The 57671-nt window shown below is 57.8% G+C and carries 50 protein-coding genes and 1 tRNA gene (2 of these 51 cut by a window edge); 27 read left to right on the forward strand and 24 right to left on the reverse strand.

What is annotated here, in order from left to right:
* A protein-coding gene (locus GHN86_RS05735) for a bifunctional diguanylate cyclase/phosphodiesterase (protein ID WP_153377992.1) crosses the window boundary here: on the forward strand, positions 1-32 show its 3' portion. Its footprint begins 3340 nt before the window's first position; only the last 32 of its 3372 coding nucleotides appear in the window; the start codon falls outside the window, past its left edge; it ends in the stop codon at positions 30-32.
* 15 nt (positions 33-47) lie between these two features.
* Positions 48-124: transfer RNA gene (locus tag GHN86_RS05740), tRNA-Ile, on the forward strand.
* A 299-nt stretch (positions 125-423) separates the two neighbouring features.
* Here GHN86_RS05740 and GHN86_RS05745 read toward each other — a convergent pair.
* Positions 424-639, reverse strand: coding sequence for a hypothetical protein (locus tag GHN86_RS05745; RefSeq protein ID WP_153377991.1), 216 nt, complete (start codon positions 637-639; stop codon positions 424-426).
* Positions 640-655: 16 nt separating this feature from the next.
* Here GHN86_RS05745 and GHN86_RS05750 point away from each other — a divergent pair, with 16 nt between their 5' ends.
* The 10 genes from GHN86_RS05750 (at position 656) to GHN86_RS05795 (ending at position 11574) form a co-directional block, all read left to right on the forward strand.
* The gene (locus GHN86_RS05750) at positions 656-1108 is read left to right on the forward strand and encodes an Lrp/AsnC family transcriptional regulator (RefSeq protein WP_153377990.1); all 453 of its coding nucleotides are present in this window, start codon (positions 656-658) and stop codon (positions 1106-1108) included.
* A 150-nt stretch (positions 1109-1258) separates the two neighbouring features.
* Positions 1259-2941, forward strand: coding sequence for a flavin monoamine oxidase family protein (locus tag GHN86_RS05755; protein ID WP_153377989.1), 1683 nt, complete (start codon positions 1259-1261; stop codon positions 2939-2941).
* Between the two features lie 24 nt (positions 2942-2965).
* Positions 2966-3763 carry a carbon-nitrogen hydrolase family protein gene (locus tag GHN86_RS05760; RefSeq protein WP_153377988.1) on the forward strand — a complete coding sequence of 266 codons (798 nt, stop codon included), beginning with the start codon at positions 2966-2968 and terminating at the stop codon, positions 3761-3763.
* A 38-nt stretch (positions 3764-3801) separates the two neighbouring features.
* Entirely contained in the window at positions 3802-6261 is a 2460-nt protein-coding gene (pqqF, locus tag GHN86_RS05765; protein WP_153377987.1) for a pyrroloquinoline quinone biosynthesis protein PqqF, read from the forward strand.
* 132 nt (positions 6262-6393) lie between these two features.
* Positions 6394-6468: a pyrroloquinoline quinone precursor peptide PqqA gene (gene pqqA, locus GHN86_RS05770; protein WP_003444522.1), complete on the forward strand. Its 75-nt coding sequence runs from the start codon at positions 6394-6396 to the stop codon at positions 6466-6468.
* A gap of 95 nt (positions 6469-6563) precedes the next feature.
* On the forward strand, positions 6564-7475 hold the full coding sequence (pqqB, locus tag GHN86_RS05775) for a pyrroloquinoline quinone biosynthesis protein PqqB (RefSeq protein WP_153377986.1): 912 nt from the start codon (positions 6564-6566) through the stop codon (positions 7473-7475).
* Between the two features lie 135 nt (positions 7476-7610).
* Positions 7611-8363 carry a pyrroloquinoline-quinone synthase PqqC gene (gene pqqC / locus GHN86_RS05780; protein WP_122784149.1) on the forward strand — a complete coding sequence of 251 codons (753 nt, stop codon included), beginning with the start codon at positions 7611-7613 and terminating at the stop codon, positions 8361-8363.
* On the forward strand, positions 8360-8635 hold the full coding sequence (gene pqqD, locus GHN86_RS05785; RefSeq protein WP_153377985.1) for a pyrroloquinoline quinone biosynthesis peptide chaperone PqqD: 276 nt from the start codon (positions 8360-8362) through the stop codon (positions 8633-8635). Before pqqC ends, pqqD begins: the two co-directional genes overlap by 4 nt.
* Positions 8607-9779, forward strand: a complete 1173-nt coding sequence (gene pqqE / locus GHN86_RS05790; protein ID WP_323369209.1) for a pyrroloquinoline quinone biosynthesis protein PqqE — start codon at positions 8607-8609, stop codon at positions 9777-9779. The genes pqqD and pqqE overlap by 29 nt, the downstream gene beginning before the upstream one ends.
* Positions 9745-11574, forward strand: coding sequence for a S9 family peptidase (locus tag GHN86_RS05795; protein WP_153377983.1), 1830 nt, complete (start codon positions 9745-9747; stop codon positions 11572-11574). Before pqqE ends, GHN86_RS05795 begins: the two co-directional genes overlap by 35 nt.
* An 18-nt stretch (positions 11575-11592) precedes the next feature.
* Here GHN86_RS05795 and GHN86_RS05800 read toward each other — a convergent pair whose 3' ends face one another.
* Entirely contained in the window at positions 11593-11751 is a 159-nt protein-coding gene (locus GHN86_RS05800; RefSeq protein ID WP_122784145.1) for a YqaE/Pmp3 family membrane protein, read from the reverse strand.
* A gap of 186 nt (positions 11752-11937) precedes the next feature.
* Positions 11938-13221: an aspartate aminotransferase family protein gene (locus GHN86_RS05805; RefSeq protein WP_153386211.1), complete on the reverse strand. Its 1284-nt coding sequence runs from the start codon at positions 13219-13221 to the stop codon at positions 11938-11940.
* A 228-nt stretch (positions 13222-13449) separates the two neighbouring features.
* On the opposite strand from GHN86_RS05805, the gene GHN86_RS05810 reads away from it, so the two are divergent.
* Positions 13450-14349: a LysR family transcriptional regulator gene (locus GHN86_RS05810; RefSeq protein ID WP_153377981.1), complete on the forward strand. Its 900-nt coding sequence runs from the start codon at positions 13450-13452 to the stop codon at positions 14347-14349.
* A 250-nt stretch (positions 14350-14599) separates the two neighbouring features.
* Here GHN86_RS05810 and GHN86_RS05815 read toward each other — a convergent pair whose 3' ends face one another.
* The 7 genes from GHN86_RS05815 to bioB all read right to left on the reverse strand — a co-directional run bounded on the left by GHN86_RS05815 (position 14600) and on the right by bioB (position 23279).
* Positions 14600-16378: an acyl-CoA dehydrogenase C-terminal domain-containing protein gene (locus GHN86_RS05815; RefSeq protein ID WP_153377980.1), complete on the reverse strand. Its 1779-nt coding sequence runs from the start codon at positions 16376-16378 to the stop codon at positions 14600-14602.
* Positions 16379-16670: 292 nt separating this feature from the next.
* Entirely contained in the window at positions 16671-18476 is a 1806-nt protein-coding gene (locus GHN86_RS05820) for a phenylacyl-CoA dehydrogenase (RefSeq protein ID WP_153377979.1), read from the reverse strand.
* Positions 18477-18779: 303 nt separating this feature from the next.
* Positions 18780-19460 carry a dethiobiotin synthase gene (gene bioD, locus GHN86_RS05825; RefSeq protein WP_153377978.1) on the reverse strand — a complete coding sequence of 227 codons (681 nt, stop codon included), beginning with the start codon at positions 19458-19460 and terminating at the stop codon, positions 18780-18782.
* Positions 19457-20269 (reverse strand): malonyl-ACP O-methyltransferase BioC, encoded by an 813-nt coding sequence (gene bioC / locus GHN86_RS05830; protein ID WP_153377977.1) that lies wholly within the window; start codon positions 20267-20269, stop codon positions 19457-19459. Before bioC ends, bioD begins: the two co-directional genes overlap by 4 nt.
* Entirely contained in the window at positions 20262-20993 is a 732-nt protein-coding gene (locus GHN86_RS05835) for an alpha/beta fold hydrolase (RefSeq protein ID WP_153377976.1), read from the reverse strand. The genes bioC and GHN86_RS05835 overlap by 8 nt, the downstream gene beginning before the upstream one ends.
* Positions 20986-22158, reverse strand: coding sequence for an 8-amino-7-oxononanoate synthase (bioF, locus tag GHN86_RS05840; protein WP_153386213.1), 1173 nt, complete (start codon positions 22156-22158; stop codon positions 20986-20988). The genes GHN86_RS05835 and bioF overlap by 8 nt, the downstream gene beginning before the upstream one ends.
* A gap of 65 nt (positions 22159-22223) precedes the next feature.
* Positions 22224-23279 carry a biotin synthase BioB gene (gene bioB / locus GHN86_RS05845; RefSeq protein ID WP_153377974.1) on the reverse strand — a complete coding sequence of 352 codons (1056 nt, stop codon included), beginning with the start codon at positions 23277-23279 and terminating at the stop codon, positions 22224-22226.
* Positions 23280-23367: 88 nt separating this feature from the next.
* On the opposite strand from bioB, the gene GHN86_RS05850 reads away from it, so the two are divergent.
* The 4 genes from GHN86_RS05850 (at position 23368) to rarD (ending at position 28192) form a co-directional block, all read left to right on the forward strand.
* On the forward strand, positions 23368-24108 hold the full coding sequence (locus GHN86_RS05850; protein ID WP_153377973.1) for a ComF family protein: 741 nt from the start codon (positions 23368-23370) through the stop codon (positions 24106-24108).
* A gap of 83 nt (positions 24109-24191) precedes the next feature.
* Complete coding sequence (locus tag GHN86_RS05855) at positions 24192-26093, forward strand: PhoX family protein (protein WP_153386215.1); 1902 nt, start codon at positions 24192-24194, stop codon at positions 26091-26093.
* 95 nt (positions 26094-26188) lie between these two features.
* Complete coding sequence (locus tag GHN86_RS05860) at positions 26189-27163, forward strand: serine/threonine protein kinase (protein WP_153386217.1); 975 nt, start codon at positions 26189-26191, stop codon at positions 27161-27163.
* A 144-nt stretch (positions 27164-27307) separates the two neighbouring features.
* Positions 27308-28192: an EamA family transporter RarD gene (rarD, locus tag GHN86_RS05865; protein ID WP_153377970.1), complete on the forward strand. Its 885-nt coding sequence runs from the start codon at positions 27308-27310 to the stop codon at positions 28190-28192.
* On the opposite strand, the gene GHN86_RS05870 is transcribed toward rarD, so the two are convergent.
* Positions 28189-28707, reverse strand: coding sequence for a glycine cleavage system protein R (locus GHN86_RS05870; RefSeq protein ID WP_153377969.1), 519 nt, complete (start codon positions 28705-28707; stop codon positions 28189-28191). The two genes, rarD and GHN86_RS05870, sit on opposite strands and share 4 nt — an antisense overlap.
* A gap of 365 nt (positions 28708-29072) precedes the next feature.
* Here GHN86_RS05870 and GHN86_RS05875 point away from each other — a divergent pair, with 365 nt between their 5' ends.
* The gene (locus GHN86_RS05875; protein WP_153386219.1) at positions 29073-31250 is read left to right on the forward strand and encodes a malate synthase G; all 2178 of its coding nucleotides are present in this window, start codon (positions 29073-29075) and stop codon (positions 31248-31250) included.
* Between the two features lie 66 nt (positions 31251-31316).
* On the opposite strand, the gene GHN86_RS05880 is transcribed toward GHN86_RS05875, so the two are convergent.
* Positions 31317-31757 carry a response regulator gene (locus tag GHN86_RS05880; protein WP_153377967.1) on the reverse strand — a complete coding sequence of 147 codons (441 nt, stop codon included), beginning with the start codon at positions 31755-31757 and terminating at the stop codon, positions 31317-31319.
* Between the two features lie 290 nt (positions 31758-32047).
* Between GHN86_RS05880 and GHN86_RS05885 the strand changes: the two genes are divergently transcribed.
* From GHN86_RS05885 to GHN86_RS23375, 7 genes are all read left to right on the forward strand, one after another.
* On the forward strand, positions 32048-33982 hold the full coding sequence (locus GHN86_RS05885; RefSeq protein WP_153377966.1) for a putative nucleotidyltransferase substrate binding domain-containing protein: 1935 nt from the start codon (positions 32048-32050) through the stop codon (positions 33980-33982).
* On the forward strand, positions 33979-34689 hold the full coding sequence (locus GHN86_RS05890; RefSeq protein WP_153386221.1) for a PolC-type DNA polymerase III: 711 nt from the start codon (positions 33979-33981) through the stop codon (positions 34687-34689). The genes GHN86_RS05885 and GHN86_RS05890 overlap by 4 nt, the downstream gene beginning before the upstream one ends.
* 260 nt (positions 34690-34949) lie before the next feature.
* On the forward strand, positions 34950-35474 hold the full coding sequence (locus tag GHN86_RS05895; protein ID WP_194286193.1) for an RNA polymerase sigma factor: 525 nt from the start codon (positions 34950-34952) through the stop codon (positions 35472-35474).
* Complete coding sequence (locus GHN86_RS05900) at positions 35471-36448, forward strand: FecR family protein (RefSeq protein ID WP_153377963.1); 978 nt, start codon at positions 35471-35473, stop codon at positions 36446-36448. Before GHN86_RS05895 ends, GHN86_RS05900 begins: the two co-directional genes overlap by 4 nt.
* Before the next feature lie 90 nt (positions 36449-36538).
* A complete protein-coding gene (locus GHN86_RS05905) occupies positions 36539-38953 on the forward strand; it encodes a TonB-dependent receptor (protein WP_153377962.1) in 2415 nt (804 codons plus the stop codon).
* Positions 38954-39015: 62 nt separating this feature from the next.
* On the forward strand, positions 39016-40128 hold the full coding sequence (locus tag GHN86_RS05910) for a PepSY-associated TM helix domain-containing protein (protein ID WP_153386223.1): 1113 nt from the start codon (positions 39016-39018) through the stop codon (positions 40126-40128).
* Positions 40125-40301 (forward strand): hypothetical protein, encoded by a 177-nt coding sequence (locus GHN86_RS23375; RefSeq protein WP_194286192.1) that lies wholly within the window; start codon positions 40125-40127, stop codon positions 40299-40301. The genes GHN86_RS05910 and GHN86_RS23375 overlap by 4 nt, the downstream gene beginning before the upstream one ends.
* A 136-nt stretch (positions 40302-40437) precedes the next feature.
* Here GHN86_RS23375 and GHN86_RS05915 read toward each other — a convergent pair whose 3' ends face one another.
* Positions 40438-40938: an ATP-dependent zinc protease gene (locus GHN86_RS05915; protein ID WP_153377960.1), complete on the reverse strand. Its 501-nt coding sequence runs from the start codon at positions 40936-40938 to the stop codon at positions 40438-40440.
* Positions 40939-41121: 183 nt separating this feature from the next.
* Between GHN86_RS05915 and GHN86_RS05920 the strand changes: the two genes are divergently transcribed.
* Positions 41122-42009 (forward strand): acyltransferase, encoded by an 888-nt coding sequence (locus GHN86_RS05920; protein ID WP_153377959.1) that lies wholly within the window; start codon positions 41122-41124, stop codon positions 42007-42009.
* 3 nt (positions 42010-42012) lie between these two features.
* Here GHN86_RS05920 and GHN86_RS05925 read toward each other — a convergent pair whose 3' ends face one another.
* The gene (locus GHN86_RS05925) at positions 42013-42570 is read right to left on the reverse strand and encodes a DUF2780 domain-containing protein (protein WP_153378039.1); all 558 of its coding nucleotides are present in this window, start codon (positions 42568-42570) and stop codon (positions 42013-42015) included.
* A 235-nt stretch (positions 42571-42805) separates the two neighbouring features.
* Between GHN86_RS05925 and GHN86_RS05930 the strand changes: the two genes are divergently transcribed.
* Positions 42806-43807 carry an RHS repeat-associated core domain-containing protein gene (locus tag GHN86_RS05930; protein ID WP_153386225.1) on the forward strand — a complete coding sequence of 334 codons (1002 nt, stop codon included), beginning with the start codon at positions 42806-42808 and terminating at the stop codon, positions 43805-43807.
* 142 nt (positions 43808-43949) lie between these two features.
* Here the strand turns inward: GHN86_RS05930 and fdhA are convergent, their stop codons facing one another.
* From fdhA to GHN86_RS05980, 10 genes are all read right to left on the reverse strand, one after another.
* On the reverse strand, positions 43950-45146 hold the full coding sequence (gene fdhA / locus GHN86_RS05935; RefSeq protein ID WP_153377957.1) for a formaldehyde dehydrogenase, glutathione-independent: 1197 nt from the start codon (positions 45144-45146) through the stop codon (positions 43950-43952).
* A gap of 105 nt (positions 45147-45251) precedes the next feature.
* On the reverse strand, positions 45252-46109 hold the full coding sequence (gene purU / locus GHN86_RS05940) for a formyltetrahydrofolate deformylase (RefSeq protein WP_153377956.1): 858 nt from the start codon (positions 46107-46109) through the stop codon (positions 45252-45254).
* Between the two features lie 95 nt (positions 46110-46204).
* Positions 46205-46837: a sarcosine oxidase subunit gamma gene (locus GHN86_RS05945; RefSeq protein WP_153377955.1), complete on the reverse strand. Its 633-nt coding sequence runs from the start codon at positions 46835-46837 to the stop codon at positions 46205-46207.
* A 12-nt stretch (positions 46838-46849) separates the two neighbouring features.
* A complete protein-coding gene (locus GHN86_RS05950; protein WP_153377954.1) occupies positions 46850-49867 on the reverse strand; it encodes a sarcosine oxidase subunit alpha in 3018 nt (1005 codons plus the stop codon).
* Complete coding sequence (locus GHN86_RS05955; RefSeq protein WP_153377953.1) at positions 49864-50196, reverse strand: sarcosine oxidase subunit delta; 333 nt, start codon at positions 50194-50196, stop codon at positions 49864-49866. The genes GHN86_RS05950 and GHN86_RS05955 overlap by 4 nt, the downstream gene beginning before the upstream one ends.
* Positions 50197-50210: 14 nt before the next feature.
* Positions 50211-51461, reverse strand: coding sequence for a sarcosine oxidase subunit beta family protein (locus GHN86_RS05960; RefSeq protein ID WP_153377952.1), 1251 nt, complete (start codon positions 51459-51461; stop codon positions 50211-50213).
* 22 nt (positions 51462-51483) lie between these two features.
* Positions 51484-52737 carry a serine hydroxymethyltransferase gene (glyA, locus tag GHN86_RS05965; protein ID WP_153377951.1) on the reverse strand — a complete coding sequence of 418 codons (1254 nt, stop codon included), beginning with the start codon at positions 52735-52737 and terminating at the stop codon, positions 51484-51486.
* Between the two features lie 152 nt (positions 52738-52889).
* Positions 52890-53651, reverse strand: coding sequence for a hypothetical protein (locus GHN86_RS05970; RefSeq protein WP_228384915.1), 762 nt, complete (start codon positions 53649-53651; stop codon positions 52890-52892).
* Between the two features lie 334 nt (positions 53652-53985).
* Positions 53986-54624, reverse strand: a complete 639-nt coding sequence (locus GHN86_RS05975; RefSeq protein WP_228384916.1) for a hypothetical protein — start codon at positions 54622-54624, stop codon at positions 53986-53988.
* A gap of 458 nt (positions 54625-55082) precedes the next feature.
* Positions 55083-57671: the 3' portion of a toxin VasX gene (locus tag GHN86_RS05980; RefSeq protein ID WP_323369206.1), read on the reverse strand. It continues 1086 nt past the right edge of the window; only the last 2589 of its 3675 coding nucleotides appear in the window; its start codon lies beyond the right edge, outside the window; the stop codon is at positions 55083-55085.

Here is a 57671-nt window from a genome sequence, read left to right on the forward strand (position 1 = left end):
CGGATAGCACTGGCGCGAAACCATCGTTATAATCCGCGACCTACTGAGGGCCTATAGCTCAGTTGGTTAGAGCAGGGGACTCATAATCCCTTGGTCGTAGGTTCGAGTCCTACTGGGCCCACCATACTCAAAGCCGCGCACTGCGCGGCTTTCGTGTTTCTGGAGTGGTCACTGCGTTCCAAAGGTGCCCATCAGGCAAAGGGCCCGGTTGCCAGCCTTTTGGCTTCCCCTCCCCAAAGCAAAATCCTCAATACTCCTTCCTGCACCTGCCAGTCTTATGCCTTCCGTACCCAACGAGATGCGCAAGACAGATCTCGATGTCGTGTGCGCCCGGAAAAAAAATAAAAATTGACTAGAGTTGAACGCTGTGCGGCGTTCGCACATGACGTTTTCCGGCCTCGGACTATAAGTGTCTGGCATGGGTCAGGCATAAAAGAGGGCGCGGAATTTAAAGGAGATGGCATGAAGAGCAAAGTTAAAAAGGGACATGTGTTTTTGATTATTTTTATAGCGTTTGCGGTATTCAGTTTTTTGATGACTAACTGGGATCAATCCTTGTGAGTGCCTGAAAGCTACGCAAGTGCTACCGCAAAGCGCAATCACCGACAGCCCTGTACCATGAACATCCACATCGCTCATGCCACAGGAATGCCCCTTGTCCGATACCCGCCCACCCGCGCTGGATGAAATCGACCGTCAATTGATTGCCGCCTTGCAGCTCAATGCCCGTGAAAGCGTGGCGATGCTGGCTCGTCAGCTGGGCATTGCGCGCACCACGGTGAACTCGCGTTTGGCACGCTTGGAGAAGACCAGGGTGATCACAGGTTACGGCGTGCGTTTGGGCCAACGACTGATTGATGGCGGGTTGCAAGCCTACGTCGGGATTACGGTGCAGCCACGCTCCGGTAAAGACGTGGTGCGACGCTTGAGCGCAATGGCTCAGGTGCAACAGTTGTGTGCCGTGAGCGGCGAGTTCGATTACGTGGCATGGCTGCGCAGCGACTCTCCCGAGCAACTGGATCAATTGCTCGATCAGATCGGCAGCGTTGAAGGCGTCGAAAAAACCACAACGTCGATCATCCTCAGCAGCAAAGTGGATCGCGGATAACGCATTACGACTATCCATCTCGTCATATTGACTAAAAATAAGCCATTACGACGACAGTTTGCGTCTTATTTACGAGTTCTATGCTCCCTATCATGGTGCCTGTCTTTTCCTATACTCAGCGTTAAGCGCGGGTCGCCAGCAAGGTCAGCCATGAACAAGAAGAATCGTCACCCTCTGGACGGCAAAAAGCCTGTCACCATATTCGGCCCGGACTTCCCCTTCGCGTTTGATGACTGGATTGAACACCCGGCGGGCTTGGGCAGTATTCCGGTTGAGAAGCTGGGAGCTGAGGTAGCCATTGTCGGCGCGGGTATGGCCGGTATGGTGGCGGCGTACGAATTGATGAAGCTGGGCCTCAAACCCGTGGTGTATGAAGCCTCGAAGATGGGCGGGCGTCTGCGCTCACAAGCCTTTGAAGGCAGCGAAGGGGTGATCGCTGAACTGGGCGGCATGCGCTTCCCGGTATCCTCCACTGCGTTTTACCACTACGTCGATAAGCTGGGACTGGAAACCAAACCCTTCCCTAATCCGCTGACCCCCGCGTCAGGCAGCACCGTGATTGACCTTGAAGGCCAGACCTTCTATGCCCAAACCCTTTCGGACTTGCCTGCGCTGTTCCAGGAAGTCGCAGACGCCTGGGCAGATGCACTGGAAGCCGGTTCACGCTTTGGCGATATTCAACAAGCTATCCGCGACCGTGACGTGCCTCGCCTGAAAGAATTGTGGAACACGCTGGTGCCGCTGTGGGATGACCGCACGTTTTACGACTTTGTCGCCACCTCAAAAGCCTTTGCCAAGTTATCGTTTCAGCATCGCGAAGTGTTTGGTCAGGTCGGGTTTGGCACCGGCGGCTGGGACTCTGATTTCCCCAATTCCATGCTCGAAATTTTCCGCGTGGTCATGACTAACTGCGACGATCACCAACACCTCGTGGTGGGTGGCGCAGAACAAGTGCCACTGGGCATCTGGCGTCACGCGCCCGAACGCTGCGCCCACTGGCCCGAAGGCACCAGCCTGAGCTCGTTGCACCACGGAGCGCCGCGCACTGGGGTCAAAAGTATTTGCCGCAACGAAGACGGGCAGTTTTCGATCACCGACAATCTCGGTGTCACCCGGCCTTATGAAGCGGTTCTGGTCACCTGCCAAAGCTGGCTGCTGACCACGCAGATCGAGTGCGAGGAGTCGCTGTTCTCACAAAAAGTGTGGATGGCACTGGACCGTACACGCTACATGCAATCGTCGAAAACCTTTGTCATGGTCGACAGGCCCTTCTGGAAAGACAAAGACCCCGAGACTGGTCGCGACCTGATGAGCATGACGCTCACCGATCGCCTGACCCGTGGCACTTACCTGTTTGATCACGGCGACGACAAGCCGGGGGTGATTTGCCTGTCATACGCGTGGATGAGCGATGCGCTGAAAATGCTGCCGCATCCTGTCGAAAAACGTGTGAAGCTGGCGCTCGATTCGCTGAAGAAAATCTACCCGAAGGTGGATATTGCCAGCCGTATCATTGGCGACCCGATCACTGTGTCATGGGAAGCCGACCCGCATTTTCTCGGGGCCTTCAAAGGCGCTCTGCCGGGTCACTACCGCTACAACCAACGCATGTATGCCCACTTTATGCAGCAGGATTTCCCCAGCGAGCAACGGGGTATTTTCATTGCCGGGGATGATGTGTCCTGGACACCTGCATGGGTCGAAGGCGCCGTGCAAACCTCTTTGAACGCCGTTTGGGGCATCATGACTCACTTCGGCGGTCGCACCCACGCTGAAAACCCGGGCCCCGGTGATGTGTTCGATGACATCGGGCCCATCGCCCTGCCGGATTGATTCGCCCCACAGAAGGAGCACCTCATGCGCGTCGCGCTTTATCAATGCCCGCCTTTGCCGCTGGATGTCGCGGGTAATCTGCAGCGCCTGCAGGCCATCGTCTTGCAGGCCAAAGACAACGTGGACTTGCTGGTACTGCCCGAAATGTTTCTCACGGGCTACAACATCGGCGCCAAAGCCGTCGCCGAGCTCGCGCAAACTCAGGACGGCGACGCTGCACAGCAGATTGCCGAACTGGCGAAAGCCAATAACATGGCCATCGTTTACGGCTACCCCGAACACGCCGAAGACGGGCACATTTACAACAGCGTGCAGTTGATTGATGCCCACGGCCAACGCTTGTGCAACTACCGCAAAACCCACCTGTTTGGTGAGCTGGATCGCACGATGTTCAGGCAAGGGCCGGATACCTTCCCGGTCGTCGATCTGGAGGGTTGGAAGCTTGGCCTGCTGATTTGTTATGACCTCGAATTCCCGGAAAATGCCCGCCGTCTGGCCTTGGCCGGTGCTGAGTTGATTGTGGTGCCCACGGCCAATATGGCGCCCTACGAATTTATTGCGGACGTCACCGTGCGCAGCCGTGCTTTCGAGAATCAGTGCTACGTGGCCTATGCCAACTACTGCGGGCACGAAGGTGACATTCAGTACTGCGGTCACAGCAGTATCGCAGCGCCCAATGGCGTACAGATCGCGCTGGCCCAGAACGAAGAAATGCTGATTGTGGCCACGCTGGACAGCCAGCAATTGCTCGACGCCAAAGACGGTAATTTTTACCTGGCTGACCGTCGCCCGGAGCTTTACAGCGAGCTGACCAAGCGCTGATCCGCTAGCATAGGCACTTCTCTGTTGCGGAAGTGCCCATGCCTGCGCTGAACCACCCTCACACCCAACGTTTGACCCTGAATAACGGTCTGACTCTTTCAGTGCACCATGAGCCACGGCTCAAACGCTGTGCGGCGGTTTTGCGCGTCGCGGCTGGCAGTCACGACGTGCCCGGCGAATGGCCGGGCATGGCGCATTTTCTGGAACACCTGCTGTTTCTCGGCAGTGAACGCTTTCCCGCCCCCGATAATCTGATGGCCTACGTGCAGCGTCACGGAGGTCAGGTCAATGCGAGAACCAGCGAGCGCCATACCGACTTCTTTTTCGAACTGCCGCCCAGCGCTTTCGCCGGTGGCCTTGAACGCTTGTGCGACATGCTCGCCAATCCGTGCATGAATATGGAAGCGCAATTGCGTGAACGCGAAGTGCTGCACGCCGAGTTCATCGCGTGGGCCCGTGAGCCATCGGCTCAACGCCAATTGAAGTGGCTGCAACCGCTGAACCCTGCTCACCCGCTACGGGCGTTTCATGCGGGTAATCGTTACAGCCTGCCTGTGCTGCGCCCGGGTTTTCAGCAGGCCTTGCAGGGTTTTTATCAACAGTTCTACCAAACCGGGCAAATGACTCTAAGCCTGGCTGGCCCGCAATCAGTGACTGAACTGCAAGCATTGGCCGAGCACTGCAGCGCCGTCTTGCACACCGGCAAAGCCGTACCGCAGCTCGCCCCACCCGCGCTGATTAGCTCAGACGAACACGCCTATCAACACATTGACGGGCAGTGCCTGAGCCTGATGTTCGCCTTCGACCAGTTGCCGCCCGATTCAGCTCAGGCACTGGGGTTTCTCTGTCACTGGATCAACGCCGATAAACCGGGCGGCCTTGTCGCTGAATTACGCCAACAACACCTGATCGACACCCTCAAAGCCGCTCCTGTTTACCAGTTCGAGCGTCAGGCACTCCTGCACATCGAGTTCAGTGCTGCCAGCGACATGGCTGCACACGCCGCTCGGATTCAGGAAACGTTTTACGACTGGCTGTCGTTCTTTAGTGCTCACGCCGAGTGGCCGACCTTGCGCGACGAATACCAGTTGTTGCAACAGCGTCAGCACGCCGTCAGCGGTGCAATGGAACTGGCTCGCCGTGACGCTGAGCAACAGGCACTCCGGCTCTCGGAACAAGGCGTAAGCGCACTTAAAAGCGTACTGCAACAGATGCTAACCACAGCACACGCTGCTTCAGCGCACGACTGGCAACTGCCTGCGCCTAACCCTTTTCTCAGGGTCACGGACGAGCCTGTCAGTGCAGGCTTGATTCGCGGGCAGACCAGCGCGCATCGCGGCTTGCGTACCTTTGCTCAAGATCGGTTGCGCGGTCGCCGCGACCTGTCTGCCATGAGCTTCAGCTCAGCCATTGCGCCACAAAACACTGAGGCGTCGATGTATCTGCGCTGGTGCCTGCCGGGGCCACTCGCCGATACGTTGCTGACGCGCCTGCAAACCAGTTTGCGCTCACTGCAACAGGATGCACGCCAGGCGGGTGTTGAACTTGTACTGAGCGCATCAGGCACCGACCTGCAGCTCAAAATGCAGGGCTTTCACACGCCCATGCCCAGCATTCTGGAGCACGCCCTACGCACACTCGCCGCGCCAGCGGCAGACGACTGCGACGTTGCTCCAGCGCCGTCATTGATGCCCATTCGCTACTTGCTCAAGCGGCTGCCCGAGCTCGATCAACAGGGTACAGCCACCCGGATCAGCGACCTTGAGCAGTGCTGGACCCGCGCACAATGGGACGGGTTGGCCGTCGGTTTGCCCGCGTCCACCCAAGCTGCAATGGCAAGCGTTTTAAGCAAAGTCCCTGGCACTCCAAACTCGCAGCTTCCACAGCCGCCAGCACTGCGACACGCTTGGTATCTGGAACCCGGCGACTCCAGCGAACAGGCCTTGTTAGTGTTTTGCCCGACGCCAATCGGTCGTCTGGCTGACGAGGCCGCCTGGCGTCTGCTCGCTCACCTCGCCCAAACACCGTTCTATCAGCAACTGCGGGTTGAGTTACAACTGGGCTATGCCGTATTCAGCGGCCTGCGCCAAATGAACGGTCAAACCGGTCTACTGTTCGGCGTGCAGTCGCCTCACGCCTCGGTGGCTGAAATCTATGGGCATATCGAAACGTTTATCGCCCAATTGCCGACATTGATCACCGCGCTGGATGAAACTTCTTTCACTCAGGCGCGTGCTTCCCTGGCACAACAATTCTCGAATGCTTCACTGGGGGCGCTTCAGGCCGCAGAGCTGCTGTGGCAAGCCAAGCTGGCTGGCCATCCATCGGATTACCTGACAGCCCTCTACAACGAGCTAATGACGCTGGATCAGGCCACTACACTGAGTGCAGCACAGCGCATTGCCCACGCCGAAAATGGCTGGCTGTGTTTAGCCACATACGCCGCGCCTGAAACGTTTTATCAAGGAAGAAGCGGATCGTTACCAACCCTGCAATGAGCTTTCTTCAACATCAGGCGTTCAAAAAGCGTCAAATTTAGTAACATAGCCACCTAAGCTTTTGAACAACTCCTCCGGGAGCTGGACTAATCAGAAGAGATCCATTCACCCACCTGCATAAGGAGTCACGAAATGGCTTGGACTAAACCTGCTTACACCGACCTGCGTATTGGCTTTGAAGTCACTATGTACTTCGCAAGCCGTTGATCTGTTTTGGCTCTTCCATAGAGAGCTGAACAGAGCAACCCAACGCCTCGGTTCGCCGAGGCGTTTTTATTTTCAGATTTGCAAGAGAACACGCCATGTTTGTCCAGATTCTAGGTTCCGCCGCTGGCGGTGGTTTCCCCCAGTGGAACTGTAACTGCGTCAACTGCGCGGGTTTTCGCGATGGCACGCTGAACGCCAAGGCACGTACCCAATCGTCGATTGCCATCTCCGATGACGGCGTCAACTGGGTGCTGTGCAACACCTCGCCCGACATCCGTGCGCAATTGCAGAGTTTTGCCCCCATGCAACCGGGACGTGCTCTGCGTGATACCGGTATCAGCGCCATCATTCTGATGGACAGCCAGATCGATCACACCACTGGCCTGCTGAGCCTGCGAGAAGGTTGCCCGCACGATGTGTGGTGTACCGACATGGTGCATGAAGACCTGAGCACCGGCTTTCCGTTATTCACCATGCTCAAGCACTGGAACGGCGGCCTGAACTGGCACCGTATTGAACTGCAAGGCTCGTTCACCATCCCTGCCTGCCCGAACCTGCGCTTCAGCCCGTTGCCCCTACGCAGCGCCGCGCCGCCGTACTCGCCGCATCGCTTTGACCCGCATCCGGGCGACAACATCGGCCTGATCGTTGAAGACCTGCGTACCGGCGGCAAGCTGTTCTACGCGCCGGGCCTGGGTAAGGTCGATGCGCCGTTGCTGGAGATCATGGCAGGCAGCGATTGCCTGCTGGTGGACGGCACGATGTGGGACGATGATGAAATGCAGCGCCGTGGCGTGGGCACACGCACCGGCCGTGAAATGGGCCATCTGGCCCAAAACGGCCCCGGCGGCATGCTCGAAGTGCTTGAGCAATTGCCGGAGCAACGCAAGGTGCTGATCCATATCAACAACACCAACCCGATCCTCGATGAAGACTCCGCCGAGCGCGCCGAACTGGCCCGCCGGGGTGTTGAAGTCGCCTTTGATGGCATGAGCATCGAGTTGTAAGCAGCAGCACTCTGTAGTCGCTGCCGCAGGCTGCGATGGGCTGCGCAGCGGCCCGGTTGCTTCGAAGGTCCTGCGGCCCTTATCGCAGCCTTCGGCAGCGACTACGAAAGCAAAACCCATTAATTTGGAGGCACCATGACCCAAGCCCCACTCTCCACCGCTGAATTCGAAGCCGCTCTGCGCGCCAAAGGTGCGTATTACCACATCTACCACCCGTATCAGGTGGCGATGTACGAAGGCCGTGCAACCCGCGAGCAGATTCAGGGCTGGGTCGCCAACCGCTACTACTATCAGGTGAACATACCGCTGAAAGACGCCGCCATCCTCGCCAACTGCCCTGACCGGGAAGTGCGTCGCGAGTGGATTCAACGCATGATCGACCACGACGGCGCACCGGGTGAAGACGGCGGTATCGAAGCCTGGTTGCGATTGGGGCAGGCCGTGGGCCTGGACCCGGATCAACTGCGCTCTCAGGAGCTGGTATTGCCTGGTGTTCGTTTTGCTGTGGACGCCTACGTCAACTTCGCCCGTCGCGCCACCTGGGAAGAAGCCGCCAGCAGCTCGCTCACTGAAATGTTCGCGCCGCAGATTCACCAGTCACGTCTGGACAGCTGGCCGCAGCATTACCCGTGGATCGATCCAGCCGGATATGAATATTTCCGCACCCGTCTGGGCCAAGCCCGCCGCGACGTCGAACATGGTCTGGCGATCACCTTGCAGCATTACACCACCTATGAGGGCCAGCAGCGCATGCTGGAAATTCTCCAGTTCAAACTGGACATTTTGTGGAGCATGCTCGATGCCATGACCATGGCCTACGAGCTGGATCGCCCGCCTTATCACAGCGTGACCGACCAACGTGTCTGGCACAAAGGAATCACCCTATGAGCTTCGATCGCAGCAAAATTCCGACCTGGCGCCCCGGCTACCGCTTTCAATACGAGCCTGCGCAAAAAGGCCACGTGCTGCTGTACCCCGAAGGCATGATCAAACTCAACGACAGTGCAGCCTTGATCGGTGGTCTGATTGATGGCCAGCGCGACGTTGCCGCTGTCATCGGCGAGCTGGATAAACAGTTCCCCGGCGTACCCGAGCTCGGCGCAGACATCGAGCAATTTATGGAGGTCGCTCGTGCAGAGCACTGGATCGAACTTGTCTGATAGCCCGCTGGCGCTGCCACCCAAACCCGAAGTCGGCTTGCCGCTGTGGCTGCTGGCCGAGCTGACGTATCGCTGCCCGCTGCAATGTCCGTACTGTTCCAACCCGCTGGACTTTGCCCAGCAAGGCAAAGAACTGACGACTGAACAGTGGATCAAGGTGTTTCGCGAAGCGCGGGAAATGGGCGCAGCGCAGTTGGGCTTTTCCGGCGGCGAACCCTTGGTGCGTCAGGATTTGGCCGAATTGATTGCAGAGGCCCGCAAACTGGGTTTCTACACTAACCTGATCACCTCAGGCATCGGCCTCACCGAGCAAAAAATCAGCGACTTCAAAAAAGCCGGGCTGGATCATATCCAGATCAGCTTTCAAGCCAGCGACGAACAGGTCAACAACCTGCTGGCCGGCTCGAAAAAAGCCTTCGCGCAGAAGCTCGAAATGGCCCGCGCTGTGAAAGCCCACGGTTATCCGATGGTGCTGAACTTCGTGACCCATCGGCACAATATCGACAAGATCGACCGCATCATCGAGCTGTGCATTGCCCTTGAAGCCGACTTCGTGGAACTTGCCACCTGTCAGTTCTACGGCTGGGCCCAGTTGAACCGCGTCGGCTTGCTGCCGACCAAAGAGCAGCTTGTGCGAGCTGAACGCATCACCAACGAATACCGCGCCAAACTTGAAGCTGAAGGCCACCCTTGCAAGCTGATATTTGTTACCCCGGACTATTACGAAGAACGCCCTAAAGCCTGCATGAATGGCTGGGGCAGTATCTTTTTGACGGTCACCCCTGACGGCACAGCGCTACCGTGCCACGGGGCACGGCAAATGCCGGTCGAGTTCCCCAACGTGCGCGACCACAGCATGCAGCACATTTGGTACGACTCGTTCGGCTTCAATCGCTTTCGCGGCTACGACTGGATGCCCGAGCCGTGCCGTTCGTGTGACGAAAAAGAAAAGGACTTCGGCGGCTGCCGGTGTCAGGCCTTTATGCTCACCGGCGACGCCAGTAACGCCGACCCAGTGTGCAGCAAATCGCCTCAGCATGACCTGATTCTCAAGGCGCGCGAAGAAGCCGAGCACGCCACACAGACCATCGAACAACTGGCCTTCCGAAATGAACGAAACTCACGTCTCATCGCTAAAGGCTGAACCATTCAGCGCTGAACTCGCCGTCGCAGCCGGGATCGACTTCGCTGAACTGCGGGTCGGCTCTGCGGGCCTGTTCTGGAATGAATACCGCCCCCAGGACGCGGCGTGTCGCCTCTGGCACTGGCGCGATGGTCAGGCTCACTGTCTGACCCCTGCGGGTTTCAGCGTGCGCAGTCGGGTTTACGAATACGGCGGCGGCGCCTTCTGCCTCAGCGATGACGGTGTGGTGTTCGTCAACGAAGCCGACCAGCAACTGTACCGTCAGACACTGGATGGCAGCGCACCCCGCGCCCTGACCACCGGCACCTGCCGCTATGGCGATGTGCAATGGTTTGACGGACAGGTCATTGCGGTCGAAGAACAGGCCGATCAGCACCGGCTGGTCAGCATTCATGCCAATACGCTGGAGCGTCAGGTACTGGCCGAGGGCGCTGACTTCTATGCGGCGCCCACCCTAAGCCCGGACGGTCAGCGTCTGGCCTGGATCGAATGGAGCCGACCGCACCAGCCCTGGACCGCCACACGCCTGATGCTGGCCGAAGGGCAAATCGACGGTCACTGGAGTGCCGCTCACTGTATCGCGGGCGACTTGAGCGAAGAGTCCCTGCAACAACCGCGCTTTGACGAACACAACCGGCTGCACTGCCTTACTGACCGGACGGGCTTCTGGCAGCCTTGGGCTGAGTCCGGAGAAGGGTTGGTGCCCGCTCCCGCCAGCGCCGCCGATCATGCACCTGCTCCTTGGCAATTAGGCGCCAGCACCTGGTTACCGCTGGGCGAGCAGAATTATCTGGCCACTTGGACTGAAGGCGGATTCGGACGCCTGGGCCTGCGTTCAGCTGACGGCACCGTTGAAGACTTCACCGGCGAATACAGCCGCTTCCGCAGCCTGGCGCTGGATGACACCTTCATCTATTGCATTGCCGCCTCGCCCATCAGCCCCTCGGCCGTGATTGCCATTCGTCGAAGCGACAAACGCTTAAGCGTAATGGCCGGCGGCGTTGCGCCTCTGCCTGCCGATCAGATCAGCCACCCGCAGCCCCTGCACTATCCTTCTGCGGGCGGCGAGGCTCATGGCTTTTTCTACCCGGCCATGAACGTACAGGTTGCACCGCCGCTGGTGGTGTTTATCCACGGCGGCCCTACTTCGGCCTGCTACCCGATGCTCGATCCGAGAATCCAGTACTGGACGCAACGCGGCTTTGCCGTGGCAGACCTGAACTATCGTGGTAGCACCGGCTATGGCCGTGCCTATCGTCAGGCGCTGCACCTGAAATGGGGCGACGTGGATGTAGAAGACGCATGCGCCGTTGTCAGTCATCTCGCTGCGCAGGGTTTGATTGACCCCAGCCAAGCCTTCATTCGCGGGGGCAGCGCGGGGGGATACACCACGTTGTGCGCCTTGGCGTTCAAGAACGTATTCCGCGCGGGGGCCAGCCTGTACGGCGTAAGCGATCCTATTGCGCTGGGTCGGGCTACCCATAAGTTCGAAGGTGATTACCTGGACTGGTTGATCGGTGACCCACAACGCGACGCCGACCGCTATGCGGCTCGCACGCCTTTACTACACGCCGATAAAATCCGCGTGCCGGTGATTTTCTTTCAAGGTGAGCTGGACGCTGTGGTCGTGCCGCAGCAGACCCGTGACATGGTCAAGGCTCTGCAAAACAACGGCATCCCGGCTCAAGCACATTACTACCCGGACGAACGCCACGGCTTTCGAAAGGCCAGTAATCAGGCTCACGCACTGGAGCAGGAATGGTTGTTTTATTGCAGCGTCATGCAAAACCGGTAGTCGCTGGCGCGGTCTGTCTTATCGCTTGGCGATGATATACACCGCGTGCACGACGCCCGGGATATAACCACACAGGGTCAACAGAATATTCAGCCAGAATGCACCGGCAAAACCCACTTGTAGAAACACACCCAATGGTGGAAGCAGGATGGCGATGATGATTCTTATAAAGTCCATATTTTCAGCTCCCCAATAATAAAGTGGGCTCATTCAAGCCCGACGGTTAATCGACTCTGGACGCGGTTAAAAGGTTCAGTGCCAACTTATCCCCAGGCAAAAAAAACGCCCCATGCCGAAAGAAACAGGCATGGGGCGCGCGGGATACCGCGAGACGGTTCGTTAAATTCTGTGGAGCGGCTACGATCAGACAGCAACCCCTCGACGGCACTGCAATTGCGCGGTGCGAACGCGGGCAAAAGCCCGGGCCAGACGCAGCAGCATCTCGTCTATGTTGCCTTTGCTGACGCACAGCGCAGGCGTAAAGCGTAAGCAGTCAGGCTGTGGAGCGCTGATCAGCAAGCCCTCATATAAAGCCGCCTTGACCACGGCATCTGCCGAGTTGTCTGACAGGGTCAAACCCCACAGCAAACCCTGGCCGCGCAATTCACCCTGTGCATAACTATTGGCGAGGCGACCCAGCCCTTCACGCAGGTGCTGGCCGGCTTCGCGTACATCTTTCAGGAAGTTCTTTTCCAGCAGTGTGTCCAGCACGGCAACCCCGGCGGCGGTCATCAAGGCATTGCCATGATGGGTGCCGCCCAACTCACCCGGTTCCAGGCAACACGCCTTGCCCCGCGCCAGCAGTGCCGCCAGTGGCACGCCGCCGCCCAAGCCTTTGCCCAAGGTCACAATATCGGCCCTTACGCCGTAATTTTGCTCCGCCAGCAAGGTGCCGCATCGGCCCATGCCGGTTTGCACTTCATCCAGAATCAGCAAGATGCCCAATTCTCGACACAGTCGTTCCACGCCCTTGAGGTAGTGTTCGGTGGCAGGAATCACCCCGGCTTCGCTTTGCACAGGCTCCAGCATGATCGCCACGGTCTGCGCATCAACCGCCGCATGCAAGGCGGGCAAGTCGTTAAACGGCACATTGATAAAGCCCGGCAATTGCGGCTCGAAACGGTTATCAAAGGTGCCGCTGCCGGACGCCGACATCGCGCCAAAACTGCGGCCATGGCAACTGCGGGTCGCTGTGATGATGCGATGAGCACCGCCGCGATGCAGCTGGCCCCACTTGCGAGCCAGCTTGATCGCGCCTTCGTTGGCCTCTGCCCCCGTGTTCAGAAAATACACCTGATCGCTGCCGGTGCTTTCGCACAAACGCTCAGCCAAGGTCAGCATGGCGCGGTTAAAGAAACCGGCACCCGGATTCATCAACGACTGCGCCTGATCGGCCATTGCCTTGATCAGCACAGCGGGGCTGTGGCCCAGACTGTTGACCGCACCGCCTTGCGTGAAGTCGAGGTAGGCGCGGCTGTCGCTGTCCCACATCCACGAGCCCTGGCCGCGCACAAAGACCTGCGCCGGGCGTTCAACACTGGGCATCAGATAATTGTCAGGCACACGGGTGCCTTCTGACGGGCGCACAGCAACAGCCGCCAGTTGATCAAGACTGGACGTTTGACGACGCAGGTTAAACAGGTTCATGCACGCTGACCTTGTGACCATAAGCAGATTCGATTTGCAACTGTCCTGGTTCTACCAAGTGCCTTTAACCTCTAACGGGTTTTCAGCTGCGCCTATCTAAAAGAACCTGAATACGGCCTTGGATATAAGACCATCCGGCTCGATCAGCCCAGCGCAATGGGCGTAGACTAGGCCTCGACGGCCTTTTGAGCCATTTCGATTTTTAAGCATTTTCGATAAGTATTACTTATGGATTTCAAGCAACTGCGTTATTTCGTCGCGGTCTACGAAGAAGGTCATGTTGGCCGTGCTGCCGAACGGCTTTCTATCTCGCAGCCAGCCCTGTCTCAGCAGATCCGCCAACTCGAACATAACCTTGATGTCAGCCTGTTTGAGCGCAGCAGCAAGCGCCTGTTACCGACCCTCGCCGCCCACACGTTGTACAACCACGCGCTGCCACTACTCGATGGTTTGCAGCGGGCCAAGGAAGCCCTCAGCAATTTCCGCGGGCAGGCGTTGCGCACCCTGGCCATTGGCGTGTTGCAAACCGTGCACACCAGTCTGGTGCCGCAAATGCTTGAACGGGTACGCAAGGCCCAGCCTCATTTAGTGGTGCAGATTTACGAGCTGACCGGCATCGAGATTGAACGACGCCTGCTCAATGGCACGCTGGATATAGGCATCAGTTACCTGCCTCCCCGTCAGGGTGGACTGCACGGCTTGGTGCTGTATGAAGACGAACTGCAACTCGTGATACCGGCTGATCATCCACTGCGCGAATTCAAGAAGGTGTCTGTCACTCAAGCCGCAGAGTTGCCGATGCTGTTGTTGGGGGAAGAATTCCAGGTGCGGCAAATCTGGAAAACCCAGCTGGCCAGCTTGGGCCGCCGCCCTCAGGTACAGGCTGAGTTGAACACCATGGCGGGGATTCTTGAGAGTTTGCCGCACACTAAACTGGCGACGGTGTTACCGGGCCGTTCGCGGCATGAGCATGACAATCAAGCGCTGCTGTGGAAACCGCTCAGTGAACCACGGGTGCCGCTGACAGTCGGTCTGGTGTGCCGCGATGTGCAACGCCAGCAAGCCACACTGGGGCTGTTGCGAACGCTGCTTGAGGACGTGATGCATGACAAGGAGGGCGTGTTGTAAGCGGCAGCGGATATGGATGAGGGATTTCGGACGCACAAAAAAGAAAACCCCGCCGAGGCGGGGTTTTACAGACTGTTTCCCTGACATCCATTTCACTCCACCGTCCTGGCAGAATCCTACGTGTCCATGTTGTTTCTTTGAGCTTCCTGCTCTACGTCCATGGCAATTAGATTACCTGTGGATCCAATCCTGGGATATGGGAGATTGGCAGTGCGTAATGTAAGCAAATGCTTACATTATGGTAAACATTTTAAAAATGTGATTCGTCCAGCAGATAAAGCGACTCGCTGCCCGCCCTGACTGAGGCACTCAACGAGTGGATACGCGGCAGCAAACGTGCGAAATAGAAGCGTGCAGTGCCCAGCTTACTGACGTAAAAAGCCTCATCGGACGCTTTGTTCAAGGCCGCTTTCGCCATCATTGCCCACATATAGGCATACGCGGTGTAACCAAAAACGTGCAGGTACTCCACAGACGCGGCACCAATTTCATTCGGGTTGTTTTTCGAGCGATCCAATACCCAGGCTGTCAACGCGTCAAGTGTGTCCAGAGCTGCAGCCAAAGGTTGAGTGAACTCCCGCAAGTCGCTGTGAGCCGAGGCTATAAACTGGCGGATTTCGTCGGCAAATAAACGGTAATAAACGCCGTCATTGGCCACCACCTTGCGACCGACCAGATCCAGCGCCTGAATACCGTTGGTGCCTTCGTAAATTTGCGTGATGCGTACATCGCGCACCAATTGTTCCTGGCCCCATTCGCGAATATAGCCATGACCACCAAAGATTTGCTGGCCATGCACCGTTGATTCCAGCCCCAGGTCCGTGAGGAAAGCCTTGGCCACCGGGGTCAGTAACGCCACCAACGCATCCGCGCGCTCACGCGCCGCCGGGTCTTCACTGAACTTGGCGATATCCAGCTGATTGGCCACATAAGTCGAAAAAGCACGACCGCCTTCATTGCTGGCTTTCATCGTCAGCAACATGCGGCGAACGTCTGCGTGAACAATGATCGGGTCAGCCACTTTGTCTTTGGCAACAGCGCCGGTGGCTGCACGACCTTGCAATCGGTCGCGGGCGTATTCCACAGCGTTCTGATACGAACGCTCACCCGAGGCCAGCCCTTGAATGCCAACGCCCAGACGTTCGTAGTTCATCATGGTGAACATCGCCGCCAAACCCCGGTTAGGCTCACCGACCAAATAACCCACCGCTTCATCGAAGTTCATCACACAGGTTGCCGAGGCCTGAATGCCCATCTTGTGCTCGATAGAGCCACAGGTGACCGGGTTGCGCGCCCCCAGGCTGCCATCGGCATTCACCATGAACTTGGGCACCAGAAACAACGAAATGCCTTTAGGGCCTGCCGGCGCATCCGGCAATTTGGCCAGCACCAGATGGATGATGTTTTCGGTGAGATCGTGCTCGCCACCGGTGATAAAAATCTTGGTGCCGCTGACTTTATAAGCACCGTCTGCCTGCGGTTCAGCCTTGGTCCGAATAATCCCCAGATCGGTGCCAGCATGAGGCTCAGTCAGGCACATGGAACCAGCCCATTCACCTGAGTACATGTTCGGCAAGTAAGTCGCTTTCAATTCCTCGCTGGCGTGGGCATTGATAGACACGCACGCGCCGGAGGTCAGCATCGGATAAAGGCCGAATGCCAGGCTTGAGGAGTTGATCATTTCTTCGACTTGAGCCGATACCGATTTGGGCATGCCCATGCCGCCGAACTCAGGGTTTCCGCCTACCCCGACCCAACCGCCTTCAGCGTAGGTTTTATAAGCGTCGACAAAACCAGCGGGCGTCGTAACCACAGTGTCATGCCAATGACAGCCTTCTTCGTCAGCGCTGCGGCTCAATGGCGCGATGCTTTTTGCAGTCACTTTGCCGGCTTCTTCAAGGATGGCTTCAACCGTTTCGGCGTCGACCGTTTCGGCCAAAACAGGCAATTGCGCCCAGAGCTTGGCAACTTCGAACACTTCATTGAGGACGAAGCGCATATCGCGCAGGGGCGCTTTGTAATCAGCCATGACAAACCTCGTGATCTTTTAACGGTGAAGCCCGAAACGGGCCATTTAGCGAAAGAAACAGTCTAGCTTAACGACGACAGCGATACATAGGGTCAAGCAGTGACCATTTCTTATCATCTAGTCACAATCCTGTAGTCGCTGCCGAAGAGTGCGAGGGGACTTGCGGTGCTTCCTGAAGAACGGGTTGCTGCGCAACCCTTCGCAGCCTTCGGCAGCGACTACGGGCGGTTAACCAAAAAAAAAACCGCACGCCCCGAAGGACATGCGGTTTTTGCACAGGAAGCGCCAGCGCTTAGTAGCCCAGGTCGAAATCTTCTTCTTTCATGTCCATCAGGTTGGCAGCACCCGACAGCATGGTCGCCACGTGCGCACGGGTGCGCGGCAGGATGCGCTGGAAGTAGAAGCGCGCCGTTTGCAACTTGGCTTTGTAGAAGGCTTCTTCCGAAGTACCTGCAGCCAGTTTCTCAGCCGCCAGGCGGGCCATGTCAGCCCAGAAGTACGCCAGGCACGCATAACCGGAATACATCAGGTAGTCGACCGAGGCCGCGCCCACTTCTTCACGGTTTTTCATGGCCGCCATACCGACCTTCATGGTCAGCTCGCCCCACTCTTTGTTCAGTGCAGCCAGCGGCGTAACGAATTCCTGAACGGCTTCGTTGCCTTCGTTGGTCTGACAGAACTTGTGCACGATCTTGGTAAAGCCTTTCAGGGCTTCGCCTTGGGTCATCAGCACTTTACGGCCCAACAGGTCGAGTGCCTGAATACCGGTGGTGCCTTCGTACAGCATCGAAATGCGGCTGTCGCGAACGTTCTGTTCCATGCCCCACTCAGCGATAAAGCCGTGGCCGCCGTAGATTTGGACGCCGTGGTTAGCAGACTCAAAACCGACTTCAGTCATGAATGCTTTAGCGATTGGAGTCATGAAGGCCAGCAGTGCGTCGGCTTTCTTCTTCTCTTCTTCATCAACGCCGTACTTGACGATGTCGACTTGCTTGGCGGTGAAGTAAACCATCGCGCGGTTGCCTTCGGCGAACGCCTTGGTGGTCAACAACATGCGACGTACATCCGGGTGAACGATGATCGGGTCAGCCGCCTTTTCAGGGGCTTTAGGGCCGGTCAACGAGCGCATTTGCAAGCGGTCACGGGCGTATTTCAGACCGCCCTGGAAGGCGATTTCCGCGTGGGACAGGCCTTGCAGTGCGGTACCCAGACGCGCGGTGTTCATAAAGGTGAACATGCAGTTCAGGCCTTTGTTCGGCGGGCCGATCAGGTAGCCGGTGGCGCCGTCAAAGTTCATCACGCACGTGGCGTTACCGTGAATACCCATTTTGTGCTCAAGGGAGCCACAGGACACCGCATTACGCTCACCCAGGCTGCCATCCGCATTGGCGTTGAACTTGGGCACGATAAACAGCGAAATACCTTTGGTGCCGGCCGGTGCGTCCGGCAGGCGGGCCAGTACGATATGGACAATGTTGTCGGCCATGTCGTGTTCACCGGCCGAGATGAAGATCTTGGTGCCGGAAATTTTGTAGGAGCCGTCAGCCTGAGGTTCGGCCTTGGTGCGCAACAGGCCCAGATCGGTACCGCAATGCGATTCGGTCAGGCACATGGTGCCGGTCCATTCGCCGGTGACCAGTTTGCTCAGGTAGGTTTCTTGCTGCTCGGGTGTGCCGTGCTCGGAGATGGTGTTCATCGCACCATGAGACAGGCCAGGGTACATGCCCCACGACCAGTTGGCCGCGCCAACCATTTCGCTCACGGCCAGACCCAATGACTCCGGCAAGCCTTGGCCGCCGTGCTCTACGTCGTGAGCCAGACTCGGCCAGCCGCCTTCAACAAATTGCTTGTAGGCTTCTTTGAAGCCGGTCGGTGTTTTAACACCCGACTCGCTCCAGGTGCAGCCTTCAATGTCACCCACGCGATTCAGAGGTGCCAGCACCTGCTCACAGAACTTGGCGCCTTCTTCAAGAATGGCGTCAACCATATCTGGAGTAGCGTCCTGGCAAGCCGGCAGGCTTTGATAATGCGCTTCGTAACCGAGCAGTTCGTCACGAACGAAGCGAATATCACGCAAGGGGGCCTTGTAGTCAGGCATAGCGATAAACCTCTGCTGATGAAACCTTGGATGAACAACCGCGTGGATTTGTTATAGCGGTCAAACAGGTGTTTGAAACATACGTTTACGCCTATTTATTGTCAAGCAGCGCGATGCCGCCGTTCGTCTCGGATAACAGAATGAAAGTTCAAGACACTCGTAGCAGCTGCCGCAGGCTGCGTCCGACGACGCAGTCGTCGTATGCACAACGCCAACCATCTGTCAGATAGATGTGAGGCTCAGGGTTTACGATCGCTTCGCAATAGAACGCAGCCTGCGGCAGTGGCTACGGGGATAGATGGGTCAGTCCAGCAAATCCAGCTGCAGATGTTCGGCCACGGCCTGAGCGGTGGCGGACTTGAGGCGCGGTACGCGGCCCAGGCATGGGGCCGGCAAGCGTTCTGCCAAGGTGGCGAGGTTTTCTTCAAGGCGTGAGGTTTTCGGGCCAATGATGTTGGCCACCCAGCCAGCCAATTGCAGGCCGTCTCGGGCGATGGCTTCGGCGGTCAGCAACGCGTGACTGATGCAACCCAGGCGCACACCCACAATCAAAATCACCGGTAAATCCAGCGCTTGGGCCAAACCCGACAAACTGTCTTGTCCGGACAGCGGCACGCGCCAACCGCCTGCGCCCTCGATCAAGGTGAACTGCGCCTGCTTGGCCAGAATGGCCTGCATGGGGGGGAGCAGCGATTCGACGGTCAGCGTGACACCCACTTCGCGTGCGGCAATATGCGGCGCGATGGCCGGTTCAAAGGCGACCGGATTCACTTCGTTGTAAGTCAGCGGTAATGAGCACTCAGCCATCAGCGCCAATGCATCGGCATTGCGCAGCCCCTTGGGGGTTTGTTCACAGCCCGACGCCACCGGCTTGCCGGCCGCCGTAGTCAGCCCTGCTTCACGGGCGGCAAACAGCAACCCGGCAGCCACCGTGGTCTTGCCCACATCAGTGTCGGTGCCTGTAATGAAGTACGCAGGGTTCATCGCGTTTTCTCCAAAATGCCGTAGATCACCTGATACGTCGCCGGTAGCCCCAAAGGCTGACGATATTGCTCGTAAGCTCCCACCAGCCTCTGAATCCGCGCCCGACTGGTCAAGCCTTCCGGGCGACCCGGATTGAGGTTGTGCGCACCCAATGCTTTAAGTTCATGGGTGAGCTGGCGTACTTGCGGGTAGTGCAGCACATGGGGCTGAATCTGCAAGCCCAGCACCTGTAAATCGCTGTGGGCGCACACCTGCTGATAGGTCTCAAGCTCGCGAAACCGATTGACGTGAACCTGCCCGTCAACAGCCCGCCAGCTGTCTCGCAGTTCACCCAACGTGCCCACACATAAACTGGCAAAGGCCAGCACGCCGCCGGGCTTGAGCACACGATGGGCTTCACTGAGCACGGCATTGAAATCAGCACACCATTGCAGCGCCAAACTGGAAAAAATCAAATCGCAGCTGTTGTTTTGCAGTGGCAGGCTTTCGGCGTCGCCGGCAATAAAATGCTGCGCCCCGCCTAACGGTCGCGCGTAAGACAGCATGCCTTGGGCGATGTCCAGCGCCAGCCCCTGGCTTTGGGCAAAGTGCTGACCCAACACCCGACTGAAATACCCCGTGCCACAGCCCAAATCCAGCCAGCGACCGGGGGTCAGGTGAGGCGGTAAACGGGCGATCAACTCATGACCCACCGCACGCTGTAACTCAGCCACGCCGTCATAGGTGGTGGCGGCACGTGAAAACGAAACCGCTACCTGACGTTTGTCCGGTAAATGATTGGCTAAGGTTGCACTACTCAAATCAGTCATCACCCAACTCATGTAAAAAAGCCTGAATCGCCGCCGCCAGCTCGTGGGGTGCTTCCAGTAAAAAGGCATGGGAGGCCTGTTCAATCAGCCCCACTTCAACATCCGGCAAAAGCGCCAGTACCTGCGTGGCCACCGACTCGGGCACCAGCGCATCCAACCCGGCGAACAGGTGCAATTGCGGCCCGTTGAAGGCCTGCAAGGCTGCCCGCGTATCCAGCGAGCCCAGCAGCTCAAGGCCCGCCACCAGCACATCGCGCTGCGCTTTTGGGGCACCGGCCAGCAGTAAACCGGCTAGCCCGCGCGCATCCGCCGCGCCTTGGCTGCACAACAGGCAAAAACGTTTAAGAAGGGTATTGGGGGCGTCGCGAAAACTGGTGAGGAAGGCGTCGAAGGTGGCGACGGGCATCGCACTGGGCCAATCGTCACGGCACACAAAATTCGGGTTACTGGCCAGCGTCACCAGCCCGCAGCAACGGTCGCCACGCCGTGCGGCCAACTCACTGGCGAGCATCCCGCCCAACGACCAGCCACCCAGCCAGACGTTCTCGGGCACCGTGGCATCCAGTTCATCGAGCCAATCTGGCAGGCTGCTCGACGCCAGCATCGGCAGGGGCTCGATTTCCACCCGCAGGTGCTCATCCAAGCCGCGTAACGCCGCCGCTAAAGGTTCCAGAGGTGAAACCCCCAAGCCCCAGCCCGGTAACAAAATCAAGCGATCACGCATCGTCTAACTCCAGCTCGCGCCAACAGTCGTCCAGTCCTGATAACAGTAGCTGCACCTGTGCTTCTGTGTGCGCAGCGGACAAGGTGACACGCAAACGCGCGCCGCCTGCGGGCACCGTGGGCGGGCGAATCGCAGTCACCAACAATCCGCGCTCACGCAACCGCTGAGACAAACGAAGCGCACGGGCACTATCACCCATCAGAATGGGCTGGATCGGCGTAAAACTGTCCATCAGTTGCAGCCCGATTTGCTCGGCACCTCGACGAAACTGGTTTATCAAGGTATTCAAGTGTTCACGCCGCCAGTGCTCAGTGCGCAGCAGCTCAAGGCTCTTAAGCGTGGCGCATGCCAAGGCGGGGGGTTGGCTGGTGGTGTAGATGTAAGGACGGGCGAACTGAATCAGGCTTTCGATCAGCTCTTCACTGCCCGCCACAAACGCGCCGCTGGTGCCAAATGCTTTGCCCAGGGTCCCCATGAGGACTGGCACCTGCGCAACGCTCAAGCCGAAATGTTCGACAAGACCGCCACCATTGGCGCCCAAAGCGCCGAAGCCGTGAGCATCATCAACCATCAGCCAGGCACCTTTAGCCTTGGCTTCGCGAGCCAAGGCTGGCAGGTCGGCCACATCGCCGTCCATGCTGAACACACCGTCCGTGACCACCAGTGTGTTGCCGCAGGCTTTTTCCAGACGCTTGGCCAGACTGGCCGGGTCGTTATGCAAATAGCGATTGAAGCGTGCACCGCTCAACAAGCCGGCATCCAGCAAGGACGCATGGTTGAGACGGTCTTCGAGCACCGTGTCGCCCTGCCCCACCAGCGCGGTGACTGCGCCCAGATTGGCCATATAGCCATTGCTAAACAACAGTGCACGCGGGCGGCCGGTGAATTCGGCCAACGCTTCTTCCAGTGCGTGATGCGGGGTGCTGTGGCCGATGACCAAGTGCGAGGCTCCGCCGCCAACGCCCCAGCGCGCTGCGCCGGTTTGCCAGGCCTCGATCACCTGAGGGTGATTGGCCAGACCGAGGTAGTCATTGTTGCAAAAAGCCAATAATGGCTGGCCATCGACCACCACCTGCGGGCCTTGCTGGCTGTCGAGCAAGGGGCGCTGACGGTACAAATGGTCGGCACGACGCGCAGCCAGACGGGCGTTCAGATCAAAAGACATGCTGGCCTCGATGAGCGATTCGTCGCCACTGACGCAGGTGGGTCAGCGGCGACTGGAATAACGGGTTAAACCGTAGCGTCGTAGAACTGCTCGCTGGTTTTCTGATCCCGCAACGCATGCTCAATGGCGGCCTGATGCACTTCGTCGGCGTGGTCCTCATGGGCTTCGGGCAAGATGCCCAGACGCGCAAACAACTGCATGTCCTTGTCGGCCTGTGGGTTGCTGGTGGTGAGTAATTTGTCGCCGTAGAAAATCGAGTTGGCCCCCGCCAGAAACGCCAGCGCCTGCATTTGCTCGTTCATCGCCTCACGCCCGGCGGACAAGCGCACATGGCACAGCGGCATCATGATTCGAGCCACCGCCAACATGCGGATAAAATCGAACGGATCGACGTCCTCAGCGTTCTCCATCGGTGTGCCGGCCACTTTCACCAGCATATTGATGGGCACCGACTCTGGATGCTCAGGCAGATTGGCCAGCTGGATCAACAGATTGGCGCGGTCATCCAGCGACTCGCCCATGCCCAGAATGCCGCCGGAGCATATTTTCATGCCCGATTCGCGCACATAGCTAAGGGTTTGCAAGCGCTCGCTGTAGGTGCGAGTGGTGATGATGGTGGTGTAGAACTCCGGCGAGGTGTCGAGGTTATGGTTGTAGTAGTCCAGCCCCGCACCTGCCAGGGCAGCGGTCTGCTCCTGATCGAGCTTGCCCAGCGTCATGCAGGTTTCCAGGCCCAGGGCTTTCACCCCTTTGACCATTTCCAGCACGTAGGGCATGTCTTTGGCTGAAGGATGCTTCCAGGCCGCGCCCATGCAGAAACGCGTAGCGCCGATGTCCTTGGCGCGCTGTGCTTCTTCAAGCACCTTTTGCACCTGCATCAACTTTTCTTTGGCCAGGCCCGTGTTGTAGTGGCCCGACTGTGGACAATATTTGCAATCTTCCGGGCAAGCGCCGGTTTTGATCGAAAGCAATGTCGAAACCTGCACCCGATTGGCATCGAAATGCGCGCGGTGAACGGTCTGCGCCTGAAATAACAGGTCATTGAACGGCTGAACAAACAGTGCGCGGACTTCGGCTAAAGACCAATCGTGTCGCACGTTGGCAAAGGTGCTGGCGCTCATCGGCGTTTCTCTTGTTTATGCTTGGACTTGAACCTGAGGCAATCGCCCCAGGCACGGCACGGATGCCCGGCATGTTTAAGGATGTGACATGAACTGTCAACCACATTGGAAAAGAGTGGTTTACAAGTGGTTATTTAATGATCAAAGCTGTTTATTGTGTGATGCGCGCACCGACACCGCACTTGCCCTGTGTACGGCCTGTGAGATCGAACTGCCCTGGCTCAATGAACACTGCCAGCGATGCGCCTTGCCGCTGCCGATGTCGGGGCTGATCTGCGGCTATTGCCTCAAGCAACCCCCTGCCTTCGAGCGTGTGCATGCTCCCTGGTTTTATGGCTTTCCCATCGACAGTTTGATCATCCGTTTCAAGCACAACAGCCAGTGGCCCTACGGCAGACTTTTAGCCGAACTTCTCAGCCAATCGCTGCTTGATCACTTCAATGCGGGCAGCCAAAAGCCGGACGTCCTGTTGCCGGTGCCGCTGTCCACTCAACGCCTGCGCCAACGCGGTTATAACCAAGCGGCGATGATCGCGGGCTGGCTCAGTGGGCCACTGGCAATCCCCTGCCTCGAACAATGGTTAGTGCGTATTCAGGACACCCCGGCGCAACAGGATCTGGATGCCAAAACCCGTAAACGAAACTTGTTGAATGCCTTTACGCTGTCCTCGGATGCACGGGTTCAGGGCGCCCATGTAGCGTTGGTGGATGATGTGCTGACCACCGGCGCGACGGCACAAAGCCTGGCGCTGTTGTTGCGCAAGGCCGGTGCCCGGCGGGTGGATGTGTATTGCCTGGCCCGTACCGCAAAGCCCGAAGGGCCCTCTTGATCCACAGCTGTACGGGGGTGAAACATTCCTGTCATACCGGCTGATTAAGGTGACTGGCAAAATCGTCTAACACCGAGCCTGCCATGAACCTATTAGAAGAAGACCAACCCACTGACCTTGAGCAACTCGTCGGCTTCAGTCGACGTGGTTTTATCGGCGCAGGAGCACTGTGCGGGGCGGCCCTGTTTTTAGGCGGCGGGCTGCTCAGCCGCAGCGCGCTGGCAGCCAGTGTCAGCGCAGCTTCCAGCCAGTTATTGGGGTTTGACAGCATCAACACGGCCACCGGCGACAGCATCAGCCTGCCGCCCGGCTATCGCTCATCGGTGCTGATCAGTTGGGGCCAACCCTTGCACGCCGACGGCCCGGCCTTTGACCCTAGCGGCAAAGGCACGGCCAGCGCGCAAGAAGTGCAATTCGGCGACAACAATGACGGCATGAGTCTGTTCGCCTTCCCTGACGACCCGAACCGCGCCTTGATGGCGATCAACAACGAATACACCAACTATCGCTACCTGTACCCCCACGGCGGCATGCCCACTTCCCTGGAAGAGGTACGCAAAGCCCAAGCCAGCGAAGGCGTTTCTGTCATTGAAATTGAGCGTAAAGGCACTGGCTGGCAGTTTGTCCAAAGCTCGCCTTTCAACCGCCGCATTCACGGCAATACACCGATTCGCCTCAGCGGCCCGGCAGCAGGCCATGCCTTGTTACGCACGCCAGCCGACAACACCGGCACCCGTGTACTGGGGACGTTCCAGAACTGCGCCAACGGTAAAACGCCTTGGGGCACTTACCTGACCTGCGAAGAAAACTTTACCGATTGTTTTGGCAGCACCGACCACAAACAAAGCTTCAACGCGGCGCAAAAACGCTATGGCGCTGTAGGCACCAGCAAAGAGATCAATTGGCATCCCCATGACCCGCGCTTCGACTTGGCGACCAACCCCAACGAGTTGAATCGCCATGGTTGGGTGGTTGAAATTGACCCGTTCGACCCGCAGTCCACTCCGGTGAAGCGCACCGCGCTGGGCCGTTTCAAGCATGAAAACGCTGCCCTTGCACAAACCCGCGACGGCCGCGCAGTGGTGTACATGGGCGATGACGAACGCGGTGAATTCATCTACAAATTCATCAGTCGCGACAAAATAGATCACGCAGACCCCAAGGCCAATCGCGACCTGCTGGATCACGGCACGCTCTACGTTGCTCGCTTTGACGATGGCGACAAAAACCCCGATCGCCCCAAAGGTAAAGGCCAGTGGGTTGAGTTGAGTCACGGTAAAAACGGCCTGGACGCCAGCAACCAGATCACCAGTCAGGCCGAAGTACTGATTAACGCCCGTCTGGCCGGCAGCATCGTCAATGCCACCCGTATGGATCGCCCGGAATGGATAGTGGTCAGCCCCAAGGACGGCCAGGTGTATTGCACCCTGACCAACAACGCCAAGCGCGGCGAAGACGGGCAACCGGTCGGTGGCCCCAACCCGCGAGAAAAGAATGTCTACGGGCAAATCCTGCGCTGGAAGGCGCACAAGGGCGACCACGGTTCAGACAGCTTCGACTGGGATCTGTTTGTGGTCGCAGGCAACCCGGTGGTCCATGTTGGCCAGCCAAAAGGCGGCTCGGCCAATATTACCCCGCACAACATGTTCAACAGCCCGGACGGTATGGGTTTTGACGAAGCCGGGCGTTTGTGGATCCTGACCGATGGCGACGCCAGCAACAGCGGCGATTTTGCAGGCATGGGTAACAACCAGATGCTCTGTGCCGACCCTGACAGCGGGGAAATTCGCCGCTTCATGGTCGGCCCTGTCGGCTGTGAGGTGACAGGCATCAGCTTTTCCCCGGATCAGAAGACCCTGTTTGTGGGCATTCAGCATCCGGGCGAAAACGGCGGTTCAACCTTTCCGGAGCACCTGCCCAACGGTAAACCCCGCTCATCGGTGATGGCCATCAGCCGTGAGGACGGCGGTATCGTCGGCACCTGACCCTCGCTGACATCGGGATTAAGTCGCCGCCCCGCGACCGGTCTGCGCTAACATGCATGGCCGGACGCGGCAGCCTGCTGCGCGCAGGAGTCAGCATGTCTCATCCGTTTGCAACACTTACCCCAGATTTGGTACTCGATGCCGTCGAAAGCATCGGTTTCCTGAGCGATGCCCGTGTGCTCGCCCTCAATAGCTACGAAAACCGCGTGTATCAAGTCGGCATCGAAGACTCGGAACCGCTGATTGCCAAGTTTTATCGGCCTCAGCGCTGGACCAACGAAGCGATCCTTGAAGAACACCGTTTCACCTTCGAGCTGGCCGACTGCGAAGTCCCGGTCGTCGCCCCCATGATTCACAACGGCCAGAGCCTGTTCGAACACGCAGGCTTTCGTTTCACCCTGTTTCCTCGCCGGGGTGGCCGCGCGCCTGAGCCGGGCAACCTCGATCAGCTGTATCGTCTTGGGCAACTGCTTGGCCGCCTGCACGCAGTCGGTGCGACCAAACCGTTTGAGCACCGCGAAGCGCTGGGCGTGAAAAACTTCGGCCATGATTCCCTGACGACGTTGCTCGAAGGCAACTTCATCCCGCGCAGCCTGCTCCCGGCTTACGAATCAGTGGCCCGCGACCTGCTCAAACGGGTCGAGGACGTGTACGCCGCCACCCCGCACACCAACATCCGCATGCACGGTGATTGCCACCCCGGCAACATGATGTGCCGCGACGAGGTGTTCCATATCGTCGACCTTGACGACTGCCGCATGGGGCCTGCCGTGCAGGATCTGTGGATGATGCTCGCTGGTGATCGTCAGGAGTGTCTGGGTCAGTTGTCAGAATTAATGGACGGTTACAGTGAGTTTCATGACTTCAACCCGCGAGAACTGGCGCTGATCGAACCACTGCGTGCATTGCGCCTGATGCATTACAGCGCTTGGCTGGCTCGCCGCTGGGACGATCCGGCGTTCCCTCACAGCTTTCCGTGGTTTGGCACTGAGCGGTATTGGGGCAATCAGATTCTCGCCTTGCGCGAACAATTGTCAGCGCTCAATGAAGAACCGCTGAAACTGTTTTAACCAACCCAGCTAACAGAGGGTAGTCGCTGCCGCAGGCTGCGAAGCAACCCGCTTTCCCGAGAGCGCCGCACACCGCCTCGCAGCCTGCGGCAGCGACTACAAAATGCCATTGTGTATCCGTTATTGACCCAGCAAGGATTCTGCATGCAAACCGCCAACCCGCGTCGCGGGTACATTTTAGGCCTCAGCGCCTATGTCATCTGGGGACTGTTCCCGCTCTACTTCAAACTGTTGGCCAGCGTACCCGCAGCCGAGATCATCGTTAATCGGGTGCTCTGGTCCGCCCTGTTCGGCTCCTTGATGCTGCTGGTGTGGAAACACCCCGGCTGGTGGCAAGAGTTGCGTGACAACCCCAAACGCCTTGCTGTATTGACGGGCAGTGGTTTGCTGATTGCTGCCAACTGGCTGACCTACGTGTGGGCGGTAAACAACGACCGCATGCTCGAAGCCAGCCTGGGTTACTACATCAATCCGTTGGTCAACGTGTTACTGGGCATGCTGCTGTTGGGTGAGCGCCTGCGTCGCCTGCAATGGTTGGCTGTGAGTCTGGCTGTGATCGGCGTGGCTCAGCAGGTGTGGCAAGTCGGTAGCTTGCCGTGGGTGTCGCTGGCGCTGGCACTCAGTTTCGGCTTTTACGGCCTGATCCGTAAGAAAGCTCCCGTCAAGGCATTGCCGGGGCTGGTGGTCGAGACATGGATTCTGGTGCCGCTTGCCATCGTCTGGCTACTGCTGCACCCCGAAGCCAATAGCGCCCATGCCGACTTCTGGAGCACCTCCGAAGCGTGGTTGCTGGTCGCCGCCGGCCCCGCCACGCTGATACCTCTGGTATGTTTCAACTCCGCCGCACGGCACTTGCCTTACACGACCTTGGGTTTCATGCAGTACATCGCGCCCACCATCGTATTGATGCTGGCAGTATGGGTGTACGGCGAGCATTTGGCCCCGAGCACATTCATCGCCTTTATATTTATCTGGGCCGGGCTGGTGGTCTATAGCATCGACGCGTGGCTGACCCTGCGTCGCAGCTAATCCTGCGTACTCAGCTTCAGCTCCACCAGCAACTCATCGGCCAAGGCTTCAAGACGCTGCTGCACACTTTCCAGCGACAGCGTCAGCGGCACCGCCAAAATAGCCTCGGCGTGAAACAGCGGCTCGTTGCTCATGGGCGCGGGCCGCACCTCCGTCACCAGCCGTTCCAGGTTGATCCCCTGCTCCGTCAGCACTCGCGAAATATCTCGCACGATACCGGGGCGGTCATTGCCGACCAGCTCCATGGCGATGGGCTTCCAGGTGCAGGATTGCTCGATGCCACTTTCGCCGAACATCACTTGAATCCCTTCTTTGGCCAATCCTCGCAATGCGTCCAGCAACTCTTCGTGGGTTTCGGCTGGCACACCCACGCGCAAAATCCCGGCAAATTGCCCGGCCATGCGCGACATGCGGCTTTCCAGCCAGTTACCACCATGGGCAGCGATGCAATCAGCAATGCGCTCGACTTGCCCGGCTTTGTCCGGGGCAAAGACCGTAATCACGAGATGGTTCATGGCGGGGACTCTCTTATTTGGGGTCGATTGAGTATAGGCCGCCTTCTACTTCCCGTAGCCGCTACCGCAGGCTGTGAAAAAGGCCGCAAAACACAAAATTGTGTACTGTTTTTAGAATTATCTGGAACAACCTGTGTGTTTCTTGAGAACATCCTGTTCTTCTACGTGACCGATAGCGTAAAAATGGTCGAAGAACGACGTGATCAGTCTGATTTTCACATCGCCAATCGATCATGTAGTATGCCTCGGCAAGCACTACATAATTTGCAACACCGCCCGCCAAGGCGTCTGATTTAACCCGCACTACCCCGCAAGCACGAGCTAACGCAGTGTCAGGCTTTAAATAAAAATGAGTGAGGCAAGCAATGACTGAACACGTTCACGTCGGTGGCCTGCAGGTCGCCAAAGTCCTGTTCGACTTCGTCAACAACGAAGCCATTCCCGGTACCGGCCTCGACGCCGACCAGTTCTGGGCAGGTGCCGACAAGGTTATCCATGACCTGGCCCCCAAGAACAAAGCACTGCTCGCCAAACGCGATGATTTGCAGGCGCGGATTGACGCCTGGCACCAGGCTCAGGCCGGCAAGGCCCATGACGCCGTGGCTTACAAAGCCTTCTTGCAAGACATTGGCTATTTGCAGCCAGAAGTGGCCGATTTCCAGGCAACGACGCAAAACGTCGATGACGAAATTGCCCGTATGGCTGGCCCACAGCTTGTGGTGCCGGTGATGAATGCACGCTTTGCTCTCAACGCCTCGAACGCCCGCTGGGGGTCGCTGTACGATGCGCTGTACGGCACCGATGCCATCAGCGAAGCCGATGGCGCCGAAAAGGGCAAAGGCTACAACAAGGTCCGCGCCGACAAGGTGATTGCCTTCGCCCGCGCCTTCCTCGACGAAGCGGCACCGCTGGCTCAGGGTTCTCACGTTGATTCAACCGCCTATGCCATCGTCGGCGGTGCCTTGCAGGTCACCCTCAAGGACGGCGCCAGCACCGGTCTGCGTGACACCGCGCAATTGATCGGCTACCACGGTGATGCGGCTGCACCGACCGCCGTGTTGATCAAACACAACGGCCTGCATTTTGAAATCCAGATCGACGCCACCAGCCCTGTCGGTCAGACCGATGCCGCCGGCGTCAAAGACGTGCTGATGGAAGCCGCCCTGACCACCATCATGGACTGTGAAGACTCCGTTGCCGCTGTCGATGCTGACGACAAAGTGGTGATCTACCGCAACTGGCTGGGCCTGATGAAGGGCGACCTCAGTGAGCAGGTGTCCAAAGGCGGCCAGACCTTTACCCGCACCATGAACCCGGATCGCCAATACACTACGCCTGAGGGCGGCACCGTCAGCCTGCACGGCCGCTCGCTGTTGTTCGTGCGTAACGTGGGTCACTTGATGACCATCGACGCGATTCTCGATAAAGACGGCAACGAAGTGCCCGAGGGTATCCTCGACGGCCTGCTCACCAGCCTGGCCGCGATGCACAGCCTCAATGGCACGGCCACGCGCAAGAACAGCCGTACGGGCTCGGTGTACATCGTTAAACCGAAGATGCACGGCGCCGAAGAAGCGGCGTTCACCAACGAGTTGTTCGGCCGTATCGAAGACGTGCTCACGCTGCCACGCAACACGCTCAAAGTCGGCATCATGGACGAAGAGCGCCGCACCACGATCAACCTCAAGGCGTGCATCAAAGCCGCCAGCGAGCGCGTGGTGTTTATCAACACCGGCTTTCTGGACCGTACTGGGGACGAGATTCACACCTCGATGGAAGCCGGGCCGATGGTGCGCAAGGCCGACATGAAGTCCGAAAAATGGATTTCAGCCTACGAAAACAACAACGTTGATGTCGGCTTGAGCACGGGCCTGCAAGGGCGTGCGCAAATCGGTAAAGGCATGTGGGCCATGCCTGACCTGATGGCGGCAATGCTCGAACAGAAAATCGCCCATCCATTGGCGGGTGCCAACACGGCCTGGGTGCCCTCGCCCACTGCCGCCGCCTTGCACGCACTGCATTACCACAAGGTAGACGTGTTCGCCCGTCAGGCCGAACTGGCCAAGCGTGCTCCGGCTTCGGTGGACGACATCCTGACCATCCCGCTGGCCGTGAACCCGCAATGGACGCCTGAGCAGATCCAGAACGAACTGGACAACAACTCGCAAGGCATCCTTGGCTACGTGGTGCGTTGGATCGATCAGGGTGTGGGCTGTTCCAAAGTGCCGGACATTCACGACATCGGCCTGATGGAAGACCGCGCCACGCTGCGTATTTCCAGCCAGCACATCGCCAACTGGCTGCGTCACGGCATTGTCAGCCAAAACCAAGTGCTGGAAAGCCTCAAGCGCATGGCGCCGGTGGTGGACCGTCAAAACGCCAACGATGCGTTGTATCGTCCATTGGCACCGAACTTCGACAGCAATATCGCCTTTCAGGCGGCCGTCGAGCTGGTGATTGAAGGGACGAAGCAGCCCAATGGCTATACCGAACCGGTCTTGCATCGCCGCCGTCGCGAGTACAAGGCTAAAAACGGGTTGTAATAACGCAGCTCATTAAATACCCCTCTTTGAGGGGTATTTTTTTGCCCGTGATGCATGGGCAAGTGACTAAACCCCCAACTCCTGTGCAATCAACTGAAGCAGCTTTTGGGTATCAATCGGCTTGAGCAGAAAATCCACCACGTTCAAATGCATGGCCTCTATGGCATCTTTGACCCCGGCATCGCCCGACATGATGATGATTGGCAGGCTGGCGCGCATAGAGGCGCGGACCTTGCGAATCAGGTGCAGGCCGTCATGGGGCACCATGCGCAAGTCGGTCAGTATCAGACCGACCGAGTCGTCGGACGCAAGCAAGGCCAAGGCTTCCCGCTCATTACTGGCCGTCAGGCATTTATACCCTTCTTCCGTTAAAAACTCGGCCAACAGCTCGCGCTGTAATTGATCGTCTTCAACGATCAACAGGCTTTGCCGGGCGGTGACCGGCGTGTGCATCACCTCGTTCAAGGCCTTGCGTTCAGCGTCGGTCAAAATGTCATGTTCAGTCATGCGGTTCTCTAGGGACCCTGTCCGCTAATGTCTCAGCAGCGCAGTCATTCATCTCGCGACCACGCCTCCTCTGCTCTCTATGCGCTTATACCGAAGCCAGTGCCTTCAATAATCCGGTATGAAACCACACAAACCGATCTAAACATTCACCATTCTAGCCTCCCTAGACTTACGTCCAATGGGCACCCGCCCACAGACAAACGAGCATGAGGGGGTAGTAACACCCTGGGCTGGCTCATCCCGCCCTGTCATAACAACAAGGGTTAACCACCTACAACGCGGTAACGGTCATGAGTAAATCGGATGCGTTTCTCCAGGCAGGGAAGACGGCAGTGTTGCAAAACATTCACGGCACCATGCAGTTTTTGCAGCGTTTCCCGCCCTTTAACCATATGGAAAATACGCACTTGGCGTTCCTCGTGGAACAGTGCCAACTGCGCTTCTATGGCCCCGGCGAAAGCATCATCCGACCGGCGGACGGGCCGGTAGAGCATTTTTACATCGTCAAACAAGGTCGTGTGGTAGGCGAGCGCACCCATCTGGGCCGAGGCGACACCGAAACCACGTTTGAAATCACGGCGGGCGAATGCTTTCCGCTCGCTGCACTGCTGGGTGAACGTGCCACCCGCACCGAACACCGGGCCGCTGAAGACACGTTTTGCCTGCAACTGGGCAAAGCGGCGTTTATCAAACTGTTCGCCTTGTCCGACGAGTTCCGCGACTTTGCTTTGCGCGGTGTCAGCAGTTTGCTCGACAAGGTCAATCAGCAGGTTCAACAAAAAGCCGTGCAAACCTTGGGCACCCAGTACTCGCTCAATACTCGCCTCGGCGAACTGGCCATGCGCCATCCCGTGACCTGCTTGCCCGAGACCTCGCTGCGTGAAGCCGTGCGCCTGATGCACGAACAACAAGTGGGCAGCATTGTAGTCGTCGATGCGCAGAAAGCACCGCTGGGTATTTTCACCTTGCGGGACCTGCGCCATGTGGTCGCCAGAGGTGTTGAAGATTTCGCCCAGGCCATCGATTTATTCATGACCCCGGGGCCGTTTTACCTGACCCCCGACCACACCGCGTTTGATGCCGCCATCGCCATGACCGAGCGGCATATCGCCCACGTGTGTCTGGTGAAAAATCAGCGCCTGTGCGGTGTGGTGTCCGAGCGTGATCTGTTCTCCTTGCAACGGGTCGATCTGGTGCATCTGGCTCGTACCATTCGTCACGCACCCAAGCTGGAAAACCTGATCAACCTGCGCGGCGAAATTGGCCAGTTGGTGGAACGGATGCTGGCCCACGGTGCCTCTTCGACGCAGATCACCCACATCATTACTCAACTCAATGACCACACGGTATGTCGGGTCATCGAGCTGGTGCTGGCTGATCGCGGCGACCCCGGCGTGCCATTCACCTGGCTGTGTTTCGGCAGCGAAGGGCGACGCGAACAAACCCTGCACACCGATCAGGACAACGGCATTTTGTTCGAGGCCAAGGACGCGGCTGAAGCCGCTGACATACGCCAGCGTTTGTTGCCCATCGCACAACAGATCAACCAGCACCTGGCGGCCTGCGGTTTTACCCTGTGCAAGGGCAATATCATGGCCGGCAACCCTGACCTGTGCCTGTCCCGTGCCGAATGGGCGCGGCGCTTTGCCGCCTTTATCCGCGAAGCCACCCCCGAGAACCTGCTGGCCTCCAGCATCTATTTCGATCTGCGCGTGGTCTGGGGCGATGAGCAGGGCTGCCAACAGTTACGCCGTGGCATCCTCGAGCAAGTGGCCGACAATCGCCTGTTCCAGCGCATGATGGCCGACAACGCCTTGCGCCATCGCCCACCCGTGGGGCGCTTCCGTGAATTTGTGCTGGAGCGCAAAGGCAGCGACAAGGCCACTCTTGATCTCAAAGTGCAAGGCCTCACCCCCTTTGTCGACGGCGCTCGGCTGCTGGCACTGGCCCACGGCATCGAAGCCAATAACACGCTGGAACGCTTGCGCCAGCTGGTCGTGCTTGAAGTCATCGAACCGCTGGACGGCGCCGCCTATGAAGAGGCGTATCACTTTATTCAGCAAACCCGCATGCAACAGCACCAGTTGCAAACCCGGGAGAACCGTCCGTATTCCAACCGTGTGGACCCCGATCACTTGAACCAGCTCGACCGGCGCATCCTGCGTGAAGCCCTGCGTCAGGCACAGCGCCTGCAAAGCAGCCTGGCGTTGCGGTATCAGCTATGAATCTGTGGTCGTGGTTATGGCCGGGCAAAAAACCGCTGTTGAGCCTTGAGCAGCAACAACGCTTGCTGCAACTGCCGCCATCACCGGGGCTGAGCGAGCATTCATTGCGTCAGCAACGCTGGGTCGTGGTCGATCTGGAGACCAGCGGCCTGAACCTCAAGCGCGATCAAGTACTGTCCATTGGTGCAATGGTGATTGAAGACGGCGCGATCGATTTGGGTCAGGCCTTCGAACGCACGTTGCTGCGCACCCACATGCCGCTCAATCCCAGCGTGTTGCTACACGGTCTGGGGCCGAGTGCGATTGCCGCCGGTTGCGAACCCGTCGACGCGCTGCTCGACTTTATGGAGTTTGTCGGTGACAGCCCGCTGCTGGCCTTCCATTCCCCATTTGACCAGCACATGCTCGGCCGCGCCCTCAAAGAAAGCCTGGATTATCGTTTGCAGCATCCCTTTATGGATGTCGCGGCGCTGGCGCCCATGCTATGTCCGCAGACCCACCTGCGCGAAGCCGGATTAGATGCGTGGGTTAAGCACTTCAACCTTCAGGTTGAAGAACGTCACAACGCCAGCGCTGACGCGTTGGCAACCGCTGAACTGGCCCTGATCCTGTTCAGCCGCGCCCGCGCCCAACATATTGACAGCCCCCAAGCCCTGCAACAGCGGCTAAACCAGTGGCAACGGCGCAAACAACAACATAGTTTTTAATAAGCGCATCCTCCTCCGTAGCAGCTGCCGAAGGCTGCGTCCGAGCGCGAAGCGATCGTAAAACCTGAGTATGGGTAATTTCGGTATACCGCGAGGACAGGTTTTACGACTGCTTCGCAGCCGGTCGCAGCCTTCGGCAGCTGCTACGTAATCCAAAATCCATCAGCCCCCTTTACCATCCGATGAGCGTCAATTGCGCATGGCCAATGGCTCTGACACAATCGCGAATAATTATCGTTAGTTAAAACTAGTATTCGGTGATGCCCTTGTCGTCAGTCCAAAATCCCCACAGCGAACTGGTTGGAGCGCTTTACCGCGACCATCGCGGTTGGCTGCTGGCGTGGCTGCGACGCAATGTGGCCTGCCCACAACGCGCCGAAGACTTGAGCCAGGACACCTTTGTACGCTTGCTTGGGCGCACCGACCTCAAGGCGCCTCGTGAGCCGCGGGCTTTTTTGACCGCCATCGCCAAAGGCCTGCTGTTTGACTACTTTCGCCGCGCAGCCCTCGAACAGGCTTACCTCAACGAGCTGATGCAGGTGCCTGAAGCCGAACAGCCCTCGCCCGAAGAACAGCAACTGATCCTCGAAGACCTCAAGGCCATCGACGCGATGCTGGGCAAACTGTCGAGCAAGTCTCGCGCCGCCTTCCTTTATAGCCGCATCGATGGCCTGAGCCATGCTGAAATTGCCGAGCGTCTTGGCGTGTCGGTGCCCCGTGTGCGTCAGTACTTGGCACAAGGTATCCGCCAGTGCTACATCGCGCTGTATGGGCAACCGGCATGAGTGCCGTCAGCTCAAAACCGGTAAGCGCTCAGGTTCTGGACGCCGCCATCGCCTGGCAATTGTGTCTGGACTGCGGCAACGGCAGTGCGGTTGAGCAGGCTGAATTCGCGGTCTGGTATGCCGCCAGCGAGGAACACGCCCGTGCCTGGTTGCAACTGGGCATGCTGGACCAACGCTTCAGCAACACCAGCATCCCGGCACGCAACGCCTTGTTGGCGCCTCGCGACGGGGTACAGCAGCGCATCCGCAAAATCGGCGGTGGGCTGGCCAGTGTCGCACTGGTGTGCGGGCTGGCCGTTTTCGCGAGTAAAAACTACCTGCCGCTGGGTTACTGGATGGCCGACCAACGCACCGCAACCGGCGAGCAACGGCAGTTACGTCTGGCTGATGGCACCGTACTGGACCTCAACACCCACAGCGCCGTTGACGTGCAATTTGATGCCAACACCCGGCGAATCATCCTGCAAGAAGGCGAGATCATGGTCGAGACCGGTCATGGAGATCCACGCCCTTTTATCGTGCAAACCCGCGATGGCAGCCTGCGCGCATTGGGCACGCGGTTTCTGGTCAAACGCGAAAGCGACGGTACACGTCTCAGCGTGCTGCAAGCGCGGGTAGCGGCGCAGCCTGAAAACAGTGGCCATGAAACGGTCTACAACGAAGGCCAGCAAGTTCTGATGCAGCGCGACAGCTTGGGCCAGATGCTCGCGTTGAGCCCCGGCGCCGATGCCTGGACGCGGGGCATGCTGGTGCTCGACAACGTGCGCTTGGCCGACATGGTGCGCGAACTCAATCGCTATCGCCGTGGCCATCTGGGCGTCGACCCCCAAGTGGCTGATTTGCGTATCAGTGGCAGCTTCGCACTGAACAACGTCGAACTGGCCCTCAACGCCCTGCCACCGACCTTGCCGGTCAAAATAGAGCAGCTGACGCCGTGGTGGGTCACTGTCATCCCCAACCCGCCGAAACCCTGAATAGAAATAATTTTCATCCCGCCCTATCACTTTTCGAATGTCGTACGGCAGATAGGCATTGAGAAACATTTCCATTCAGGAATACGCCGAATGTCCCGCACCCTCGACACGTTTTTGCGCCCCGGCCTGTTGGCCGCCGCCATTGCCCTGAGCGCCCCGTTGGCCAGCCCTTCGCTAATGGCCGCCGAACAGGCGACGACGGCTCGCACCTACAACCTGCCGGCTGGCTCGCTGTCCACCACGCTGAACCAGATTGCCAGCCAATCCGGCATCACGCTGGCGATTGACCCGGCACTGGTCGCAGGCAAATCCTCGGCGCCCGTCAGCGGCACATTCGAGGGCACCACGGCGTTGCGCGAAGCATTGCGCGGCACGGGGTTGCAGTTGCAACAGAGCGGTGGCGGTGCCTATGCGCTGGTGCCGGTGGTTGAGGGCGCATTGACCCTGGGCGACGTCAACGTCAATGCGAGCGCTGTGGCCGAGGGTTCGGAAGCCGCGGGCTACGTCAGCGAAAACATCAGCAATGTCGGCGCATTGGGCAGCATGAAGCTGCAAGACACGCCGTACTCCATGAGCGTCACCTCTCAGGCCTTGCTCAAAAACATGCAGGCAACCTCGCTGGATGACGTGTTCAAACGCAATCCGTTCACTCAGATGTTCTCCCCTACAGGGGCGGGCTATGCGAGTGCCGTCAATATTCGCGGGTTCAGCGGTGCGGGCAATCTGAACATTGCCAACGACGGCTTGCGCTTCTCCACCCTCGCGGATGCCGGTAACTTCCTGGAAGAAACCGAACAGCTTGAAGTGATCACCGGCTTGACCGGCTTCTTGTACGGCCCCGCCACGCCGGGTGGTTTGGCCAACTACGTGCTTAAACGCCCAACCTACGACACCTATCGCAGCGTGACCGTGGGCAATGCCGGCGGTGACAACTATTACCTGCACGGCGACTTCGGCGGCAAGATCGATGATGAAGGCAAATTCGCCTATCGCCTGAACCTCCTGACGCAGGACGGCCAAACGGCAATCGACATGCAGAAACGCCGCCGCGAGCTGATCAGTCTGGCGGTTGACTGGAACGTCAGCGACGACCTGCAAATCCAATTCGATGCGTCACACAAGAAGACCGAAATACACGGTCTGACCAGCTATTGGTTTTTCGGTGATCAAGGGCTGCGCCCCCGCGCTTCGCAACTCGACAACAACAAACTGTACAGCCAGAAATGGGCGTTCTCGGACAACGAAACCGACAAAGGCGGGGTTCGCGCCACATGGCGTTTGAACGACACCTTCACCCTGCGCGGTGCGTTCGCCACACAGAAATTCACCGAAGAGAACACCTACACCGGCCCGACTGTTTACAGCCCTGGGGTATACACCCAGCCGCTGTACGCGTTTGCACCGATTGAGCACCAGGAGAACTCGGCATACCTGTTCCTGGATGCGGCTTTCGCGACAGGCGCCATTGGCCACAAAATGACCTTGGGTTATCAGGGCAACGACTCACGCGTCAAACAGTACGAAGACCATATCCCCTCGGACGGCTCGCAGTATGCAGACGTTGGCGGCGGCGCCCTGCCTTTCGGCAACAGCGAGCAAGTCAGCAAACCCGGCTACTCAATTGGCCATGGCAGCAAGCACCTGGCGAGTACGTCGCAATCCAACAACTTCCTGATCGGTGACGTGATCACCTTCAACGATCAATGGTCGAGCATCGTTGGCGTCACGCGCACACAGATCAAGTCCTACGCCAATGACTTCATTTACTCCTCGCCCGCGAAGAAAACCCGCTACGACGAAAGCAAAACTTCGCCCAGCGTGTCGCTTATCTACAAGCCAGTGCCTTGGCTGACGACCTACGCCACCTACATTGAAGGGCTGCAAGCTGGCGGCACCGCACCTTACAACGCAATGAACGCCGGAGAACTCTTCGCGCCACAAGTCAGCAAGCAATACGAAGTGGGAGCCAAAGCCACCGTCGGTGACGCGTTGCTCACGCTGGCCCTGTTCAACATCGAAAAGCCTAACGGCTACCTTGATGGCGACATGGTGTACACCGAAAGCGGCACACAGGTTAACAACGGCCTGGAGTTCAGCGTGACCGGCAAAGTCACCCCGCAGCTGACGGTGATTGGCGGCTTCACCTTGCTAGATCCTAAAGTGAAAGATGCCGACAACAAGGCCAACGATGGCAACGCCCCCGTCGATGTCGCCAAACAATTGGCCAAGCTGTACGCCGAATACGACATCAACGCCGTGCCGGGTCTGGCCCTGACCGGTGGCGCGTTTTACACCGGCAAGCAATACACCGATGTTGCCAACGACTACCAACTGCCGTCGTTCACTACCTTTGATGCCGGTGCGCGTTACCGCATGAAGGTGTCGCAAAACGATCTGACCTTGCGCATGAACGTCAGCAACCTGGCCAACAAGGATTACTGGCTTAATAGCCACTACCTTGGCGACCCGCGTACTGTTCAGTTCTCGGCGCAGCTGGAGTTTTAAACACCCACGCTGTCACCGGCAGGACGTGTCACAGCAAGTCTGCCGGTCAACTTTGGATTTCCATGAAAAGCAAAACGATCCGTCGCTGGTCCTTTATCCACACCTGGACCAGCCTGATTTGCACTGCATTTTTGCTGATGCTGGCATTGACCGGCCTGCCGTTGATTTTTTCCCATGAAATCGACCACTTGCTGGGCGACAGTCCCGAATTGCGGGAGATGCCGGCCAACACGCCGCACCTGAACCTGCAACAACTGGTCGACGCGGCCAAAGCCCATCGCCCCCATGAGGTGATGCAGTACTTCGGCAGTGATGACGACAAGCCCAACGCGGTGTTTGCCATCATGGCCGCCACGGCTGGCACCGAACCGAATTCGTCGCACACTTTTATGCTCGATGCCCGCACCGGCGAAGCGCTGGAAGTGCCTTCGGCCAACGGCGGCCTGATGATGTTCATTCTGCGCCTGCACGTAGACATGTTCGCCGGTTTGCCCGGCAAGCTGTTGCTGGCCTTTATGGGTATTTTGTTTGTACTGGCGATCGTCTCCGGCACGGTGCTGTACCTGCCGTTTATGCGTCGGCATGAATTCGCCACGGTGCGCACCGACAAATCCAGGCGCCTGCGCTGGCTCGACCTGCACAACCTGTTGGGCGTCGTCACCCTGACCTGGGCGCTGGTAGTGGGCGTGACCGGGGTAATCAGTGCCTGCGCCGACTTGATCATTGATGCCTGGCGCAACGACAGCCTCAACGCGATGATCGAACCCTATCGCGATGCACCGCCGCTGACCCACCTGGCCCCTGCCACCCGCCTGCTGGACATCGCCGACCGTGCGGCGCCCGATATGCGCCCGGACTTTATCGCCTTCCCCGGCACACGGTTTTCCAGCGAGCACCATTACGCGGTCTTTATGAAAGGCAACACGCACCTGACCGCTCACTTGTTGACGCCGGTTTTGATCGACGCCAGCACCCTTGAAGTCACGGCCGTGGGTGATCGTCCGTGGTACATGGATGCGATGGGCATGTCCCAGCCGCTGCACTTTGGTGACTACGGTGGCATGGCGATGAAAATCCTCTGGGCGGCACTCGACTTGCTGACCATCGTGGTGCTCGGCAGTGGATTGTATTTATGGTGGGTTCGCCGCCGCGCCGCCAAGGAGAACGCTCGATGAGACCGCGTCAGTCGAGCTTCTGGAAAGTGTTTTCCATCCCGCTGGCGATCGGTCTGGTGAGTCTGATGGGCTTGTTCAGCGCGCTGTTGGGCGATGGCGCGTGGGATGTGCTGAGCTGGATTGGCTTGGGCATACCGGTGTGGATCAGTGCGCGGGGGTTACTTAAGCGCTGATTGCCCCCCCTTTACCCTCACCCCAACCCTCTCCCAAAGGGAGAGGGGGCTGATCTGCAGCGAGCACAACATTAACGTCACCCTCAATTAAGCCCCCTCTCCCTCCGGGAGAGGGTTGGGGTGAGGGCTGGCCCTGTCAACACTCAGGCTTGTCCGCCGTATAGCGACGCGCCGGGTTGACCGCCGCGCCAAACTCGCGCAAAGCCTTTGCACCAATCAACAGCGGGTAATTAAAACTGCTGCGATCCGTGAGATTCACCTCCACCGTGCGCTTCACATTGCCCAGGCACATCTCCAGATCGACCACCGGACGCTTGGCGCTCACGGCTTCGTCCTTGTCCTCGTCTTCGTCCGCACGGCTTTTGATTTTGCTGATACGCGACACTTTGTGTTCATACACCTTGCTGCTCGCTCCCTCAGTCGCTAACTGAAAGCTCACCCACTCATCGCCATCACGGGTGAAGGTTTTGATGTTTTTGGCCGACAACGAGGCGGTCAACGCACCGGTGTCCATCTTGGCCTTCAGGGTTTCGCCAATTTCAGGCAGCTTGATGTATTCGTAACGGCCATACAGGGTCGGCTCGGCAGCCATCACCGGCAACGCCAACAGGGACAACACGGCGAGAACAGACTTCATAAGGCAGTTTCCTTTAAAGAGTGCAGGTTAGACCCCAAGAATAAATTAGGTTCGCAGTCAGCGGCAGTGGTCACAAAAAGTAAGATAACCGAGTGCCCGTGAAACATTTGTCGGCGCGTCCGATTTGGCGTTCGACGCGTGCCTGCTTATGATGGCCAGTCCTTCATCGTTCAAGAGTTCCTTATGCGCCGCCTGCTCACCGGCTGTTTGGTCACCCTGTTATTGCTGTGCAACACCCTGATCCTGTTCGGGCCATTGATGCTGTTTGCCTTGCTCAAGCTCATCTCGCCGGGGCGTCTGCGCGATTACAACTCGTGGGCGGTGATGTGGATTGCTGAAACCTGGTCCGAGATCGACAAAGGCATTTTTGCCTTGTGTCTGCCCACTCAATGGGACATCCGTGGGGCCGAGGGTTTGAGACGCGACACCTCGTATCTGGTGATCAGCAACCATCAATCGTGGGTGGATATTCCGGCATTGATGCAAGGGCTGAACCGACGCACGCCGTTCTTCAAATTTTTTCTGAAAAAAGAATTGATCTGGGTGCCCTTTCTGGGCCTGGCGTGGTGGGCGCTTGATTATCCGTTCATGAAGCGCTATTCCAAGGCGTTTCTGGCCAAGCACCCGGAGCTCAAGGGACAAGACCTGAAAATTACCCGGGCCGCCTGCGAGTTGTTCAAGCGCCAGCCTGTCACCATCGTCAACTACCTGGAGGGCACCCGCTTTACCCCGGCCAAACGTGCGCAGCAACATTCGCCCTACACCTACCTGCTTAAACCCAAGGCGGGCGGCGTGGCCTTTGTATTGGCGGCGATGGGCGAACAACTGGATGCCGTGCTCGACGTGACCGTGGTTTATCCACAGGCCAGAATTCCGGGATTTTGGGATTTGATCAGTGGGCAGGTGCCCAAAGTGATCGTCGATATTCAGACCCGAGAGCTGGACCCAGCGCTCTGGCAGGGTGATTACGAAAACGATCCGCAGTTTCGCCAGCAGATCCAGAACTGGGTAAACCAGCTCTGGATCAAGAAAGACCAGCGCATCAGCACCTTGCGTGCCGAGCGCGGTTAATCTTTAAACGCCCCAGGCGCTGCTCAACTTGCTCAGCAGCGAGGTGCTGACGTTCTGGCCTTTGAAGTAGTCCAGCAACACCGGCGCGAACTTGGCAATCATGCCGTCTTGCATGCCCAACGCGGTAAACGCAGTGTTCAGCTGATCAGTATTGGCCACATTGCTCACCGCATTGGTGGCGGTCTCGGACACACCGCTGGACTTGCCCAGCAGGCCGCCCAACTGGCTCAGTTGGCCCAGAGCACCGTTGCCGGCCAGCTTGTTCACACCCGGCACTTGCTTGGCCAATTCGGAATAGTCACTGGTCGACAGCTGGTTTTTGGCCAGGCTCAACATCGCACCGACACCACCGGCTGCCTGCTCAGGCTTGACGCCCAGCTCGTTGACCTTGCTCAGCAACTGCACGGCTTGAGCAGACTTGTCAGTGGTGGCGCCATTGCCGTTAGCGCCTTGGACTTGAGCCGCGATACCCGCCACGTCACTCATGCTGAAACCGGCAAACACCGGGCTTGCAGCCACGGTCATCAAGGTTGCCAGTGCTACGCCGCTCAATTTTTTCATCATAAAAGCCTCTAGAACCAAAAAGCCGCCCACAGACCAGAGAGCGACAAAACTGTGAGTTTGACCCAAAAGCCCGGCAGATGTTCCCAAGTGCCACTATTGGATCAAACGGCGCGCAATCTTAAATGAAAAAAGCGGGAGCTGCGGCAAACCCGCCTATCAGACCTGCCAGCTATACGCATGGCAGACTCCAGTGAATGCTAAGCGTCCCTTGTCCTGTATTTCGGAACGCCTAATGTCCTCTCTCGGCAAAAACACTGTCCGCCATTTTGTCTACGATCCTCTGGATCGGTTCATCGGCGTAAACGCTACGTTGCTTTTCTACAACCAAACTCGCCTCGCGACCGAGATTGAAGGCGAGCGTAAACGCCAACTGTTCGAATACGACGCTCAGCCGCTGGCGCTTCAGCAAGACGGAGCCACTTGCGCATTACTGGCCACGGACATACAAACGTCTGTACTACACAGCGTCAGTGCTGACGGCACTCAACAGGCCGCCTCCTATACACCCTTTGGTCATCATAGCGATGCAAAGACGCTGCACAGCGTGTCCGGCTTTAACGGCGAACGACCTGACCCGGTGACCGGGCATTATTTATTGGGGCAGGGTTATCGAGCCTTTAACCCGGTATTGATGCGATTTAACAGTCCGGACAGTTTGAGTCCGTTTAGTGAGGGCGGTATTAACCCCTATTCCTATTGTAATAATGATCCTGCCAACAAAGTTGATCCGACAGGTCACATACCCAACATATGGAAGGGCTTAAAAAATATATTCGGGAGAATACCTAAAAGGATGCGGACAACTGCAAGTGCTGTGGCAACAATGCCGCCCCAAACCAGCGCGCGCCTTCAAGAACCTACGCCCCGTTACACAGACCTCGATAGCAGATCAGACTACAACATCGCAGAACATGAAAGATTTATCTCAACACCAGAAGGGGGAAACTTACCCAGTAAGCCTCCCGCGTATACACGAGGCTCATTTATCCCTGAAGCGTCATTTGCAGTTAAAATTCAACCCCCACCCAGTTATAAAACAGCAACCCAGCTCGTTAGCTATGAAGACGCTTTAAAGGTTCAAGCACCTATTCGCGTAGGGAGAATATGGCATGGTTATCCACAATTTGCTCCGAGGGTAATGCCTTCAACAATGGACTTTCGGAGCAGAGGCGAATTCATGCAACATACCATGAGAGATTTTCATATTCAAAACGGATTGGTGCGACAACGTTAAACATGTCTAATTAATATCAAAATCATTCAACACCCGCGCTCTTGCACCTTAATAAATCAGGTGCAAGATTTAACTATGGCTGTTTGCCTACCCATGATCCTTTTGCATACTTTTCATATAGCCTTATCAATCTGAGCAAGGACTACACGCTAAACAATTTATGCGGATCAATCACAAACTTCTTCGGCACCCCGGCATCAAACTCGCCATAACCGCGCGGCGCCTCGTCCAAACTGATCACCTCGACGCCGACAATATCGGCAATCTTGATCCGGTCCCACATGATCGCCTGCATCAGTTGGCGGTTATATTTCATCACCGGGGTCTGGCCCGTATGGAAGCTGTGGGACTTGGCCCAGCCCAGCCCAAAGCGAATGCTCAAGCTGCCCATTTTTGCGGCAGCGTCCACCGCTCCCGGATCTTCAGTCACGTACAGCCCCGGAATACCGATTTTGCCCGCCACCCGCACCACGCCCATCAATGAGTTGAGCACCGTAGCTGGCGCTTCATGTTTGACCCCGTCATGGCCATGACCGCGGGCTTCGAAGCCCACCGCATCAACCGCACAATCCACTTCCGGCTCGCCCAGCAACTCGGCGATTTGTTCATGCAACGGGGTGTCTTTCGACAGATCAGCAATTTCAAACCCTTGCGCCTTGGCGTGGGCCAGACGGATCGGGTTCACATCGCCGACAATCACTACCGCCGCGCCGAGCAAACGCGCTGAAGCCGCAGCTGCCAGCCCCACCGGGCCAGCACCGGCGATATACACCGTGCTGCCCGGTCCCACGCCCGCCGTGACGGCGCCGTGGTAGCCGGTGGGCAGAATGTCGGAAAGGCAGGTCAAGTCGCGTATTTTTTCCATCGCGGCGTCGCGGTCAGGCAGTTTGAGCAGGTTGAAATCGGCATACGGCACCAATACATATTCAGCCTGACCGCCGACCCAATCGCCCATGTCCACGTAACCATAAGCGCCGCCGGGACGGGCCGGGTTGACGGTCAGGCACACCCCGGTGTTTTGCTCCTTGCAGCTGCGGCAGCGTCCGCACGCCACGTTGAACGGCACCGACACCAGATCGCCGACCTTCAAATGTTCCACGTCACGCCCGGCTTCAATCACCTCGCCGGTGATTTCATGGCCCAGCACCAACCCGGTTTGCGCCGTGGTACGGCCACGCACCATGTGCTGATCGGAGCCACAGATATTGGTCGACACCACCCGCAGAATCACGCCGTGGTGAATGGGTTTGCCTTGAGGGTTTTGCATCTTCGGGAAAGGAATGCTCTGCACTTCAACCTGGCCATTGCCCAGGTACACCACACCGCGATTGTCAGCCATCGTATTTGCCCTTGTTGTTATTGGAGGGCAGTTGCTGGCGGCACGCCATAAGCCGCAAGCAGTCTGCTTTGACTTGCTGCGTTGAGCTTAGAACGTGCCGCGGCTTCACAGCACCACCGTACGACCTCCATTTAGGAAAACGCGCCGTTCAATGTGATAGCCCACCCCACGCGCCAGCGTCTGGGCTTCGATGTCGCGGCCCTTGGCGATCAAATCTTCGGGGTAGTGGCTGTGATCGACCACCTCAACGCCTTGCGCAATGATCGGGCCTTCATCGAGGTCGTTGTTGATGTAATGCGCGGTCGCGCCGACCAGCTTCACGCCCTTCTCATACGCTTGGTGATACGGCTTGGCCCCTTTGAAACCGGGCAACAGCGAGTGATGGATGTTGATCGCTTTGCCATCCAGCTTGCGGCACAGCTCGGGTGACAGGACTTGCATGTAGCGCGCGAGAATGACCAGTTCAGCGCCGGTGTCCTCGATCACTTGCCACACCTTGGCCTCTTGCGCGGGCTTGTTGGCCGGGTCGAGGGCAAAGTGGTGATAGGGAATGCCATGCCATTGGGCGAGAGGCTGTAGATCCGGGTGATTGGAGACCACGGCCACCACGTCCATGGACAATTGGCCGATGCGCTGGCGGTAGAGCAAGTCGTTAAGGCAGTGGTCGGCCTTGGACACCATGATCACCACTTTCGGGCGATGGTGCGGGGGCGTCAGTTCGAAGGTCATGCCGAAGGCCTGGCTGCGTTCCTGCAAGCCAGCGCGAAATTCATCTTCGTTAAAACCGTCAGGCTGGCGGAACTCGACCCGAATAAAAAAGCGCCCTGAGCGCTGGTCGTCAAAGGAGTGGTGCTCGGTGACGTAGCAACGATGCTCGAACAAGTAACGCGTCACCGCATCTACCGTGCCCAGCATGCTCGGGCAATCGGCGGTGAGAATCCAGGTGTCGGGGGCACGGCTCATGAGGGAGTCCCTTGTTGTTTTGATATGAAAAGCAAATGCCCCTCACCCTAGCCCTCTCCCAGAGGGAGAGGGTTGGGGTGAGGGCAAGCGGTCACTCAGGCCTCGACACTCAGCCCAAATTCAGCCGCTGCATCCTGCAACCATAACCACCAATACTCCGAAAAGCTGCGCCGAATCAGCAGCTCCCAGGTGTCTTCTGCCGTATGGCGAATCACCAGTTGCGACTTGGCGAACACCGTACCCACCGCCTTGCCCACCGGGAAGTTATCCGGGTGTACGTCATAGCTGGTGGACTTCATCAGCACCTCACGCACCTTCGGCCCGCTCAATTCCAGCAATTGCTGACCGCCACTGACGTTCACCACCGAAATATGCAGCCCGGCCAGCGCCGCTCGCAGCGCTTGCTCCACGGCAAACTCCTGCCCCCCCGGAACGATCAGCAGCCATTCGTCTGGCCCCATCCATTGCAGCGACGATTCACCTTTGGCCACCAGACTCAAGGCCACCGGCAATTCCAATCCCAGCGCCTTGTGCACGCCTTCGGCAAAAGCCGGATCTTTGACGTCGCCACGCAGGGTCAAATGGCCCAGCAGTTTTTTCTCGCGCACCGTCACACCCGGGTTTTGCCGCCCCTTGCCAATCAGGCGAGCAAGGTCGGTGTGATGCAGCGACGACTCGGCTTTAGCCGCCAAGTCCGGGCGCTGTTGGTAAACATTGGCTGTGGTCATGAGAGCACCCCTTTAAATATTCTGCCGTTCGCCTTTCGGGTCGAAAAACACCGAAGACACAATTTCAGCTTCGATCACGCTGCCATCCACCTGCGGTGAGAACACCCGCTCGCCAATGCGCTTGAGCCCGCCCTTGACCACACCCATCGCAAACGAATACCCCAGCGAGTTGTGGGCGTAGCTGGACGTCACATGACCCACCATCGTCATCGGAATCGCCTGCTTGGGATCGAACACCAGTTGCGCACCTTCGGGCAGCCACTTATTCGGGTCCACCGGCTTGAGCCCCACCAGTTGCTTACGCTGCTCACGCACGCAGTCTTCGCGGTTCATGCCGCGCCAGCCGATCCACGAAAACGGCTTGGTGCGGCCCACGCACCAACCCATGTTCAAATCGTCCGGGGTCATGGAACCGTCCGTGTCCTGCCCGACGATGATGAACCCCTTCTCGGCACGCAGCACGTGCATGGTTTCGGTGCCATAGGGCGTAAGGTTATAGGCCTTGCCCGCCTCGACAATTTTCTCCAGCACGCCCATCGCGTAGTCAGCCTGGATATTGACCTCGTATGAAAGTTCGCCGGTAAACGAGATACGGAACACCCGCGCTGGCACACCGCCGACCAGCCCTTCTTTCCAGGTCATGAACGGGAAGGCTTCGCGGTCCAGATCAATGTCGGTCACTTCGCTCAACAGCTTGCGGCTGTTGGGGCCGGACAAGGTCAGCGTCGCGTAATGGTCCGTAACCGACGTGAAATATACCTTCAGCTCGGGCCATTCGGTCTGTTGATAAATTTCCAGCCACTGCAACACGCGGGCCGCGCCGCCGGTGGTGGTGGTCATCACAAAATGGTTGTCAGCCAAGCACGCGGTCACGCCATCATCGAAGACCATGCCGTCTTCTTTGCACATCAGCCCGTAGCGGGCTTTACCCACGTCGAGTTTGGTCCAGGCATTGGTGTAGACACGGTTGAGAAACTCCCGCGCGTCCGGCCCTTGAATGTCGATTTTGCCCAGCGTGGATGCATCCAGAATGCCGACGCTGTCACGCACTGCCTGGCATTCGCGTTTGACCGCCGCGTGCAGGTCTTCGCCATTGCGCGGGAAGTACCACGGGCGTTTCCACTGACCCACGTCTTCAAACTCGGCACCTTGTTTGACGTGCCAGGCTTGCAGCGCGGTGTAACGCACCGGCTCGAAGATGTGCCCGCAATGGCGACCCACAATCGCGCCAAACGTTACCGGCGTGTAGTTGGGGCGGAACATGGTGGTGCCCATCTGCGGGATGGTCACGTTCAGCGAGCGAGCGGCAATGGCCAGCCCGTTGACGTTGCCCAGCTTGCCCTGATCGGTGCCAAAACCCAGCGCGGTGTAGCGTTTAACGTGCTCCACCGACTCAAACCCCTCACGGGTCGCCAACTCGATGGCCGCTGCGGTGACGTCGTTTTGCAGGTCGACAAATTGTTTCGGTGCCCGCGCCGTGCCTTTTTCATGGGGCACATGAAACAGCGCCAGCGTCGCTTCTTCGTAATGATTCAGGGCCTTGGGCAGCACGCCCTCGACCGCTTTGAAACCCGCTTCGCTGGCCGCCCGCACGCCGCCTTCAAAGCCATCGGCCAAGCTGTCGCCTAAGCCATACACACCGTTGATGCCGCCTACACACACGCGTTTTTGCGGCGCTTCGCCGGGGACAAAACCGAGAATGTCTTCACGCCAGGTCGGCTTGCCGCCCAAGTGCGACGCCAAATGCACCACCGGGCTGTAACCGCCCGAGGTGGCCACCAGATCACACTCCAGCCATTCGCCGGGGCTGGTGACGCTGTTCTGTTTCAGATCAATCGCCGCCACCCGCGCACTGGTCACGTGTTTGCTGCCGCGCGCTTCAATCACCGCGCTGCCGGTCAAAATGCGCATGCCCTTGGCCCGCGCTTCTTCAACCAGCGCACCCCGTGGGTTGCCCCGCGCATCGGCAATCGCCACCACGTTGCGGCCCGCATCGAGCCAGTCCAGCGCCACACGGTAGGCGTGATCATTGTTGGTGCTCAACACCAGTTTTTTGCCCGGTGCCACGCCGTAGCGACGGACATAAGTCGACACCGCCCCCGCCAGCATATTGCCCGGCACGTCGTTGTTGCCGTACACCAGCGGACGCTCACACGCCCCCGTCGCCAACACCACACGCTTGGCGCGCACCCGGTGCAGACGCTGACGCACTTGGCCAATCGGCGCACGGTCGCCCAGATGATCAGTCAGGCGCTCGTGAATGGTCAGAAAGTTGTGATCGTGATACCCGTTCACTGTCGCCCGTGGCAGCAACACCACGTCCGGCAGCGCGCTGAGTTCGGCAATCACCTTGGCCACCCAGTCCATCGCCGGTTTACCGTCCAGGCTTTCACGGCTGTCGAGCAGACTGCCGCCAAACTCTTCCTGCTCGTCGGCCACGATCACCCGCGCACCGCTGCGGGCCGCGGCCAAGGCTGCTGCCAGCCCCGCCGGGCCAGCGCCGACAATCAGCACGTCGCAGTGGTGGTTCATGTTGTCGTAGGTATCAGGATCATTCTGCGTCGGCGAACGCCCCAGCCCAGCGGCCTTGCGGATGTACTTCTCGTAGGTCATCCAGAACGACTGCGGGTACATAAAGGTTTTGTAGTAGAAACCCGGCGGCATCAACTTGCCGCCGACCTTGCCGAGAATGCCCATCACGTCATTGTTGACGTTCGGCCAACCGTTGGTGCTGGTGGCCACCAGCCCTTGATACAAGGCTTGCTGCGTGGCGCGCACGTTGGGAATTTGCGTTGCTTCAGTGGCGCCGATTTGCAGCACCGCGTTAGGCTCTTCTGCGCCTGCGGCATACATACCGCGAGGCCGGGAATATTTGAAACTGCGGCCGATCACGTCCACACCATTGGCCAACAATGCGGCGGCCAGGGTGTCGCCTTCATAGCCTTTGTACTGTTGGCCGTTGAAGGTGAAGGTCAGCACTTTGGTGCGATCAACGCGACCGCCGTTGGGCAAGCGATGGGTCTGGCTCATACTTTTTCTCCCAGCTCGCGGGTTGCCGTGGTGGTCAGGGGGGCCGCCTGTTCAGTGAACTGCGGTTTGGTGCCAATCAAATAAGTTTCCAGAATTTCGTAGGTCACGGTGTTGCGCGTGGCGTTGAAAAACTGACGGCAACCGGCAACGTGGTTCCACAACTCGTGGTGCAGGCCGCGGGGGTTGTCACGGAAGAACATGTAATCGCCCCACTCAGCGTCGGTGCAGGCATTCGGGTCAAGCGGGCGCGGGATATGCGCCTGGCCACTGGCGTGGAATTCCTCTTCGGAACGTAGCTCGCCGCAATGGGGACAGAAGATATGCAACATGGGTGATTCTCCTGTTAGTGAGCGACGGCCGCTGCGCCGTGTTCGTCGATCAAGGCGCCGTTGTGGAACCGGTCAATGGAAAACGGTGCCGCCAGCGGGTGCATTTCACCTTTGGCGAGACTGGCGGCAAACACGTTGCCCGAGCCCGGCGTGGCTTTGAAACCGCCGGTGCCCCAGCCGCAGTTGAAGAACAGATTGGGTACCGGGGTTTTCGAGATGATCGGGCAGGCATCCGGTGTGGTGTCGACGATGCCACCCCATTGGCGGTTCATGCGCACGCGGGACAGCACCGGGAACATTTCCACAATGGCTTGAATGGTGTGTTCGATCACCGGGTACGAACCGCGCTGGCCGTAACCGACCCAACCGTCGATACCGGCACCGATGACCAGATCGCCCTTATCGGACTGGCTGATGTAACCGTGTACGGCGTTGGACATGATCACGCTGTCGATAATTGGCTTGATCGGCTCCGACACCAACGCTTGCAGCGGGTGCGATTCAATCGGCAAGCGAAAGCCGGCCTGACGCGCCATATGCCCCGAGTTACCGGCCGTGACCACGCCTACACGCTTGGCGCCGATGAAACCTTTGCTGGTTTCTACACCGATGCACACGCCGTTTTCCCTGCGGAAGCCCAGCACTTCGGTTTGCTGAATCAAGTCCACGCCCAATGCATCGGCGGCGCGGGCAAAGCCCCAGGCCACGGCATCGTGCCGGGCCACGCCGCCACGGCGTTGAACCGTGGCACCGATAATGGGGAAACGGGTATTTTTCGAGCAATCGAGATACGGAATTTCGTCCGCCACCTGCTGGCCATTGAGCAGTTCACCGTCCACCCCGTTGAGGCGGTTGGCGCTGACCCGGCGCTCAGAGTCGCGAATGTCCTGCAAGGTGTGACACAAGTTGTACACACCGCGCTGGGAAAACATCACGTTATAGTTCAAGTCCTGCGACAGACCTTCCCACAGCTTCATCGCGTGTTCGTACAGGTGCGCCGACTCGTCCCACAAATAGTTGGAGCGCACGATGGTGGTGTTGCGCGCCGTATTACCGCCGCCCAGCCAGCCTTTTTCGACCACCGCGACATTGGTGATGCCGTGCTCCTTGGCCAGGTAATACGCCGTGGCCAGCCCGTGACCGCCGCCACCGACAATGACCACGTCATAGACCTTTTTCGGGGTCGGCGTGCGCCACATCTTCTGCCAGTTTTCATGGTGGCTGAGGGAGTGTTTGAAGAGGCCGAAGCCTGAGTACCGTTGCATAGGGATTACTCCAAAACCGCGCTCAGCGATAAACCGGGAAGTCTTTGCACAGCGACGTCACCTGACGTGCCACATCGGCCTCGATGTCGGCATCGCCAAGGTGATCGAGAATGTCGCAAATCCAGCCTGCCAGCTCCGTGCACTGCGCCACTTTGAAACCGCGCGTTGTCACCGCCGGAGTGCCAATGCGCAGGCCCGAGGTCACGAACGGCGATTGCGGGTCGTTCGGCACCGCGTTTTTATTGACCGTGATATGGGCGCGGCCCAGTGCGGCGTCGGCGTCTTTGCCGGTCAGGCCCTGACGGATCAGGCTGACCAGAAACAGATGATTATCGGTGCCGCCCGACACCACGTCATAGCCGCGCTTGATAAACACATCGGCCATCACCTGCGCATTGTCGATGACCTGTTTTTGATAGGTTTTAAAGCCCGGCTCCAGCGCCTCTTTAAAGCACACCGCCTTGGCTGCGATCACATGCATCAACGGGCCGCCCTGACCGCCGGGGAACACCGCCGAGTTGAATTTCTTCTCCAGCGCTTCATTGGCCTTGGCCAGAATCAGCCCGCCGCGAGGCCCGCGCAGGGTTTTGTGAGTGGTGGTGGTGACGACATCTGCGTAGGGCAGCGGGTTCGGGTACAGACCTGCCGCGACTAGACCGGCGACGTGGGCCATGTCGACAAACAGATAGGCACCGACTTTGTCCGCAATCTGGCGAAAGCGTGGGAAATCGAGGGTTTTGGAGTAGGCCGAGAACCCGGCAATGATCATCTTCGGTTGATGCTCGACGGCCAGCCGCTCCACCTCGTCGTAATCGATCAAACCGGTGGCGGTGTCGATGCCGTACTGCACCGCGTTGTACAGCTTGCCGGAGAAACTGACACTGGCACCGTGGGTCAAATGCCCGCCGTGGGCCAGGCTCATGCCCAGCACCGTGTCACCCGCATTCAGCAGCGCCAGATACACCGCCGCGTTAGCCTGACTGCCGGAGTGCGGCTGCACGTTGGCGTAATCGGCGCCGAACAACTGCTTGGCGCGGTCGATGGCCAGTTGCTCGACTTTATCCACATGCTCACAACCGCCGTAATAGCGTTTGCCGGGATAGCCTTCCGCGTACTTATTGGTCAGGCCGCTGCCTTGCGCCTCCATCACCCGCTGACTGGTGTAGTTTTCGGAAGCGATCAACTCGATATGGTCTTCCTGACGCTGATCTTCGGCATTCATGGCGGCCAACAAAGCGTCGTCGTAACCCTGAATCTGATCCTGCTTGCTGAACATTGCGATTCTCCCAGCGCCAGCGCGCCCTTGGTCTGTGGGGCTATTGCCCGTTGAGACCGATGGTAGGGCGGGTGCGAGAGAATCAAATGCCCACGGACGCCACGCAATGGTGCGTTTACGACATGGCCAACCTGCGCGCTCTGATCACAGCCTCAAGCGCTGCGCGGCGGGTTCGGCTCATTGCGATACACCTCGGCATAGACCTCTGTTATCGGTTTACGCGGGTGGCGTTTGATCAGAGCTTTGACCTTGGCGCTCAGTCGCAACAGTTCGCTGCTGGGCTTGGCCCATTGTTCCGGCGGCAACGGCTCGGACCACGCTTGCATGGCGAGCGGCAGTGCGCGACGGCCGACCTTGGCGATGCGCTTTATTTCCCATTCCACCAAATGGTTGGGCAACGTCCATAGCGTCATCACGTGATAGACGTACCAAAAAAAGGCGTAAATCCGGCCCACCTCCTTTTCCCGCAGGCGCCGATGCAAACCGGCGCGGGCATTGCGGAAGGTGTGAAGGCCTTCGTGGGGCGGGTCGCCGGGTTCTTGCAGTCCGAGGGGGTCTTGAAGGGTTGAGAGGTCGTTGAGTTCATATTCCATATAGCCGCGAACAGCCTCCCAGTTGGAAATCGCCAGCTGCAAACTGCCGCACTGGAATTCAACCCGGACTAACTCGCCCTCATGCTCAAACCCCATGCCCATGCCGTATTGGCGGGTGACACCGTATTGAGTGGCGCCTTGTGTTTGGACGACCCACGCTGAGAGGGATTCCCAGGGGACGAATAAGGGTTCAGTAGCGCCATCGGGCATAAAGCACACTTCACGACGCTGACGGTTGAAACGGGTGGGGATCACTTTGGTGAAGAGGTTATGGGCTTGGAACCAGACGAATAGGCATATGGCGGATGACAATAACCACATGCCAACTGCGGACCTCCAAGATGCAAAAAACATATCAATAATGACGTAATAAATACTCTCAGCACTGCTGCCCAATATCGCAAAAATAAATCCTGCAAGGAGTGGAAATCCAAAAGCGGTTAAACAAGAACAACTAAAGGGTCCCCCCAGCCATATTTGATAAGAAAAAACATTAGGTTCACCTCCGCCAAAATCTAGAAAGGTCTCGTTATATCCACTGATATAGGGACAGAAGGGATGCTCACTTGTCGGCAATGGCATGGGGGCTAAATAAGTCTGGCGGCCTGAGGGGAAATATTCGACATCTCCCGCGCGCTTACCCCCGGATGTATTTTTAAGTTCTACTGTCATTGCGATACACCTCGGCATATATCTCAGTAATCGGCGTACGCGGGTGGCGTTTGATCAGAGCTTTAACCTTGGCGCTCAGTCGCAACAGTTCACTGCTGGGCTTGGCCCATTGTTCAGGCGGCAACGGCTCGGACCACGCTTGCATGGCAGGCGGCAATGCCCGACGGCCGACTTTGGCGATGCGTTTTATCTCCCACTCCACCAAATGGTTGGGCAACGTCCATAGCGTCATCACGTGATAGACGTACCAAAAAAAGGCGTATATCCGACCCACTTCCTTTTCCCGCAGACGCCGATGCAAACCGGCGCGGGCATTGCGGAACGTGTGAAGGCCTTCGTGGGGTGGGTCGCCGGGTTCTTGCAGTCCGAGGGGGTCTTGAAGGGTTGAGAGGTCGTTGAGTTCATATTCCATATAGCCGCGAACAGCCTCCCAGTTGGAAATCGCCAGCTGCAAACTGCCGCACTGGAATTCAACCCGGACTAACTCGCCCTCATGCTCAAACCCCATGCCCATACCGTATTGGCGGGTGACACCGTATTGAGTGGCACCTTGTGCTTGGACGACCCACGCTGAGAGGGATTCCCAGGGGACAAATAAGGGTTCAGTGGCGCCATCGGGCATAAAGCACACTTCACGACGTTGGCGGTTGAAACGGGTGGGGATAACTTTGGTGAAGAGGTTGTGGGCTTGGAACCAGACTAAAAGGAATATAAATGAGCCTAATAGCCACATACCGAAAGCTGGCGCACAAAATGCTAAGAATATCTCTATCATGAATTGCCAACTTTTTTCAAAGTTACCATCTAGCATAAGCCCAATACATCCACCTAGGAGTGGCCCCCCAAAAGCAACTAAACATGAGCAAGTAAGCGGCCCCCCCAACCACAACTGATAGGAAAACACATTGGGTTCACCTCCACCGAAATCCATAAAAGCATCGTTATAACCACTAATATAGGGACAGAAAGGATGCTCACTGGTTGGCAAAGGCAAGGGGGCTAAATAGGTTTGGCGGCCTGCAGAAAAATATTCGACATCACCCGCGCGATTATTAGAGACGTAATTTTCTACCGACCTATTCATTGCGACACGTCCAATGCAGTTACGTCCACACCCACTAATGGAGCTTCTGGAACGGTTATTGGGTGCTTCACCGAAGGAAAGCACCCCTCTTCCAAAATATTGAAACGGACACTCCGGGTCTGCTCCATAACTTGTTCATTATCATCAAAATATTGAATATTAATCACCAGCAATAATTCTTCTGAAACCTTCCCCAAAATAGTTTCAGGATTACGCGGATAGTTCAGTTTCAACATCAATGGTTCACTCTTCCCCTTTTGCTCTGGCTTACTAACAACCTGCTGCAAGCCCAAGTACACTGCATCACTTATCATTTCCCGCTGCTCCGCAGGACGTTCACGACTGTTCTGCAATATTTTGGTAATGCGCTGCGCGCTTATAAATAATTTGTTCCGTATTTTTCCCTCCAATGAAGCGTGGAAGTCCGCGACACTCAAACCCGGGACAATCAGGAAAATTTCCCCAACCTTAGTGTTGGGCAAGAGGCTGAGCCAAAACGATTCATCAGAAACACCCTTAATCTGCACGACCGGGGCTTGTAGCAGTTCGGTTAATTGGTTCTGAAACTCAATAAGCGTCCAATATCTATGTTTATCTGGATCGCGGCCCCATGGGGTGCTTTGTAACCACTCATCATGAGGAGTGGTGTTATGGCGGTTGTATAACCAAGTACCGGCCAACTCCAATAGAGTGAACAACCCTCCGAACAAATTCGTCCGAAAAAAAACAGTGCCTAGACGTGCTCCTGACGCAATCCACGCAGCTTCACGGGCAGCACCTTTAGCCGCCATCAATACGCCAAGACCTGCACGGCCAGTGTTGAACAATCCATAAGCATTGCTGATTGCCAAGCCCCCAGAACCGACCATCGTTAGCACGGCACCTTGCTGTGCTAACCGGTTGCCGCTACGGACAGCCTGTAACCATTTATCGTGATATCCATTGAAACTAGCAATCGCAGCAAGCATTCCGAAGAGGTAAGTCCCCGCACCCAACCCAACATGCAACTTACCTATTGTGACTTTCAAACGACTAAGGGCATTCGATTTCAGACTCTCACCCAAAGCGTTAGCTTGCGCACTAAGCGCTGTATCAAATACTCCTTGCGCCGCCGCAAAACCAGCAGCGCCGGTAGCAAATACAGCATTCATAAACGCTTCCAATTGCCGTTCATGTGATGGCAAGGAGTACGTTTCTTTAATCACCTGCGCCAAATTCACCGCCTGCGCCAAAAACAGCAACAACGCCGCCCCATCCCCCAGCACATTCAATGCCGGCGCACTCTTCACGCCATTGCGAAAGTCACTCATCAAACTAGCGGCTTGCCGCTGGCCTTCGTTCGGGAAGATCACCGTCAAGCCTGCACGCTCGGGACTTGCTCCGAACAGGCGTGTGTGTTCATCCGGCAGTTCCACAATCGGGCTGATACTCGCTGCCAGTCGTTTTTCGCCCGAGTCCAGTTGCCAGTTCAGGTAATTGATCTTTTGCTGAGCTTCTACCGATTGGGGCGATGTATGCCCCTTTCCCCCCTTTCTCCGCGCAATCCTGATGGCTTGTTTACGCTCGCGTTTAAGCTTCCTCATTTCAGTCCGTTGTGTGAGGACTTCTTTCATCGTGTCGCGCAAGCTGGCTTTTTCTTCCGGGGTGGAAAAATTAAACGTCGCGCCTTCGGTTTTTGCGGCCTGCAGAATTTTCGATTTCAACGCAAAGGGCAGGTTGCGAAACAGTTGATCAAGGTCGGGCATGGTGTGCCCTTTGAACACTTCAGCAAACTCGGCCACTAGTTTTTCCAACCCGCGATTCAGCGCTGGCGCCAGTGTATTTTGCGCGGCGTTGGCGACGGGGCGCGTGCTTTCAGGAAGGTCGTCCAAGGCCGGTAACCGCCCGTGTTCAACACTGCGCATTTGATCGAACAGCCCGCGGGAGTTGTTGAATACGGTCATGCCCGCGGCACCCAAAAATGCGTATTGCACCCACAAGCCGGTTTGTTCGCTGTAGGGCAAGGTGTAATACAGCGGGCGGCTAAATTGCGGTTGGGATTCGATAAAGGCATACAGTTGATCGCAAGCTTCGTCGCTGCGGCAAATGTCTTTGAGGCAGGCATATTCAAGGGTGAAAGCAAAATCCCTCTGCCGACTGAGTTGAGGGTCGAGGTACCAGGCGTGTGTGTGAAAGCCGCAGGTGGTGATCAACGCCACGCGGTCGGCGGTGATGCGCTCTAGCAGGTCATTCCAGCGAGCGAGCCCAGTGCGGTGAGCCAGCAGGTCGCGGTCCATGGCTTCGCGGTCGATCAGATCATTAACGCCCCGCTGGCCGAATTTGGCACCGTGCAAAATATCGTCGATGCGTTCGCCGTGAAGCTTGCCGAGTGCGATTAAAGCCTCGAAATGCTTTTGTACGAAGGCGCTGGGAGAAAGGCGAAAGTGCGGGGGGGTGTAGTAGCGTCTATCCACTTCCTCAACGGCACTCAGGGCCTCAAGATTGAAACCATCACCGCCTGAATGAGCGGCGCCAATCGCCTGCGCCTCTGCCCTCTCACGCAATACCTGCAAATCCGCTGGCACCGGGCTTCCCGCTGGTGGGGT

The sequence above is a fragment of the Pseudomonas helleri genome (assembly GCF_009600315.1).
GTDB classification, from domain to species: Bacteria; Pseudomonadota; Gammaproteobacteria; order Pseudomonadales; family Pseudomonadaceae; genus Aquipseudomonas; species Aquipseudomonas helleri_A.

Bases quoted from the DNA above. Each gene is read 5' to 3' on its own strand.
- GHN86_RS05745 (WP_153377991.1), bottom strand. From the start codon at position 639: ATGAGCGATGTGGATGTTCATGGTACAGGGCTGTCGGTGATTGCGCTT.
- GHN86_RS05755 (WP_153377989.1), top strand. From the start codon at position 1,259: ATGAACAAGAAGAATCGTCACCCTCTGGACGGCAAAAAGCCTGTCACC.
- GHN86_RS05760 (WP_153377988.1), top strand. From the start codon at position 2,966: ATGCGCGTCGCGCTTTATCAATGCCCGCCTTTGCCGCTGGATGTCGCG.
- pqqF (WP_153377987.1), top strand. From the start codon at position 3,802: ATGCCTGCGCTGAACCACCCTCACACCCAACGTTTGACCCTGAATAAC.
- pqqB (WP_153377986.1), top strand. From the start codon at position 6,564: ATGTTTGTCCAGATTCTAGGTTCCGCCGCTGGCGGTGGTTTCCCCCAG.
- pqqC (WP_122784149.1), top strand. From the start codon at position 7,611: ATGACCCAAGCCCCACTCTCCACCGCTGAATTCGAAGCCGCTCTGCGC.
- pqqD (WP_153377985.1), top strand. From the start codon at position 8,360: ATGAGCTTCGATCGCAGCAAAATTCCGACCTGGCGCCCCGGCTACCGC.
- GHN86_RS05795 (WP_153377983.1), top strand. From the start codon at position 9,745: ATGAACGAAACTCACGTCTCATCGCTAAAGGCTGAACCATTCAGCGCT.
- GHN86_RS05800 (WP_122784145.1), bottom strand. From the start codon at position 11,751: ATGGACTTTATAAGAATCATCATCGCCATCCTGCTTCCACCATTGGGT.
- GHN86_RS05805 (WP_153386211.1), bottom strand. From the start codon at position 13,221: ATGAACCTGTTTAACCTGCGTCGTCAAACGTCCAGTCTTGATCAACTG.
- GHN86_RS05810 (WP_153377981.1), top strand. From the start codon at position 13,450: ATGGATTTCAAGCAACTGCGTTATTTCGTCGCGGTCTACGAAGAAGGT.
- GHN86_RS05815 (WP_153377980.1), bottom strand. From the start codon at position 16,378: ATGGCTGATTACAAAGCGCCCCTGCGCGATATGCGCTTCGTCCTCAAT.
- GHN86_RS05820 (WP_153377979.1), bottom strand. From the start codon at position 18,476: ATGCCTGACTACAAGGCCCCCTTGCGTGATATTCGCTTCGTTCGTGAC.
- bioD (WP_153377978.1), bottom strand. From the start codon at position 19,460: ATGAACCCTGCGTACTTCATTACAGGCACCGACACTGATGTGGGCAAG.
- bioC (WP_153377977.1), bottom strand. From the start codon at position 20,269: ATGACTGATTTGAGTAGTGCAACCTTAGCCAATCATTTACCGGACAAA.
- GHN86_RS05835 (WP_153377976.1), bottom strand. From the start codon at position 20,993: ATGCGTGATCGCTTGATTTTGTTACCGGGCTGGGGCTTGGGGGTTTCA.
- bioF (WP_153386213.1), bottom strand. From the start codon at position 22,158: ATGTCTTTTGATCTGAACGCCCGTCTGGCTGCGCGTCGTGCCGACCAT.
- bioB (WP_153377974.1), bottom strand. From the start codon at position 23,279: ATGAGCGCCAGCACCTTTGCCAACGTGCGACACGATTGGTCTTTAGCC.
- GHN86_RS05850 (WP_153377973.1), top strand. From the start codon at position 23,368: ATGAACTGTCAACCACATTGGAAAAGAGTGGTTTACAAGTGGTTATTT.
- GHN86_RS05855 (WP_153386215.1), top strand. From the start codon at position 24,192: ATGAACCTATTAGAAGAAGACCAACCCACTGACCTTGAGCAACTCGTC.
- GHN86_RS05860 (WP_153386217.1), top strand. From the start codon at position 26,189: ATGTCTCATCCGTTTGCAACACTTACCCCAGATTTGGTACTCGATGCC.
- rarD (WP_153377970.1), top strand. From the start codon at position 27,308: ATGCAAACCGCCAACCCGCGTCGCGGGTACATTTTAGGCCTCAGCGCC.
- GHN86_RS05870 (WP_153377969.1), bottom strand. From the start codon at position 28,707: ATGAACCATCTCGTGATTACGGTCTTTGCCCCGGACAAAGCCGGGCAA.
- GHN86_RS05875 (WP_153386219.1), top strand. From the start codon at position 29,073: ATGACTGAACACGTTCACGTCGGTGGCCTGCAGGTCGCCAAAGTCCTG.
- GHN86_RS05880 (WP_153377967.1), bottom strand. From the start codon at position 31,757: ATGACTGAACATGACATTTTGACCGACGCTGAACGCAAGGCCTTGAAC.
- GHN86_RS05885 (WP_153377966.1), top strand. From the start codon at position 32,048: ATGAGTAAATCGGATGCGTTTCTCCAGGCAGGGAAGACGGCAGTGTTG.
- GHN86_RS05890 (WP_153386221.1), top strand. From the start codon at position 33,979: ATGAATCTGTGGTCGTGGTTATGGCCGGGCAAAAAACCGCTGTTGAGC.
- GHN86_RS05895 (WP_194286193.1), top strand. From the start codon at position 34,950: ATGCCCTTGTCGTCAGTCCAAAATCCCCACAGCGAACTGGTTGGAGCG.
- GHN86_RS05900 (WP_153377963.1), top strand. From the start codon at position 35,471: ATGAGTGCCGTCAGCTCAAAACCGGTAAGCGCTCAGGTTCTGGACGCC.
- GHN86_RS05905 (WP_153377962.1), top strand. From the start codon at position 36,539: ATGTCCCGCACCCTCGACACGTTTTTGCGCCCCGGCCTGTTGGCCGCC.
- GHN86_RS05910 (WP_153386223.1), top strand. From the start codon at position 39,016: ATGAAAAGCAAAACGATCCGTCGCTGGTCCTTTATCCACACCTGGACC.
- GHN86_RS23375 (WP_194286192.1), top strand. From the start codon at position 40,125: ATGAGACCGCGTCAGTCGAGCTTCTGGAAAGTGTTTTCCATCCCGCTG.
- GHN86_RS05915 (WP_153377960.1), bottom strand. From the start codon at position 40,938: ATGAAGTCTGTTCTCGCCGTGTTGTCCCTGTTGGCGTTGCCGGTGATG.
- GHN86_RS05920 (WP_153377959.1), top strand. From the start codon at position 41,122: ATGCGCCGCCTGCTCACCGGCTGTTTGGTCACCCTGTTATTGCTGTGC.
- GHN86_RS05925 (WP_153378039.1), bottom strand. From the start codon at position 42,570: ATGAAAAAATTGAGCGGCGTAGCACTGGCAACCTTGATGACCGTGGCT.
- GHN86_RS05930 (WP_153386225.1), top strand. From the start codon at position 42,806: ATGTCCTCTCTCGGCAAAAACACTGTCCGCCATTTTGTCTACGATCCT.
- fdhA (WP_153377957.1), bottom strand. From the start codon at position 45,146: ATGGCTGACAATCGCGGTGTGGTGTACCTGGGCAATGGCCAGGTTGAA.
- purU (WP_153377956.1), bottom strand. From the start codon at position 46,109: ATGAGCCGTGCCCCCGACACCTGGATTCTCACCGCCGATTGCCCGAGC.
- GHN86_RS05945 (WP_153377955.1), bottom strand. From the start codon at position 46,837: ATGACCACAGCCAATGTTTACCAACAGCGCCCGGACTTGGCGGCTAAA.
- GHN86_RS05950 (WP_153377954.1), bottom strand. From the start codon at position 49,867: ATGAGCCAGACCCATCGCTTGCCCAACGGCGGTCGCGTTGATCGCACC.
- GHN86_RS05955 (WP_153377953.1), bottom strand. From the start codon at position 50,196: ATGTTGCATATCTTCTGTCCCCATTGCGGCGAGCTACGTTCCGAAGAG.
- GHN86_RS05960 (WP_153377952.1), bottom strand. From the start codon at position 51,461: ATGCAACGGTACTCAGGCTTCGGCCTCTTCAAACACTCCCTCAGCCAC.
- glyA (WP_153377951.1), bottom strand. From the start codon at position 52,737: ATGTTCAGCAAGCAGGATCAGATTCAGGGTTACGACGACGCTTTGTTG.
- GHN86_RS05970 (WP_228384915.1), bottom strand. From the start codon at position 53,651: ATGTGGTTATTGTCATCCGCCATATGCCTATTCGTCTGGTTCCAAGCC.
- GHN86_RS05975 (WP_228384916.1), bottom strand. From the start codon at position 54,624: ATGCCCGATGGCGCCACTGAACCCTTATTTGTCCCCTGGGAATCCCTC.